Origin of the sequence: Flavobacterium commune (assembly GCF_001857965.1) — a bacterium.
GTDB classification, from domain to species: Bacteria; Bacteroidota; Bacteroidia; order Flavobacteriales; family Flavobacteriaceae; genus Flavobacterium; species Flavobacterium commune.
The window spans coordinates 3,114,261-3,171,931 of the sequence record NZ_CP017774.1 but is presented as its reverse complement, the minus strand read 5'-3'; the positions used below and the strand labels follow the sequence as shown (position 1 = coordinate 3,171,931).

General features: G+C 34.0%; 44 protein-coding genes and 1 other RNA gene (1 of these 45 only partly in view). 21 read left to right on the top strand and 24 right to left on the bottom strand.

Annotated features, from left to right (window positions below; translation table 11 throughout):
• The 7 genes from BIW12_RS13215 to lpdA all read right to left on the bottom strand — a co-directional run.
• Positions 1 to 1,904 carry the 5' portion of a SusC/RagA family TonB-linked outer membrane protein gene (locus tag BIW12_RS13215; protein ID WP_071185544.1) on the bottom strand. The gene continues 1,288 nt to the left of window position 1, outside the view, so the window shows 1,904 of its 3,192 coding nt (coding positions 1-1,904); the start codon lies at positions 1,902 to 1,904; the stop codon falls past the left edge of the window.
• A 504-nt stretch (positions 1,905 to 2,408) separates the two neighbouring features.
• On the bottom strand, positions 2,409 to 6,593 hold the full coding sequence (locus BIW12_RS13210; RefSeq protein WP_071185543.1) for a two-component regulator propeller domain-containing protein: 4,185 nt from the start codon (positions 6,591 to 6,593) through the stop codon (positions 2,409 to 2,411).
• A gap of 379 nt (positions 6,594 to 6,972) precedes the next feature.
• On the bottom strand, positions 6,973 to 8,427 hold the full coding sequence (locus BIW12_RS13205) for a TolC family protein (protein WP_071185542.1): 1,455 nt from the start codon (positions 8,425 to 8,427) through the stop codon (positions 6,973 to 6,975).
• A 7-nt stretch (positions 8,428 to 8,434) separates the two neighbouring features.
• Positions 8,435 to 11,548 carry an efflux RND transporter permease subunit gene (locus tag BIW12_RS13200; RefSeq protein WP_071185541.1) on the bottom strand — a complete coding sequence of 1,038 codons (3,114 nt, stop codon included), beginning with the start codon at positions 11,546 to 11,548 and terminating at the stop codon, positions 8,435 to 8,437.
• A 30-nt stretch (positions 11,549 to 11,578) separates the two neighbouring features.
• On the bottom strand, positions 11,579 to 12,685 hold the full coding sequence (locus tag BIW12_RS13195) for an efflux RND transporter periplasmic adaptor subunit (RefSeq protein WP_071185540.1): 1,107 nt from the start codon (positions 12,683 to 12,685) through the stop codon (positions 11,579 to 11,581).
• Positions 12,686 to 12,911: 226 nt separating this feature from the next.
• Complete coding sequence (locus BIW12_RS13190) at positions 12,912 to 13,274, bottom strand: hypothetical protein (protein WP_071185539.1); 363 nt, start codon at positions 13,272 to 13,274, stop codon at positions 12,912 to 12,914.
• 346 nt (positions 13,275 to 13,620) lie between these two features.
• Positions 13,621 to 15,024: a dihydrolipoyl dehydrogenase gene (lpdA, locus tag BIW12_RS13185; protein ID WP_071185538.1), complete on the bottom strand. Its 1,404-nt coding sequence runs from the start codon at positions 15,022 to 15,024 to the stop codon at positions 13,621 to 13,623.
• Between the two features lie 290 nt (positions 15,025 to 15,314).
• Between lpdA and BIW12_RS13180 the strand changes: the two genes are divergently transcribed.
• From BIW12_RS13180 to ypfJ, 11 genes are all read left to right on the top strand, one after another.
• The gene (locus BIW12_RS13180) at positions 15,315 to 16,616 is read left to right on the top strand and encodes an APC family permease (RefSeq protein WP_071185537.1); all 1,302 of its coding nucleotides are present in this window, start codon (positions 15,315 to 15,317) and stop codon (positions 16,614 to 16,616) included.
• 269 nt (positions 16,617 to 16,885) lie between these two features.
• Positions 16,886 to 18,214, top strand: coding sequence for a rhamnogalacturonidase (locus BIW12_RS13175; RefSeq protein ID WP_071185536.1), 1,329 nt, complete (start codon positions 16,886 to 16,888; stop codon positions 18,212 to 18,214).
• Between the two features lie 84 nt (positions 18,215 to 18,298).
• A complete protein-coding gene (locus tag BIW12_RS13170) occupies positions 18,299 to 19,594 on the top strand; it encodes an acetylxylan esterase (protein ID WP_071185535.1) in 1,296 nt (431 codons plus the stop codon).
• Between the two features lie 25 nt (positions 19,595 to 19,619).
• Positions 19,620 to 20,984 carry an MGH1-like glycoside hydrolase domain-containing protein gene (locus BIW12_RS13165; RefSeq protein WP_071186424.1) on the top strand — a complete coding sequence of 455 codons (1,365 nt, stop codon included), beginning with the start codon at positions 19,620 to 19,622 and terminating at the stop codon, positions 20,982 to 20,984.
• A gap of 110 nt (positions 20,985 to 21,094) precedes the next feature.
• Positions 21,095 to 21,913, top strand: a complete 819-nt coding sequence (gene panB / locus BIW12_RS13160) for a 3-methyl-2-oxobutanoate hydroxymethyltransferase (protein WP_071185534.1) — start codon at positions 21,095 to 21,097, stop codon at positions 21,911 to 21,913.
• Between the two features lie 51 nt (positions 21,914 to 21,964).
• Positions 21,965 to 22,702, top strand: a complete 738-nt coding sequence (locus BIW12_RS13155) for a glycosyltransferase (RefSeq protein WP_071185533.1) — start codon at positions 21,965 to 21,967, stop codon at positions 22,700 to 22,702.
• A gap of 11 nt (positions 22,703 to 22,713) precedes the next feature.
• Positions 22,714 to 24,138 carry an ArnT family glycosyltransferase gene (locus tag BIW12_RS13150; protein ID WP_071185532.1) on the top strand — a complete coding sequence of 475 codons (1,425 nt, stop codon included), beginning with the start codon at positions 22,714 to 22,716 and terminating at the stop codon, positions 24,136 to 24,138.
• Between the two features lie 9 nt (positions 24,139 to 24,147).
• Positions 24,148 to 24,837, top strand: coding sequence for an RluA family pseudouridine synthase (locus BIW12_RS13145; protein WP_071185531.1), 690 nt, complete (start codon positions 24,148 to 24,150; stop codon positions 24,835 to 24,837).
• 74 nt (positions 24,838 to 24,911) lie between these two features.
• Positions 24,912 to 25,667: a hypothetical protein gene (locus BIW12_RS13140; RefSeq protein WP_071185530.1), complete on the top strand. Its 756-nt coding sequence runs from the start codon at positions 24,912 to 24,914 to the stop codon at positions 25,665 to 25,667.
• Positions 25,668 to 25,783: 116 nt separating this feature from the next.
• Positions 25,784 to 29,842 carry a PAS domain S-box protein gene (locus tag BIW12_RS13135; protein WP_071185529.1) on the top strand — a complete coding sequence of 1,353 codons (4,059 nt, stop codon included), beginning with the start codon at positions 25,784 to 25,786 and terminating at the stop codon, positions 29,840 to 29,842.
• 20 nt (positions 29,843 to 29,862) lie between these two features.
• Entirely contained in the window at positions 29,863 to 30,717 is an 855-nt protein-coding gene (gene ypfJ, locus BIW12_RS13130; protein WP_071185528.1) for a KPN_02809 family neutral zinc metallopeptidase, read from the top strand.
• 7 nt (positions 30,718 to 30,724) lie between these two features.
• Here the strand turns inward: ypfJ and moaA are convergent, their stop codons facing one another.
• From moaA to rocD, 10 genes are all read right to left on the bottom strand, one after another.
• Positions 30,725 to 31,732, bottom strand: a complete 1,008-nt coding sequence (gene moaA / locus BIW12_RS13125; RefSeq protein ID WP_071185527.1) for a GTP 3',8-cyclase MoaA — start codon at positions 31,730 to 31,732, stop codon at positions 30,725 to 30,727.
• Positions 31,719 to 32,633, bottom strand: a complete 915-nt coding sequence (moaCB, locus tag BIW12_RS13120; protein WP_071185526.1) for a bifunctional molybdenum cofactor biosynthesis protein MoaC/MoaB — start codon at positions 32,631 to 32,633, stop codon at positions 31,719 to 31,721. The genes moaA and moaCB overlap by 14 nt, the downstream gene beginning before the upstream one ends.
• A gap of 2 nt (positions 32,634 to 32,635) precedes the next feature.
• Positions 32,636 to 33,067 (bottom strand): molybdenum cofactor biosynthesis protein MoaE, encoded by a 432-nt coding sequence (locus BIW12_RS13115; RefSeq protein WP_071185525.1) that lies wholly within the window; start codon positions 33,065 to 33,067, stop codon positions 32,636 to 32,638.
• A 277-nt stretch (positions 33,068 to 33,344) separates the two neighbouring features.
• Positions 33,345 to 34,412: a HesA/MoeB/ThiF family protein gene (locus BIW12_RS13110; RefSeq protein ID WP_071186421.1), complete on the bottom strand. Its 1,068-nt coding sequence runs from the start codon at positions 34,410 to 34,412 to the stop codon at positions 33,345 to 33,347.
• A 29-nt stretch (positions 34,413 to 34,441) separates the two neighbouring features.
• Positions 34,442 to 34,678 carry a MoaD/ThiS family protein gene (locus BIW12_RS13105; RefSeq protein WP_071185524.1) on the bottom strand — a complete coding sequence of 79 codons (237 nt, stop codon included), beginning with the start codon at positions 34,676 to 34,678 and terminating at the stop codon, positions 34,442 to 34,444.
• Complete coding sequence (gene cobA / locus BIW12_RS13100; RefSeq protein WP_071185523.1) at positions 34,678 to 35,478, bottom strand: uroporphyrinogen-III C-methyltransferase; 801 nt, start codon at positions 35,476 to 35,478, stop codon at positions 34,678 to 34,680. The genes BIW12_RS13105 and cobA overlap by 1 nt, the downstream gene beginning before the upstream one ends.
• A gap of 5 nt (positions 35,479 to 35,483) precedes the next feature.
• Complete coding sequence (locus BIW12_RS13095; protein ID WP_071185522.1) at positions 35,484 to 36,056, bottom strand: molybdenum cofactor guanylyltransferase; 573 nt, start codon at positions 36,054 to 36,056, stop codon at positions 35,484 to 35,486.
• 7 nt (positions 36,057 to 36,063) lie between these two features.
• Positions 36,064 to 37,236, bottom strand: coding sequence for a molybdopterin molybdotransferase MoeA (locus BIW12_RS13090; RefSeq protein ID WP_071185521.1), 1,173 nt, complete (start codon positions 37,234 to 37,236; stop codon positions 36,064 to 36,066).
• 230 nt (positions 37,237 to 37,466) lie between these two features.
• Entirely contained in the window at positions 37,467 to 38,429 is a 963-nt protein-coding gene (locus tag BIW12_RS13085; protein WP_071185520.1) for an arginase, read from the bottom strand.
• Between the two features lie 6 nt (positions 38,430 to 38,435).
• Positions 38,436 to 39,686 (bottom strand): ornithine--oxo-acid transaminase, encoded by a 1,251-nt coding sequence (gene rocD, locus BIW12_RS13080; protein ID WP_071186419.1) that lies wholly within the window; start codon positions 39,684 to 39,686, stop codon positions 38,436 to 38,438.
• A 402-nt stretch (positions 39,687 to 40,088) separates the two neighbouring features.
• On the opposite strand from rocD, the gene BIW12_RS13075 reads away from it, so the two are divergent.
• The 5 genes from BIW12_RS13075 to BIW12_RS13055 all read left to right on the top strand — a co-directional run bounded on the left by BIW12_RS13075 (position 40,089) and on the right by BIW12_RS13055 (position 44,556).
• A complete protein-coding gene (locus tag BIW12_RS13075) occupies positions 40,089 to 41,105 on the top strand; it encodes a M28 family peptidase (RefSeq protein WP_071185519.1) in 1,017 nt (338 codons plus the stop codon).
• Between the two features lie 205 nt (positions 41,106 to 41,310).
• A complete protein-coding gene (locus tag BIW12_RS13070) occupies positions 41,311 to 41,958 on the top strand; it encodes an HAD family hydrolase (protein ID WP_071185518.1) in 648 nt (215 codons plus the stop codon).
• Positions 41,959 to 42,254: 296 nt separating this feature from the next.
• Complete coding sequence (locus tag BIW12_RS13065) at positions 42,255 to 42,890, top strand: HAD family hydrolase (RefSeq protein ID WP_071185517.1); 636 nt, start codon at positions 42,255 to 42,257, stop codon at positions 42,888 to 42,890.
• 7 nt (positions 42,891 to 42,897) lie between these two features.
• Positions 42,898 to 43,452, top strand: coding sequence for a DUF1697 domain-containing protein (locus BIW12_RS13060; RefSeq protein ID WP_071185516.1), 555 nt, complete (start codon positions 42,898 to 42,900; stop codon positions 43,450 to 43,452).
• A 405-nt stretch (positions 43,453 to 43,857) separates the two neighbouring features.
• Positions 43,858 to 44,556, top strand: coding sequence for a Crp/Fnr family transcriptional regulator (locus BIW12_RS13055; protein WP_071185515.1), 699 nt, complete (start codon positions 43,858 to 43,860; stop codon positions 44,554 to 44,556).
• Positions 44,557 to 44,677: 121 nt separating this feature from the next.
• On the opposite strand, the gene BIW12_RS13050 is transcribed toward BIW12_RS13055, so the two are convergent.
• Entirely contained in the window at positions 44,678 to 45,727 is a 1,050-nt protein-coding gene (locus tag BIW12_RS13050; protein WP_071185514.1) for an AMP-binding protein, read from the bottom strand.
• A gap of 3 nt (positions 45,728 to 45,730) precedes the next feature.
• A complete protein-coding gene (locus tag BIW12_RS13045) occupies positions 45,731 to 46,654 on the bottom strand; it encodes a CPBP family intramembrane glutamic endopeptidase (protein ID WP_071185513.1) in 924 nt (307 codons plus the stop codon).
• A gap of 97 nt (positions 46,655 to 46,751) precedes the next feature.
• On the opposite strand from BIW12_RS13045, the gene BIW12_RS13040 reads away from it, so the two are divergent.
• The 3 genes from BIW12_RS13040 to fumC all read left to right on the top strand — a co-directional run bounded on the left by BIW12_RS13040 (position 46,752) and on the right by fumC (position 51,688).
• Complete coding sequence (locus tag BIW12_RS13040; RefSeq protein ID WP_071185512.1) at positions 46,752 to 47,102, top strand: ArsC/Spx/MgsR family protein; 351 nt, start codon at positions 46,752 to 46,754, stop codon at positions 47,100 to 47,102.
• Between the two features lie 82 nt (positions 47,103 to 47,184).
• The gene (locus BIW12_RS13035) at positions 47,185 to 49,719 is read left to right on the top strand and encodes an outer membrane beta-barrel family protein (protein ID WP_071186417.1); all 2,535 of its coding nucleotides are present in this window, start codon (positions 47,185 to 47,187) and stop codon (positions 49,717 to 49,719) included.
• 583 nt (positions 49,720 to 50,302) lie between these two features.
• A complete protein-coding gene (gene fumC, locus BIW12_RS13025; protein ID WP_071186415.1) occupies positions 50,303 to 51,688 on the top strand; it encodes a class II fumarate hydratase in 1,386 nt (461 codons plus the stop codon).
• A 109-nt stretch (positions 51,689 to 51,797) separates the two neighbouring features.
• Here fumC and BIW12_RS13020 read toward each other — a convergent pair whose 3' ends face one another.
• Complete coding sequence (locus tag BIW12_RS13020) at positions 51,798 to 52,997, bottom strand: NAD(P)-dependent oxidoreductase (RefSeq protein WP_071186414.1); 1,200 nt, start codon at positions 52,995 to 52,997, stop codon at positions 51,798 to 51,800.
• Positions 52,998 to 53,221: 224 nt separating this feature from the next.
• Between BIW12_RS13020 and BIW12_RS13015 the strand changes: the two genes are divergently transcribed.
• Complete coding sequence (locus BIW12_RS13015) at positions 53,222 to 54,439, top strand: serine hydrolase domain-containing protein (protein WP_071185510.1); 1,218 nt, start codon at positions 53,222 to 53,224, stop codon at positions 54,437 to 54,439.
• Positions 54,440 to 54,528: 89 nt separating this feature from the next.
• Positions 54,529 to 54,926, top strand: a transfer-messenger RNA (tmRNA) gene (gene ssrA / locus BIW12_RS13010).
• Between the two features lie 62 nt (positions 54,927 to 54,988).
• Here ssrA and BIW12_RS13005 read toward each other — a convergent pair.
• The 4 genes from BIW12_RS13005 to BIW12_RS12990 all read right to left on the bottom strand — a co-directional run bounded on the left by BIW12_RS13005 (position 54,989) and on the right by BIW12_RS12990 (position 57,639).
• Positions 54,989 to 55,567 (bottom strand): DUF4833 domain-containing protein, encoded by a 579-nt coding sequence (locus BIW12_RS13005; protein ID WP_071185509.1) that lies wholly within the window; start codon positions 55,565 to 55,567, stop codon positions 54,989 to 54,991.
• A gap of 18 nt (positions 55,568 to 55,585) precedes the next feature.
• The gene (locus tag BIW12_RS13000) at positions 55,586 to 56,017 is read right to left on the bottom strand and encodes a GtrA family protein (RefSeq protein ID WP_071185508.1); all 432 of its coding nucleotides are present in this window, start codon (positions 56,015 to 56,017) and stop codon (positions 55,586 to 55,588) included.
• Position 56,018: 1 nt separating this feature from the next.
• On the bottom strand, positions 56,019 to 56,705 hold the full coding sequence (locus BIW12_RS12995) for a CDP-alcohol phosphatidyltransferase family protein (protein WP_071185507.1): 687 nt from the start codon (positions 56,703 to 56,705) through the stop codon (positions 56,019 to 56,021).
• Positions 56,706 to 56,832: 127 nt separating this feature from the next.
• Positions 56,833 to 57,639 (bottom strand): phytanoyl-CoA dioxygenase family protein, encoded by an 807-nt coding sequence (locus BIW12_RS12990; protein ID WP_071185506.1) that lies wholly within the window; start codon positions 57,637 to 57,639, stop codon positions 56,833 to 56,835.
• Positions 57,640 to 57,671: the final 32 nt, after the last annotated feature.

The window sequence follows — 57,671 nt, the reverse complement described above, 5'->3', positions numbered from 1 at the left end:
CCATCTCGTCTTCCGCTTATCTCCAATAAATACTTATTTTTATACGAATAGTTAAATCTCGCTAAATAAGAATACAATCCTTTATGACCTCTACCTCCTGTTGCTTCAACCTTATTTTCAATAGATCCCATGTTAATATCATACACTCCATTATCAATGAAACCTAATCTATAACCATACAATCTGGTGTCTTCTGTTTTTTCAGCAGTCATTCCTAAAAGAGCTGAGAAATTATGATCATTGAATTCTTTTTCATAATTTAAAAATCCACCATAATTTTGATAAGTAATTTGTTTATTTTCCTGTCTTATTGAAGAAACTGAATTAACCGATTCAGGAGCTAAATCACCGTACCAGCTATATTGCGGAACTGTTATAACGTAATTAAGATTATTGAAAAAATCTTTATTATAAGCAACCTTAGTTTGAAAAGTTAAACCATCATATAGTTTAAAAGTAGCGGCTAAATTCATCATGATTTGATCTCTGGTCGTATTATCTCTACCACCATCAACTGTAGCAGCAACGTGATTTCTATTTCCTGCTATATTAAAGTTAGCATACCATTGTCCATAAGGATTTCTCGATGGGAAAAATGGTGGATCTTGTGATACCGAACCATCTAAGCCAGAAGAAGGTGAAGAAAGATCATATTTTAAATAAGACATATTGGTTTCTAATTTAAGCCAGCTGTTCACCGTATAATCATAATTCAATCGCACATTATACTGTTGCTTTCCATCATAAGCGGTTTGAAGTGCACCCAAATCTTCCGAGTATCCATAAGAAACTCTATAATTTGTTTTATCAGTACCACCTGAAATACTTCCGGTATGAAATGTTGAAACTGATTTACCAAACATCTCATCATATCTTGGAGAGTTAGAGATGTAAACATTACCCCAGAATTGTGTTGGATATATTCCTGCATAGCCCGTCTTCATTAACTCTAAATTTTCTTTAGACTGCCACCCCCAGTAATTAGCATTTACACCATCTTGTTCTGCAGCTTCAAGCCATACTGTTGCATATTGTTGCATAGTAGGAGTTTGTGGTCTAATCCCTAATGTATTTATTCTAGTAGTTGTTGAAACGTCTATTTTCATTTTTCCAGATTTCCCTTTCTTAGTAGTCACCATAATAACTCCATTGGATGCTCGTGATCCGTAAAGCGCAGCTGATGCATCTTTTAATACAGTAACCGATTGTATATCATCAGGATTCATATTATAAAAAGCTTCATTATTGATTGCTGGATTTCCATCAATCACAATAAGTGGAGAACCACCATTAATAGAAGTAGCTCCTCTTATTTGCAAATTAAGACCTTCCCTTCCTGGTCTGGATGAATTTCTTGTCACTACAAGTCCCGGAGTTTGTCCTTGTAAAGCCAAAGCCGGATTTGTAACAGCTCTATCCTGAAATGATTTAGCAGTAACAGTTTCAATAGAACCCGTGGAGGTCAGTTTCTTTTGAGTTCCATAAGCCACAACCACCACTTCTTCTAAAGATTTAGAATCTGAAATCATTACTACATTAAATACCGTTTTTCCAGCTACCGAAATTTCTTGATTTTGAAACCCCAGATAACTGAATACCAAAATGGATTTATCAGACGGAACACTAATAGAGAAATTTCCATCAATATCAGTCATAACTCCTTGTGTACTTCCTTTAACAACTACATTTACACCCGGAAGCCCCATATTATCTTCGGCAGAAGTTACTTTTCCTTTTATTGTTATTTGTTGTTCAGCTTCTTTTAGTACAGCTTTTTTTGAAGCGTTGAATACCCCATCATTTGCAGCAAACGATTGGGAAGAAACGCAAACAAGAAAAGACATCACCAAAGAAGGTCTAAGTCTGTTCCATAATTCGGTTTTATTCAAAACATTTATTCTCATAATGAATTTGTTTTTGTTGTTAATTAATTTAGTTAGTTAGTTTTTTTGTTTTCGTTATATTCTATGTTAAGTATAGATTGATAATAAAATTTGTGTTTTTTTAATTTCACATTTAATAGTTTTTTAGGTTAATAATTTAGATGGTCATAATTTTAAATTGGTTTTATTATTACATCACGAAATAATACTGATACAATATTAAATATTAAAGAACAACACGACTATAACACATCGTTCAAAGAGTATAACTTATAGACCATTTTAATATAATCCCCCGAAAACCTTAACAAACACAAAAATTAACACACTGAAAATCAAACAAAAAACACAACAACACTTCCTATCGTTTATACTTTTATTAAGTTTTTTTTATAGTTTACAATCTAGCTTATTTTCAGAACATAGAAGCTCCATAATTAGACAAAATCATGATAATTGAAATAAAAAAAGCCCAATTTTAATTAAAAAATTGAGCTCTCTTTTTATCATTTTATGTAAACACCCCTACTCTTCTGTCTTCTCTTTTTGATCCTGAATATACTGAGTAGGGGTAACTTTAAAAACTTCCTTAAAGGTTTTTGTAAAATAGGCTGTGGAATTAAAACCACAATTATATGCTATTTCTTTAATTGACAAATTATTGGTCAATAATAATTCGGAGGCATATTTTAATCGAATAGTCCGAATAAAATTACTTGGATTTTGTCCGGTCAGGGAACTGATTTTTCTGTAAAACTGAGATCTTCCCATTCCCATATTACCTATTAAATCATCTAACGTAAAATCGATATTGCTTACATTATCAATCACAATTTTTGTTGCCTTGTCTAAAAACTGTTCGTCCAATGAATTAATTGTAACATCTGATGAAGGAACAATTCCTCCAATGGCTGCAAAACGCTCTCTGGAACGTTTTCGGGCTTCTAATAAATTATTTACTCTGGCTCTCAAAACCGACATATTAAACGGTTTTGAAATATAACCATCAGCCCCCGTTTGATAGCCTTGTACTACATCTTCATCTAAATTTCTGGCTGTTAATAACAAAATTGGAATATGACTGATTTCGAAATCCGTTTTTACCTGATGACACAATTCAAAACCATCCATCTTTGGCATCATTACATCGCTTATAATAATATCGGGAAAATATTTTCTGATTTTTTCCAATCCTTCTACTCCATTAGCCGCTTCTTTTACCTGATACAAATCGCTTAATTCCGTTTTAAGATGATTGCGAAGTACCTTATTATCTTCAACTAAAAGAACTACCGGCTTACTGGCTTTTTCATTCTCTACGGTAGCCTTAACCGGATTCGTATTTTCATCGGCAATAGCAATTTCATATTCAGTCGATTGTAACGCATTCATTTCCTTGCCCTGTACATTCAATACTGCATTTTTTTGCTGTTTAATATCTGTTTTTAAATCTGCCGGAATCACTATATTGAAAGTAGTTCCTTGTTTGTACTTGCTTTCAACCGTAATAGCTCCTTTATGCAATTCGACCAAACTTTTGGTATAATTTAACCCAATACCTGTTCCTGTTTTAGAAGAATCAGCATGAAAAAAACGTTGAAACACCTCTTTTAACTGTTTCTTTTTAAAACCAATACCCGTATCGGTAATTTTTATCTGAATCATTTTCTCGGTAATAATTGGACTAAAAAACAACCATTTATAACGCTTTCTATCAACAGTAACCTCCGACAACGAAAGCGTGACCACCCCCTCATTATCGGTAAATTTTATAGCATTAGACAATAGATTTGCCAGCATTTTTTCTATTTTATCCGGATCAAACTTTCCATAATATTCCTTTAGTTTAGAATCAAATACAAAGCTAATATTCTTACTTTTAGCCAAATCTTCAAACAAAAAGAACGTATCCTTACATAATTTAACAATATCTAAATTGGTAATTTCTAAATGAGATTTACCCAAATCCATTTTTCTTAAATCCAAAAGCTGATCTACCAAATATAATAATCGCTTACTGCTTTTTTGAATAATTACAGCCGATTTTTTTACTTCCTCAGCATCGTTAAAATGAGACAAAATTTTCTCGACAGGATTTAAAATTAAAGTAAGTGGAGTTCTGAATTCGTGAGAAACATTAATAAAGAAACGAAGTTTCATTTGGTCTAATTCATGTTCCTTCTCTTCGTTTATCTTATTGGTATAATAATCGAGTCCAAACCATATTAAAACGCCCAAAATAATAACATACAAAACATAAGCCCACCATGTTTTCCAAAAAGGAGGTAGCACCCGAACCAAAATACTTGTTTTCTCGGCATTTTTCCATTGTCCGTCTATTGAAGCCATGACTTCAAAAGTATAGTTACCCGGAGCCAGATTAGCATAATTAGCTACTCTATTATTATCTACACTAATATATTCCTTATCCAAACCATCCATCTTATAAGCATACTTAACACGCTCCGGATTTTGATAATTTAAAGCCACAAAACCAAATGAAATATAACCTTCATTATGCTTTAACTCAATTTCTTTAAGATTTGACACTGACTCATCAAAAAGTATGCGGTCATTTAAAGCATCGCCTGCATTGATTCGCTTATTAAAAATTTTAAGTTCGGTGATAATTGGCTTCACTCTATCTGAATTCAACGAAATGTCATTTGGATAAAAAATATTGAATCCGTTAATTCCACCTACAATGATTCTCCCGTCATAGGTTTTTGCTATCGATTTACTCTGAAATTCTAATCCCTGTAATCCGTCATGAACATTAAAATTCTTGATATTCTGTGTTTTCGGATTCAATAATGACAAACCACTTTTGGTACTAATCCAAATATTCTTGTTGTTGTCTTCCTGTAGTCCAACCACTAAGTTATTAGGAAGTCCGTTTTTAGAAGAATAAGCCTGTTTGAGTTGTAGATTAATATCTAACTGATACAATCCCATATCACTCCCTATCCAGATATTTCCTTTGTAATCTTCGGTAATATGATTGATACGATTTCCTTGAATATTTTTAATCTTTATTTCCTCGAAATTGATGCTTTTTGGAATCTTCGAACTTAACGAATTTAATTTCACATAACAAAGTCCGAGCGATGTCCCCACCCACAATCGGTTTTTAGAATCTACAAAAAGAGAGAAAACAAAATTACTGATCAGGCTCTTTGGATTATTGACATTATTTTTAAACTGGTAAAACTTTTCGGTTTCAACATCAAATAAATTCAAGCCTGCTGTTGATGTTCCTAACCATAAGCGTTTTTGACTGTCTTTAGCAGCACACCAAACCGTATTTTGCCCAATAGAAAAAGGATTTCTCGGGTCGTTTTCATATCTTTTCGTTTGAGATGAATTAGTATTAAATCGATTCAATCCTCTATCCCAGGTACATACCCACAAATCACTATTATCTCCTTCTAACAGATACAAAATCTTATTAGAACTTAAAGAATTAGAATTTCCCGGAATTGCCTTGAAATGTTTAAAACTCACATTTTTATCATCAAAAAGATTCAAACCTCCTCCATCAGTTCCTATCCAGATTCTTCTCTTACTGTCTTCAATTACTGACTGAGCTATTTTTGTACTTAAACTTTTTCCGCCATTAGCTCTGTAAAAGTGATGCCCGAATGAAGATTTAGATAACGCCAATTTATTAATTCCTTTATTATAACTGGCAATCCAATAAATTCCATCCTTATCTTCCAATACTTTTGAAGGTTGGTTATTAGGTAAAGAAAAAGGATCGTCCTGGTTTTGTACAAGATGCTGTATCAATCCCTTATTTTTATCTAATAAATAGATTCCGCTTCCATCGGTCGCTGCCCATACCGTTCCTTTTTTATCCTGATACAAATGAAAAACAGGAATACTTTGATTAACAGGAGCGATTTTTTTAACTGTTTTTTTGTAAACATTAAACAGATAGAGATGTGCCAAATCATTTCCTATCCAAAAATTTCCTTCTTTATCCAACAAAATCTGTTTTGGCAAATGATTTAAATATTGATTAGCTTCAAAAACTATTTTAATTCGATTAAAACTATCGGTCTTGGAATTGTATTGATGCAAATTATTTCCTCCTGTTCCTATCCAAATCGTTCCTTTTTTATCCTGAATAAGATTAGTTACATTATTATTATCTATAGATTTTATATTCTTAGAATTAGTTATATAACGAGTATATTTTAAGGTACTGAAATCCGGAGCATTAACAGAAGCCAAATCCAGTTTCAATAATCCATTCTTTGTTCCCACCCATAGAATATTATTCTTTTTATCAAATAAAAGACTGTTTATTTCTTCCCTTAGATTTAATCCTTCGGTCTTTTTCTTGTATAGATTGATTCGGTAAAACTTTTGTGATTTTTTATCAAAAACATTCAATCCATTACTTGTCCCTACCCATAAATATCCCTTACTATCTTCGGTAATCGCATTAATACGATTATTACTAATGGAATGAACATCGTTTATAACAGGACGGTAAATCTCAAATTCGTAACCATTGTATTTATCCAGTCCATCAATAGTTCCAAACCACAAAAACCCCTCACTATCCTGAAATATTTCGACACTGGTGCTACTGGAAAGCCCTTTATTGGTGTCAAAATTTTCGAATTTTAAATTAGAATATTGTGCAAAACTTAAATGACTGGCCAAAAAAAACACCACCCAAATAATGATTGATTTTTTCATTAATCTGGTTTTAGATTTTATTTAAAGATAATTTATAGAAGAGCTCAAATTTATAAATTAAAAAGGAAATATTTTTCTACACTATAATTAATTTATATCTATAAGAATATTAAATCATATTACCAATCTTGATCCCCGACATTGAAGAGTATTAACATAATAAAAATATCTGCATTACAATGATTCCCTATGCAAGCCTGAATTTGGAATTCTTTTTTGGAAGTTTTAAAAAAACTCATAACCACCTGTTTTATTTCGTGCCTACAGTAATTTATTTTTTGGAAATTCAAGTTCAAAAAAATAAATTCGCTAAGAATAAAAAAAGGAAATCTCTAAACAATGAGATTTCCTTTAAGAACTAAATTCAAAAATATAACTTCTAATTTATTCCGCCACCTAAAGCTTTGTATAATAACACTTGTGATTCGGCATTTTTTAATTGAATATCAACAAAATCCAATTCGGCCTGTAATTTATTTTTTTGCGCATTGATGATTTCCAGATAATTAGCATAACCACTTAAATACAAATCGTTTGAGACATTTACAGCTATTTCAAGATGCTTAATTTCATTCGATTTGAATTTTAAAACATCTACAAAAGATTCCGTTCTATGCAGTAACGCACTCAATTCATTGTATGCTGTTGTAATCGTATTTTGATATTGCAACAACGAAATTTGCTGCTTTTTATTCGAAACAAAAAACTCTTGTTTGATTTGTCCTTTGTTAAAAACAGGCGCTGTTAATCCGCCGAGTAATTGCCAGGCAAAAGAACCGCTATCAAAAAAGGTAGAAAATGAAAACGAATTCAATCCGGCATACCCCCCCAGATTTAAAGTTGGTAAAAACGCAGCTCTTGCGGCTTTGGCATCGGCATTTGTAGCGAGCAATTCGTGATAAGCTTCTGAAACATCTGGTCTTTTATGAATAATAGAATCCACACTTATTTTTTGATTTAAAACTGCCAGATGTCCCGATAAAAAGTCAGTACTTCTATCAATTTTTCCGCCGTATTCGCCTAAAAGATTCAATAAGGCTTTTTCGGTTTGGTCAATGCTTAAATCGAGTTGTTCTGATTCTGCTAAGATATTATTGTTTTGTGCATTAAACTGCTGAACTGCTAATTCAGTAGCTTTACCAACCGATCTTTGCGAAGAAATAATATCCAATGCTTTTTTCTGCGTCTTTAAGTTTTTTTGGTAAATCACTGCTTGTTTGTCAAAAGCAATCAGCTTATAATACAAATCAGCAATATCGCTTAACAATCTCGTTTGCAACAATCGCATTCCTTCCTGTGAAGCAAAGAATCGCTGCAAAGCTGCCTTTTTGCGATTACTCAGTTTTCCCCAAATATCAGCTTCCCAGGAAACTTTTCCTCCTAAAAACACATTGGGCGTTACATCAGTATTAATTCTCTGTCTTTCTGAGATATTCTGAGAAAAATTGGTATCAAAATTCCCCACCCCATCCATGGTGTATTTTCCATAGCGGGTTCCGGAAACATCAGCCTGAATATCTAAAGATGGTAAAAGCGCCAGCTTAGCTACTTTTAAATGTGAATTAGCAATTAAAATACGTTCCTGCATAATTAAATAATCCGGATTTTGAGCAATGGCTTTATCTAACAGTGCTTCTAATTTTGGATCTTTAAAATAGGTTTCCGTTTTTAATGGAATAAAATTTTGCAAACTATCGCTTGCTTTTTTTCTTTTCAAATCAAAATTTTCAGGCAGTTGTTTTGCTGTTAAATTTTGGTTGACTTTAGGAGCAGAACAGGCTGTAAACAGCACTATTCCTCCTAATATAATATATTTATTAATTGTGTTTTTCATTTTAAATTTATTTTTTCGTTGCTTTTTCTAATTTGGCAAACAGAATATAAAGACCCGGAATAATCACAAGTCCAAAAATGGTTCCTATAAGCATTCCTCCAGCCGCTGCAGTTCCAATGGAGCGGTTACCAACAGCTCCCGCACCAGAAGCAATACAAAGCGGTATTAATCCGGATATAAAAGCAAACGAAGTCATCAAAATAGGTCTAAAACGAAGTCGGGCACCTTCAATTGCCGCTTCGGTAATGTCTCTTCCTAATTTATTTTGAGCCATAGCAAATTCGACAATCAAAATGGCATTTTTGGCGAGCAGACCAATAAGCATGACTAGTGCCACCTGAGCGTAAATATTATTATCTAAACCAACTGCTAAAAGTGCCAAATAAGATCCAAAAACTCCAACAGGAAGACTTAATAATACCGGGAACGGAAGCAACAAACTTTCGTACTGCGCCGCCAATAATAAATACACAAACAAAATACACAACGCAAAAATGTATATGGTTTGGTTTCCAGACAGGATTTCTTCACGCGTCATTCCTGACCATTCGAGTTCAAAACGGCTTGGAAGTTTTTCAGCAGCGATTTTTTCGACCGCTGCAATCGCTTCACCTGAGCTAAAACCTGCGGCAGCTTCACCATTGATCATTGCCGACATGTACATATTATAACGTGTTAAAACCTCTGGACCATACACTCTTTCGAGTCTCATAAAAGTCGAAAACGGAACCATTTCGCCAGCATCATTCTTCAAATACATATCCAAAATACTTTCCGGATTTTGACGAAACTGTGGACTAGCCTGAACCATAACTTTATACATTTGAGAAAAACGAATAAAATTGGTTGCATAAAAAGATCCCAACATAGTCTGTAAAGTGGACATTGCATTATCTACTGAAATTCCTTTTTTAGCAGCTAAATCATAATCGATATGAATTAAATACTGAGGGAAAGTAGCATCAAAACTGGTGAATGAGTTCTGGATTTCAGGCGAGGTATTTAGCTCCTTAATGAAGTTTTTGGTTACCTCATCAGTATTGTTTATACTTCCTCCGGATTTATCTAATAATCGAAGTTCAAAACCACTGGTGTTACCAAAACCAGGAACCGTTGGCGGAGCAAAAATTTCTATCTGAGCATCGGAAATTCCTTTTGTCTTCTCGGTCAATTGCGCAATGAAATCATTTACTGAAATATTGCGTTCTTTCCAGTCTTTTAGGTTAATCATTCCCATTCCATACGAAGCACCTGCAATTTCAGTTACAATACTATATCCGGCAAGGGTTGTTACGTTATCAACACCTTTTATTTCTTTGGCAATTCGGGTAACTTCGTCTAATGCTTTTTCGGTACGTTCTACCGTTGCACCTTGTGGCGTTGTTACACTCACATAAACCATTCCCTGATCTTCTGAAGGAATAAATCCTGACGGTAAAAATTTACTTGTTCCCCAAGTTAACAAGCAAAAAAGAACTAACAAACCAAGAGTAATCGAAGTTCGATCAGCAAACTTCATCAATACTTTGATGTATTTGGAAGTAATCTTATCAAACCAATTATTAAAGCGGTGAAAGAAACGATCCAACATTGATTTTTTCTCTTTATTTGGATCATGTGCTTTTAGCATAATAGCACACAAAGCTGGTGTAAGCGTCAACGCATTAACACCTGAAATCACAATACTTATTGCCATGGTCAATGAAAATTGCCTGTAGAAAACCCCAACAGGACCACTCAGGAAAGCCACAGGAATAAACACCGCAGCCATCACAATCGTAATCGCAATAACAGCTCCGGTAATTTCTTTCATTGCACTAATGGTCGCAGGCAGTGGTTCCATGTGTTCTTCGGAGATTTTTACATGGACGGCTTCGACAACAACAATTGCGTTATCTACCACAATTCCTATCGAAAGTACCAATGCAAAAAGCGTCAATAAGTTGATTGAGAATCCCATCATCGACATAAAAGTAAACGAACCTATAAGCGCCACAGGAACTGCTAATACCGGAATTAAGGTAGAACGCCAGTCTTGCAAGAAAAGAAAAACTACAAAAGCTACCAGAATAAAAGCTTCAATTAAAGTTCTTAAAACCTCATCTATCGAAGCATCTAGAAAACGAGAAACATCATAAGCAATATTATAGTCCATTCCCGGTGGGAAAGAAGTTCCTTTTAGTTCCGCCATTTTTTCTTTAACGCTGGCAATTACTTCAGATGCATTCGAGCCCGGACGTTGTTTCAGCATGATGGATGCCGAAGGTTTTCCATCAGTTTTAGAAACCATTCCGTAACTCATGGCACCAAATTCAATTTTCGAAATATCTTTCAATCTTAAAATAGTTCCATCAGTATTAGCTCTTAACGGAATTTCTTCATATTGACTTGGTTCAAAAAATTTTCCGCCATATTTAATAACATATTGCAATTGACTATCTAATTGTCCTGAACCTTCACCTACTTTTCCCGGCGCAGCAGAAATATTTTGTTTTTGAAGTGAACTAATGACTTCATTTGCCGAAATATTATACGAAAGCATCTTTTGCGGATCCAGCCAGACACGCATCGAATATTCTTTTTGCCCCATAATTTCGGCACGTCCAACACCATCAATACGTTTTAATTCCTGAAGAATATTAATATCGGTAAAATTGAAAATAAACTGTTCGTCCTGAGTTTTGTCTGTACTTGTTATATTCAAATACATCAACATACTGTTGACCTCTTTTTCGGTCGTAACTCCGGCACGAATTACCTCTTCGGGAAGTTCGTCAAGTATCGTAGTAACTCTGTTTTGAACGTTTACCGCAGCTAAATCAGGATCAGTTCCTACTTCGAAGAAAACCTGAATTAACGTCAAACCATCATTTGAAGTAACCGTTGACATATATGTCATTCCAGGAACTCCATTGATGGCTCTTTCTAACGGGAGAGCAACAGCATTAGCAGAAACCTCTGCGTTGGCTCCTGTATATTTTGCTGTAACAGTTACAGACGGTGGTACAATATCGGGGAATTGTGTTATGGGAAGCTGGAACAACGCCAACAATCCTAAAAGTACTATCATAACCGAGATGATTAATGATAATATCTTTCTTTTGATAAACATTTCTATCATTTTCTTTTCTTTTAAGAATGTATAATTGAATTACAGGTTTGCAACTTTCGTTTCTTTAATATTGATTTTGTCGCCGTCGCGTAAGGACTGAATACCTTCCTGAACAATTAAATCATTATTTTTCAAACCTTTATTCAATATATATACATCATCAAGAGTACTTCCGATAGTGATGTTAGTCATTTTTACAATGCCTTCTTTATCCACCAGAAATACAAATTGTTTGTCCTGAATAGAAAAAACAGCTTTTTGGGGAATGACAATTGCATTATTTTTTGGCTCTGAAATTATTAGTTTTCCAGAAGTTCCGTGTTTGATAAAACCTTGTGGGTTGTGAAATTTAGCTTTGTATTGAATAGAACCTGTTTGTCTGTCTATATCTCCATCGGCAGTTCTAAGTTCTCCTTTTTGATTGTAAACAACACCATTTGGTAAAACTAATTCGATATCACCTTTCGCATTCAGGCTCTTGTTTGTTATCATTTGGAAATAGGTGTTCTCAGGAATTGAGAAATAGGCATATACATCATCCAGTTGAGAAACCGTTGTTAAAAGCGAACCATTTTCGACTAAACTTCCTTCTTTAAACGGAATACGATCTACTGTGCCGTCAAATGGCGCACGAATTGTCGTAAAACCTATTTGTTGATCAATCGCTTTTTTCTCGGCAGCAGCGTGAGCAACTTTGGCAGCTGCCGCTTCATATTTTGCTTTAGCCAATTCTAATTCGTTATTGGCAATTACTTTTTTATTGAAAAGAGTTTGAGCTTGTTCTCGCTCAACAGTGGCTATTCTTAAATCGGCCATAGCACTTTTGTAAACAGCTTGTGCTTTTAGCAATTGTATTTGAAGTTCTACATCACTTATTTTAAATAACAGTTGGCCTTTTTTTACTTTTTGTCCTTCACTTACATATACTTTTTCCAACAATCCCGGAATTCGAACATGAATTTCGACATTATTTTTGGCATGTACATCGGCAACAAATCGGTTGGAGACAATGGTATCTTTTAATGTAACTTTATATACTGGTACCGTTTTTATACTATTGATTTTTGTTTTGTTTTTATCTCCACACGAGACTAAAACGAATAATGATAAAATAGACAGAAAAAATGATTTTTTAAAATTGCTCATAATTAATTTATTATAATTTATATAGACAGATAGCTCCCGAATGTATAGAATACAGGGAGTTTACAAATAAGTTAAAAGGATAAAATGAAAAATTGCGTTTACTCCATTTTCAGGAAGCAACGAATAAATTGAATATTTTTATAAAAGAAATTATCTTAGTGATATACAAAGATATTGCAGCCGAAAAACATCGGTGCATTATAAAAACAAAGAAGTTATTTTAAAACTAGAACAATTGATATAAATGAAGATGGATGTGTTGCTGAATTTGATAGAGACTGGCAGCACTAAAAATGATGTTTTCCTTTAAAAACTTAAGTCCAACAAAATTTGTGTAATAAATATTTTTTAAGACACGTGTTTTTGAATCTTCAACACGTGTTTTTGCCTTCTTTTTAAGAATAAAATGCATCTTTATGTCACAAGACATCGATACTGAAGATGATTCAACCTGAGAAACATCCGAATCTAAAAAAATATCTTTTGTTAGGCAATTATTGGATTCAGAAGAATATTTATACAATTCTACACCACCACAAAAAGTGAGCAGTGACAAAATAATGATATAGATAAACTTAATAGATTTCATAAATTTAAAGAATCAAACTTTTCTTTTTAGTCTCTCAAAAAAATATAGATTTATAAATATTTTGACGCCAAATATAGCCATTTGAGAAGTTAATGTTTCTTAATTTTTCTTTAAAAAAAGACATTTATAAGAAGCTTAATGATAAAATAACCAGTCTGTAAAATTTAGTATTTCTATCTAATCAGATAATCATTTTATTTAGTTTAATGAAGACTAACAAATCCTCGAAACAGGATTTGCCTTAAATGATATAAAAAGAAGTTTAAATCAATTTATTTAAGAACCAGACAAAAAAAATAGGCTGCCTTTTCGGACAGCCTATTTGTTAATATTAAAAGAGTTTACACTAAACGTGTATCGCTCTGTTTTCAGTTGCTGCTAATGCTGCTTCTTTTACCGCTTCCGCAAATGTAGGGTGAGCGTGTGACATTCTTGAAATATCTTCAGCAGAAGCTTTGTATTCCATTGCAACTACAGCTTCTGCGATTAAATCAGCAGTTCTGGCACCAATCATGTGAACTCCAAGAACTTCATCTGTTTTAGCATCAGCAAGGATTTTTACAAAACCATCTAAATCAGCACTTGCTCTTGCACGTCCTAATGCTTTAAATGGGAAACTTCCTGATTTATAAGCTACTCCAGCCGCTTTTAATTGCTCTTCTGTTTGTCCAACAGCTGCAACTTCCGGCCAAGTATAAACCACTCCCGGAATTAAGTTATAATCGATATGTGGTTTTTGACCCGCTAATATTTCAGCAACCATCGTTCCTTCTTCTTCTGCTTTATGAGCTAACATTGCACCACGTACTACATCACCAATAGCATAAATATTAGAAGCAGAAGTTTGTAAATGATCGTTTACTTCAACCTGACCTCTTTCAGAGATTTTAACTCCAGCAGCTTCAGCGTTCAATCCATCTGTGTAAGGACGACGACCCACAGACACTAATGAATAATCTCCTTCTAAAGTAATTACTTCACCTTTTGCATTTTCTGCTTTCACAGTAACTACATCACCAACTCTTTCAACTGATTGTACTTTGTGAGAAGTATAGAATTTCATTCCTTGTTTTTTCAATACTTTTGTCAACTCTTTAGACAAAGCACCGTCCATTCCCGGAATAATTCTGTCCATGAATTCCACTACAGAAACCTGAGCTCCTAAACGTAAATACACCTGACCTAATTCGATACCAATAACCCCACCACCAATAATTACAAGGTGTTTAGGCACTTCAGTTAAACTTAAAGCCTCAGTAGAAGTGATGATTCTTTCTTTATCAATTTTAATAAATGGTAAAGAAGATGGTTTAGAACCAGTAGCAATAATTGTATGTTTAGCTTCAATAGTTTCAGAAGTTCCGTCAGCTTTTGCAACAGCCACATGAGTTGCATCAACAAAAGAACCTAAACCATTAAAAACAGTAATATTATTTTTATCCATCAGGTAGTTGATTCCACCGGAAGTTTGATCTACAACTGCTTTTTTACGGGCAATCATTTTCTCTAAATTAACTTTTACTTCTCCGGAAACCTCGATTCCGTGATCAGCAAAATGAGCAATTTCAGCATAATGGTGAGAAGAAGACAACAAGGCTTTTGAAGGAATACATCCTACATTAAGACAAGTTCCTCCCAATGTGGAATATTTTTCGATAATAGCTGTTTTGAAGCCTAGTTGCGCACAACGAATCGCTGATACATATCCTCCAGGTCCAGAACCTATAACGACTACGTCAAATGAATTCATAGTATATTGTTTTTTATTATTTTTTAAATTCTCGAAGAGCAAAAATAGGGAATTCTGTTTTGTTTAAAGTTTAAAAAATGAGATATTTTGTTAGGTTTTTGTAATGCTTTTTATGGTTTTAAACCAAAATACAAATTATTTTAAAACTATAAAGTCAGCTAAAACAGTTATAAAAGATAAAATCCTATTGTAAAATGTTGAATTTATAATCCAAACGCATTTCTTTAGTGAATCAAAATCTTTTTTGCATAACTTCGTTTTTTTAACCAATTATTTGTAATTCCAAAAAAATGACCCATAAAGAAGAAGAGTTCAAACGAACCATAGGCGTAATCGGTTTATCAGCTAATATTATGAATGTAATCATTGGTGCCGGAATTTTTGCTCTTCCTGCCATTGTTGCAGCATCCATGGGAGCTTCAAGCATTATTGCTTATGTTTTTTGCGGAATTTTAATGGCACTTATCATGCTCTGTTTTGCCGAAGCAGCCAGTAAGGTAACCCAAACAGGCGGAGTTTACTCCTATATCGAAACTGCTTTTGGTCCTTATGCCGGTTTCCTGGCGGGAATTTTTACCGTTGGCGGTACGCTTCTTGCTGATGCTGCCGTTTCTAATGCTTTGGTAAATGTATTGAGTTCGACGCATCCTGTTTTTCAGGAAGAATGGATGCGAATACTATGCTTAACTACTGTTTTTTGGGGTCTGGCATCTATTAATGTTATTGGTGTAAAACAAGGTATTGGTTTGGTAAAAATTAATACCGTTGCTAAGTTAATTCCGTTATTATTACTCGTTATTTTTGGATGGGAAGCGGTTGCTGTCAACAATCTCACTATCGAAAGTTTTCCCGATATTCAACAACTAGGCAAAACTTCTCTGGTTTTATTTTTTGCATTTCAGGGTTGCGAATCCGGAATTGTGGTTTCGGGAGAAGTTATTAATCCTAAACGCACTATTCCCAAAGCAATTTTTATTAGTATTTCGGCAATCGTAGTACTCTATATGCTAATCCAAACCGTGGCTCAGGGAGTTCTAGGAAACCAATTACCACAATTTACCGCTACTCCACTTGCCGCAACCGCCAACGTGATTTTTGGACCAATCGGTTTTGTGATTCTAACTGTTGGAGCTGGGATATCGATGTTCGGATTTTTAAGCGGTGATATATTAAACAATCCCAGAACATTGTACGCACTGGCTCGTGACAAAGTAATTCCAATAAATGCCTTAGCCAAAATCCATCCATCATTTTCAACTCCCTATCTATCCATTATTGTTTATGCTTTACTTGGATTTTTAATTGCAGTAACCGGAAGTTTTGAAAGTTTAGTAGTAATTGCAAGCAGTTCAGTATTAATAGTTTATTTAGGAGTGGTGTTTTCGGTAATAAAATTGCGCTATTCCCGAGAAACAAAAGCAGACGAATTTACAATTCCGGGTGGATTAACAGTTCCAATTCTTTCCATCGTTATTATTCTTTATTTTTTATCCAATTTGGCTCAAAATGAAATCATTGGAACACTGATTGCAATTGGAATTTTATCGATCATTTATGCTTTAATCCGTTTTTCGAAGAAAAAAATAAGCTAGATTAATTTATTCCCTAACACGAATTACACCAATTTACACAAAACACAATTCTTTTTAATTTCACCAATCTGTCATAGGCTGATAAAATTGGTGCAATTTGTATTCAATCATTTTCTAGCTATAGTATCCTGCCTGCCATGCAGGATGAAGATTAGCTTATAATTTTCATATCTTCGTTTCTTCCAAAAATTTAAAGTCTTTAATAAACTAAATAGTAAAAAGGCATTCTTTTTGTGAACAGCAAGCTTTATTAACCTTTATCAAAAAAAATGAAAAAAATCTGTTTATTGATTATTGCCTTATTGGCAATTGTACCACAAACATTTTCGCAAAAAAACAACAAAAATGTTTTCCCTGACGGAACTAAAATGTCCGACTGGTTTTTAGATGCTACAAAAATAAACCCAAGTGATTTAGGTAAATTTTATACCGTAACCGATTATGGCACCCTAAACGACAGTACAATTGTACAAACTAAAGCCATCCAAAAAACAATTGATGAAGCGTATCGTAACGGTGGTGGAGTTGTAGTAATCCCAAAAGGAACTTTCATGAGCGGGGCTTTGTTTTTTCATCCTAACACCCATTTACATGTTTCAGAAGGAGCTATTTTAAAAGGTTCTGATAATATTATTGATTACCCTATAATGCCTTCCAGAATAGAAGGACAAAGTATTGAATATTTTCCTGCCTTAGTTAATGCTTATGGTAACAATGGTTTTACTATTACTGGTAAAGGGGCTATTGATGGAAATGGTTTGAAATACTGGGAAGCTTTTTGGCAAAGAAGAAAAGAAAATCCGAACTGCACCAATCTTGAGGTTTCCAGACCCCGTTTAGTATTTATCTGGAAGTGCGACAATGTTCAGGTACAGGACGTAAAATTGCGCAACTCCGGATTCTGGACCAGCCACTACTATCAGTGCAATAATGTAAAAGTGCTTGATGTACGCATCACTTCTCCTCATGCACCTGTAAAAGCGCCAAGTACAGATGCTATCGATATTGACATTTGCAAAAACATGTTAATTAAAGGTTGCTATATGGCTGTAAATGATGATGCTATTGCATTAAAAGGCGGAAAAGGTCCATGGGCTGACAAAGATGCCAGCAATGGAGGAAACGAAAATATTATTATTGAAAACTGTGACTTCGGATTCTGTCACGGGGCACTAACAAGCGGTAGTGAAGCTATTCATAACAAAAACATCTTAGTGCGCAACTGTACTGTTAACAATGCAATACGTCTTTTGTGGCTTAAAATGCGTCCAGACACACCTCAAAGATACGAGTACATTACTGTTGAAAACATTACTGGTTATGCTAAAAGTATGATTTATGTAAAACCCTGGACTCAGTTTTTTGATTTAAAAGGAAGAAAAGATGTTCCGCTATCGTATTGTGATAATATTACCATGAGAAATATAGACATCAAATGTGATGTTTTTTACGATATGAAAATTACAGAATATGATAAGTTAACCAACTTTACTTTTGAAAATTTAAAAGTAGAAGCTAAAAATGATGACATGGATAAAAGTATCATTAAAGGTTTAAAACTTAAAAACGTAGTTGTTAATAATAAAGTAATTAAATAATTACTGCAACATAGCTATTCAAATCACCAAAGGGTATAATTTAAATCATTATACCCTTTGCTTTTTTAAAACCATTTATAAATTATGAAACTACTCTCCTATTTTTCATTATTCCTTGTCCTTTTGACCGCTAAAACTAACGCTCAAAACACTCCAGCTCCGATAAAACTGGTTCAAATTATGCTAACCGCCGATTATCCCGATTGGAATTACAAACTCAATGAAGAAGCTACAATAAAAGTTAGCGTACTTAAGTATGGTTCGCCAGTTGAGAATGTAGAAATCGAATACCAATACGGTCCGGAACAATTAAATCCGGAAAAAAAAGGAACACTTGCATTAGCAAATGGTGTTGGCGAAATCAACATTGGAACAATGAATATTCCCGGTTTTCGTCAATTAAGAGTACAGACAAAAATTGATGGTTATGTGTATAAAAATGAAATTAATGTGGGTTTTGCTCCTTTTGAAATCAAACCCACAGTCAATTTACCAAAGGATTTTGATGCTTTTTGGGAAAAGGCAAAAGCCGAAAACAGCAAAATCCCGATGGATGCTGTAGTTAATCACAAATCGGAATTATCTACTGCAAATGTCGATGTTTATTTGGTTCGCTTACAAAACTATAAATTAGGTCAATACTTTTATGGGTATTTGAGTAAACCTAAAGACGATAAAAAACATCCCGTTTTATTCAATCCACCGGGTGCGGGAGTAAAAAAAATAGTTCCTGTAACTACTTATGCCGAAAAAGGTTTTATCAGTTTCACAACCGAAATTCATGGTGTTTCCCCTGAAATTAACGATGCTGATTTTGAATCCACAAGAGCAAAACTAAAAGATTATTGGGCTATTCATTTAGATGACAAAAACAATTATTATTATAAAAAAGTGTATTTAGATGGTGTTCGCGCTATAGATTTTTTAACCAGTCTTCCAGAATTTGATCAAAAAAATATAGTAGTTACCGGTGGAAGTCAGGGTGGTGCATTAACTATTGTGGCTGCCGGAATTGACAAAAGAGTGAATTATATTGCTTCATTTTATCCTGCTTTAAGCGATAATACAGGTTATTTAAACAACAGATCGGCCGGATGGCCTTTTATGTTTAGTGATAAATACCAAAACAATACCCCTGAAAAAATAAAAACAATGGAATATTATGATGTGGTAAATTTTGCCCGAAAAATTAGTATTCCCGGTTTTTATTCTACCGGATATAATGACAATACCTGCTCTCCTACTTCTACTCTTTCGGCGTTTAATTCCGTAAAAGCATCTAAAGAAATTGTAATTACTCCTATTTCGGCGCATTGGAGATTTGCTGAAACAGATGACAAATCAATCCAATGGTTACAAGAAAAATGCGGAATTGAATAACAAAACCCTTCTTAAAAATAGTATCATGAAAAAGAAAACAAATTGTATAGTATTGCTAGTATTAATGAGCTTTTTTTATACAAATGCCCAACAAAAAGATTCTATTACATCTTATATTTCGACAATTAAATCGAATATCTATAAAGATTACAAAGGCATGTACCGAAAAGGTGGCGGTTCATTAGTTTATCCATTTCTAACACCCGGGAGCAATCAATATGATAATGTATTGTGGGATTGGGATTCCTGGTTAAGTAACATTGCACTTCGACAAATCCTAATGGATATTGGAAGTGAAAAAGACAAACAAGAAGCTTTAAAATACGAACAAGGCTGTGTCCTTAATTTTTTACATTATGGAGATTGGGACGGTTATTTGCCAATAGTTATTTGGGAAGATTCAAAACCACGTGATATCAAACCGGAAAACATCTATGATGTCAATATGCACAAACCTGTTTTGGCGCAACATGCTGCATTTATAACCCAAAACAACAACGGCAATGCTGCATGGATTAAGGAAAAATTCTATCACCTTCAGGCATTTGTCAATAATTATAAATCACACCATCAAAATAAAGCAACAGGTCTTTATTATTGGCAAAACGATGTAGCCATTGGAGTCGATAATGATCCAAGCACTTTTTTTCGACCAAATAAAAGCTCGGCTTCTATATACCTTAACTGTTTAATGTACAAAGAACTTCAATCGATGGTTTATCTGGCCAATCAATTAAACCTTTCAAATGTGGCTAAAGAATTCGCTTTGGATGCTGAAAATTTAAAAACTGCTCTTCAAAATAATTGTTGGGACGAAAGAGATGGATTTTTTTACAGCGTAGATTTAAACTTGCGTCCGGTTGCAAATGTTGAAGATAAAACTTTAGGACGTTCTTTTATCATTCACAGTGGTTATCCAAGGGATTATGATGGTTTAATTCAGCGCATTGGTGTTTGGAGTGGCTTTTTAGCACTTTGGTCAGGTATTGCCACTCCGGAACAAGCCGATCGTATTGTTAAAGAACACTATTTGAATACAAAAACTTTCAACGCTCCTGCCGGTGTAAGAACTCTTTCTAAAATGGAAAAAATGTACAGTTTAAGATCCAGCGCTAATCCTTCTAATTGGAGAGGTCCTATTTGGGGAATTTCAAACTATATGGTTTTTAAAGGATTAGTTAAATATGGCTATACCAAAGAAGCAACAGAATTGGCTAAAAAAACAATTCGTCTGTTTGGAAATGATTTTCAAAAAAATGGAGCCTTACATGAATATTACGAACCGGAATCAGGAGAACCAATGTTGAATAAAGGCTTTCAAAACTGGAACTACCTTGTTATAAACATGATAGCGTGGTTAGAAAACAAAAAAGTTGTTGAGGAATTTTAAAAAAAAGAACTTAAAACTGTCAAAAAAAGAATAAGATAGTAAGCTAATTCTTTTTTCTATATTTCATCCAAAATTGTTTTACTACTTTTGCAGTTCCAAAAACTACGACTATGTCCACAGCAAAAAAAGACTATAAAAAAATTACAACAAAGTCTCTAATTGATATGAAAGCACAAGGAGAAAAAATCTCCATGTTAACTGCATACGATTTTACAATGGCTAAAATTGTAGATTCTGCCGGAATTGATGTAATATTGGTGGGAGATTCAGCTTCTAATGTGATGGCGGGACACGAAACTACTTTACCTATTACCTTAGACCAAATGATTTATCACGCTTCTTCGGTAGTAAGAGGAGCCGACAGAGCATTAGTTGTAGTCGATTTGCCTTTTGGAAGCTACCAATCGGATCCAAAAGAAGCCTTGCGCTCAGCCATTCGAATCATGAAAGAAAGCGGTGGTCATGCTGTGAAATTAGAAGGAGGAAAAGAAATTAAAGAATCCATCAAAAAAATATTAAATGCAGGAATTCCTGTAATGGGACATTTAGGTTTAACACCGCAATCTATTTATAAATTTGGAACTTATACCGTAAGAGCTAAAGAAGAACAAGAAGCACTCAAACTAATTGAAGATGCTAAATTATTAGAAAAACTAGGTTGTTTCTCTTTAGTTCTAGAAAAAATCCCGGCAAAATTAGCCCAACAAATAGCCGAAAGTATTTCTATTCCTGTAATAGGTATTGGTGCCGGATCAGGCGTTGATGGCCAGGTATTGGTTATACACGATATGCTGGGAATGAACAACGAATTCAGTCCTAGATTCTTACGCCGATATATGAATCTTTACGAAGGAATGACCTCTGCCATTAGTCAATATGTTGATGATGTAAAATCGAAAGATTTTCCAAACGAAAAAGAACAATATTAGTGATTTCATAGGTCTTAAAAATATCCTTTTTAATAAATCAACAAAAGATAAATGCTCCAAACTCCACATACTTTTATAGTTATTCCTTGTTATAACGAAGAAAATGCAATTTCTAATGAGTATTCTCATTTCTTAGAAAATTATCCCGAAGCTACAATTTGCTTTGTAAATGATGGTTCGACTGATAATACGCTTGCAATCTTAGAGCAATTAAAACAAAAACACCCTACGCAAATTGAGTTGCTGCCATTACAGAAAAATGTGGGAAAAGCCGAAGCCGTTAGACAAGGTGTTCAATATTGCATAAAAAATTTCAATTTTAAATATGTTGGTTATCTGGATGCCGATTTAGCTACAACGCTAGAGGAATTCATGCTTGTTGAAAACAATTTAGAAAATGATATTGTTTTTTGTTTTGGTTCTAGAATCCGAAAAATAGGTTCGACTATCGAAAGAGAAAACAGTCGATTTCTTATAGGTCGAATTATTGCCACCTTTATTTCAAACATTTTAGATATTAAAGTATATGATACTCAATGTGGCTGTAAAGTTTTTACAAAGGAAATTGCGTCACTTTTATTCGAAAAAGAATTCATTTCGAAATGGCTTTTTGATGTGGAATTGTTTTTTAGAATGCTCAATCATTTTGGAAAAGAAAATGCCCTGCAAAAAATGAAAGAAATCCCGCTTAAATCCTGGATTGAAAAAGGAAATTCAAAAGTCAAGCCTACTTATTTTTTCAAACTGTGGCTTGATCTATACAACATCAAAAAAAGATACACTAAATAATAATCAAAGATATGTTGAAAACGTTCTTAGAGAAATTCAAATCGAATAATTACATTCTTTTCTTTTCGGTAATTGTACTAATCCTTTTTAGATTATTACTCACAGCAAGTATTCCGTTGTTAGACAAAACAGAGGCTCGTTATGCCGAAATTGCCCGAATTATGTGGGAAACGAATCAATGGATTGTTCCCGAAACCGATTATGGTGTTCCTTTTTGGGCTAAACCACCTTTATCAACCTGGACATCTGCAATTGGTTTTCTCATCTTTGGTGTTAGTGCATTTGCTGCTCGTTTTCCTTCTTTACTCATCAATGTGCTGATTATTATTTTATGTGGAAAATTAGTAGAGAAAAAAGGAGCTTCTTTTTATCTTCCCGGCTTTATCTTATTGACTATGCCCGAATTTTTAATTCATACCGGAGTAGTTTCTACTGATACCACTTTATTATTTTGCGTTACCTTAATGATGGTTTCGTTTTGGAAAGCTATTAATAGCGAAAAAAGAAACTATTGGAATTACCTCTTTTTTATAGGATTAGGTTTGGGATTTCTAGCCAAAGGACCGCTAATTATGGTATTGACATTCCCTCCGCTTTTTGTATGGTGTTGCTTGGACTGGAATCGATTCAAATTGCTTTTTTCAAAATTTGCAATTTTTATTGGAATACTTATCACGGCAATCATTGCAATTCCCTGGTACTATTTTGCAGAACAGCAATCGCCTGGATTTTTAAATTATTTTATTGTAGGCGAACATTACAAACGCTTTGTAGAATCAGGCTGGAAAGGTGATTTGTACGGAAAACCTAAAACACAGCCTATTGGGATGATTTGGGCATTTATGCTCGCATTTGGATTTCCATGGGTACAAATTGTGTTTTACAAACTTTGGAAAAACAGAAAAAATATTCTTCACAATAGCTGGATCAGCTTTTTAGTACTTTGGTTGCTATGGACACCTGTTTTCTTTACTATGTCCAAAAATATTTTACATACTTATATGTTGCCTGTAACGGTACCAATTATGTTATTAATGGTTCATTATTGGGAAGATTTCAAAAGTAAAAAAGTGCTTTTCCGTCTAGGATTATTTTTCCCGGTAGTAATTTTTGTGTTTTACTTTGGTTTTGTAGCAACTGGAAATTTAGATTACAAAATGAACTCCGATAAGTACATGCTGGAGCGTTTAGACATTCAAAATCAAAATATTCCTTTGTATTATTGGCATGAAAAAAATTATTCCGGACAATTTTATTCGAATGGAAAAGCGCAATTGGTTAAAAACGAACAAGAATTAGACTCGGTTTCTAAAATTCATCCTAAGTTTTTCTTAGTAACATTAAAAAAAGCGCAACATAGTATTCCGGAAAAACAGCTAAGTAAAATGATTTTAAAAGATGAAAATTACAAAACTGCTATTTTTATATCTAAATAAACCGGATTAATGAAAGAGCTTTCTACTAAAAACAACCTTCAGGTTTTGCATGAAGACAATCATATTATTGTTGTCAATAAACGTGTGGGTGATATTGTTCAGGGCGATAAAACAGGCGATAAACCACTAAGCGAAGTTGTAAAAGAATACATTAAAGACAAATACAACAAACCCGGCGAGGTTTTCCTTGGTGTGGTGCATCGTTTGGATCGTCCCACAACCGGAATTGTGGTTTTTGCCAGAACCAGCAAGGCTTTAACCCGATTGAATGATTTATTTAAAAACAGAGAAACTCAAAAAACTTATTGGGCGGTTGTAAAAAATAAGCCTTCGCAAAACGAAGCGAAACTACTTCATTACATCAAAAGAAACGAAAAAAACAATACTTCTAAGGCACATATTAAAGAAGTTCCCGATAGCAAAATGGCGAGTTTAGATTACCGAGTAATCAAAGAACTCAACAATTATTTTGCATTGGAAATCAATTTACACACAGGAAGACATCACCAAATCAGAGCCCAATTAGCCGCAATAGGAAGTCCTATAAAAGGCGATTTAAAATACGGTTTTGATCGCAGTAATCCCGATGGAGGTATTCATCTACATGCGCGAAAATTAGTTTTTGTACATCCAGTTTCCAAAGAAACACTTACTATTGTTGCAGCTGTTCCAAATGACGTTATTTGGAACGCAGTATAAATTGTACTGTAATTCCGTTTCAAAAAAATAAAAAACCGTAGCTTTATAGCTTAATTATTGGCATTAGAACAACTATGAAATCAAATAAAGACCGCATTCAAAACTTAAAAAACAATGGTTATTCCTTAGAATTTGAAACTGTTTTTAATCTTGCTTTTGAAAATTATAAAAAAATTGCACTGTATGCCGGTTTATTAATTTTGGTTTTCTCAGTCTTTTTTATAATTGCTGCCCTGATTATTATTGCATTTACCTACGGATTGGATAATTTTCAGCAATTAATAACCCCTGAAAACTTAGATTCAAAAAAACTATCCGATGATTTTTTACTAACTTACATAGGTGGTGCTACTTTGTTGAGTTGTTTTATTAGTCCCTTTTTTGCAGGACTGATTAAGATGGCGCATTTTGCTCAAATAGATGAGGAATTTCATGTAGCTGATGTTTTTGAATTCTATCGTTTTTCTTATTTCAAAGAGCTTTTTTTAGCCACTTTAATCATCTCAATTCTAAGCATGGGTTTTTCTTCGATTCTTGATGCAACCGGGATTCCTATGTTAGGATTCATCGCTTCTTTAACTGTTTCAGTGCTAAACCTACTTACAATTCCGTTAATTATTTTCAGTAAATTCAACGCTATAGAAGCCATAACAACAAGTGTTAATTTGGTTTTAAAACAACCACTACTGTTATTTGCTTTAATGGTTATTGTTTATTTGGCTATCCTGACCGGAATTTTCTTTTTCTTCATTGGATTTTTCTTCACCCTGCCTTTTATGTACTCCATGTATTATGCTATTTACAGCTGCATTATCGGATTTGAAGAATAAAAAACTTTCTCTCAATCTTTTTCAATAAAAGCGGTACTTTATCTTTTTATTATTGTTATTTTTAGCAAAATTTCCATAACTATTTGTTAAAACATTACGATTTTAATTGTTCAAATATGATACAATACTATACTTTTTTATTCAATCAGCTTACAGAAAGTATTGCTTTAAGTCTTAGTAAAAATTTATCAACAATTAGAATGTTTGACATAATGAATCAATTGCCCATTGATAAAAATCTATACCGAACAGTGGTTCCGTTTATATTTTTTATCATTTTTTTATTGATTTATAAGTTTCATAAAATTAAATATGCCTTAGGAAATAAATTCATAAAAGATTTTACGCCTCAAAATGCTGAAAACAAAGAATGCCAACTTCACTTCCTGTTTTTAGGACTAATCGTTTTAATATTAGAACTAACCTTTGAGTTTTTTAAATTAAGACCTAAAAGTATGCTGATTACTAATGTAAGCATCTCATTATTATTAATGACTATTGCTTATTTAAGTACCCAATTTGAGTTCATATTCCGCAACATAAAAAAGATATTCCGTATCGTTTTCTTTCTTGGATTTCTTAAAGTTGCTTCTAATTTAATCTACTCAAGTAACGATAATATTCCGTTTATAAGTTTTTTACTATTTGTTTTTTTCTCATACAACATCTTAAAACCCTTAAAACTATACGTCCTTTTTGTATTATTTACCTTTAGCTATCTCATTGGTATTTCAATACTAAATCTGGCACCTCTGGACAACATTACAGTTGTTTTCAATTATACCTTAGTTGTAGTTTGTATCAATTTTATTCGCCACATGTCAATTCAGGATGTGAACGAAAAATTTCAATTCAACAACCAAATTATAAATAAAGGAAATTCGCTAACGATGGCAAAAAACAGAAAAAACGAAATTGTTTTTTGCAGCGAAAATGTAGCATCTGTATTGGGGTACAGCGTTAAGGAAATTATGGGTTATGGTTATTATAACTTAACCGATAATCCCGAAATAACTTCCAAAGAATCTTTTGAGAGTCAAATAAACGATAAAGTTTTTGTTAGGAAATTAAAATGCAAAAACGGACAATACAAATTCATCCAATGGAAAAACAAGCAATTCTCTGACGATTTAATTATAGGAATTGGTCAGGATATTACCAATGAAATTCATATTCAAAATCAATATAAAAATTTAGTCGAAAATGCACCCGATTTTATTTATGAAATTGATCTTGAAGGCAAAATTGTTTTTGCCAACAATTATACTTTAAAAACCTTAGGATACGAAGAAAACGAAGTAATAAACGAGCCTTATTCTCGCTTTATTCGCAAAGATTATCTTAGTCTCATTGACACTTTTTACAAGAACCAGCCAGAGAGTAACACTGAATTTCCTGTACTGGAAATCCCTGTTTTAAGAAAAAACGAAGAAACGGTATGGATTGCTCAAAAACTCATGATTAGTCAGGATGATTTAGGAAAAATTAAAGGTTATTCAAGTATTGCCCGGGATATTACTTTTATCAAAAACATCGATATTGAAAAACAAAAAAGAGAAGAAAAAAATAAAAAATACAACGAGAATTTAAAACAATTTACTGCTAAGAGTTATTCAACCGAAGAAACCTTAGAAAGCAAATTAAGACTAATACTCGAAAATACCGCAAAAACTATCGAAGCCAACCGAATTAGCTATTGGGAATATTTAGACGACAAAATCAAATGCCTTCAATTTTATGATTTAAAATCAAATGAATTTGCTAATGGTGGCGAATTATTAAAAAAGGATTTTCCTAAATATTTTAATTCCATCGAAAACAAAACTCCATTAGTGGCAACAGATGTTAGCACCAATCCGTTAACAAAAGAATTGTATGCTAATTATCTGAAAAAAAACGATATTTATTCGATGATAGACACTCCGGTTTTTATCAACGGAGAACTAATCGGTATTTTATGTATCGAAGTGACCGATGCTATCAAACAATGGGATAATGAAGATATTAATTTTGCCAGAGCCATTGCCGATAGTATCACCATAGCATTTGAATCAAAAAGAAGACTCGAAGTAGAACAAAAACTGACTTACAAAAGTGATTTGCTTTCGGCAATGAATTTATGTACCGAACGATTCCTGAAGGTTAAAAACATCGATGCTATTTTTACCGATTTACTTATTATCATTGGAAAATCAACCAAATCCTATCGCAGTTTTTACTACCAGCACAACTACGAAAATCAAACCATTAGCCAAAAATACCGTTGGACAAGCGGTAACGATTTTTTGAACGAAACAAATCCCGCTTATCAAAATTTACCCTATGCTTTTTTTGGTGGTTTCAATCCTAATATCATCGAAAACAGAGCCTATCATGTTGTTACTTCAGCAATAGAAAACCCCGGATTAAAACAAAAACTACAAGCATTAGACGCAGTTTCCTTAATGTTGTTTCCGGTTTTTGTTAAAAACAAATTACATGGTGTACTGGGATTGAATGATTTGAATGAAGATCGCGTTTGGGCTGAAGACGAAGTTCAAATTTTGCAAACTTTAACAATGAATATTGGATCTTCGATAGAAAGAATTGAAAATGAAATTACTATTAATGAAAGCGAAGAAAAATTTAGATTATTAGCCAATAATATTCCGGGAACGGTCTATTTATCTGAAAATGATGAGGATTATACTAAGATCTATCTAAACGACGAAATTGAAAAACTAACAGGTTATCCTAAAGAAGATTTTCTTGAAAAAAGAATCATTTATAAAAATTTAATCCATCCCGACGATTTAGAAAAAACACTTTTAAAATCAAGCACCAAACTAGCAAAACTGGAAGCTTTTCATTTAACCTATCGCATCATCAACAGTAAAGGCGAGATTGTCTGGGTAGATGAATTTGTAGATACTGTTGTTAAAAACGGTGAAATTAAATATATCGAAGGCATCATGCTCGATATCAGCAAACGAAAAGAAGCCGAAAAAGCAATTAAAGCTAAAGAATATGCCGAAACAGCTAATAAAGCCAAATCGGAATTTTTAGCTAATATGAGTCATGAAATCAGAACGCCTCTCAATGGAATCATCGGTTTTACCGATCTACTGATGAAAACAAAACTGGATCATATTCAGGAAAAACACATGATTACAGTCAATCAATCGGCACTTACCTTGCTGGAAATTGTCAATGATATATTGGATTTTTCAAAAATAGAAGCCGGTAAACTGGAATTACACATTGAAAAACAGAAAATAAAAGAATTACTAACTCAGGTTATCGACCTGATTCAATTTGAAGCAAATCAGAAAAAACTAAAATTAGAATTAAATATTGCACAGGATGTTCCTGATTATTTCTGGATAGACATCGTTAGAGTCAAACAAGTATTAATGAATTTACTGTCTAATGCTGTAAAGTTTACCGAAAAAGGCTCTGTAAAATTAGACATCAGTGTAGAAGAAAAAATAAACGATAACCAAACTAAAATTCGCTTTGCAGTTATTGATACAGGAATAGGAATTTTAGAACAAAATCAGAAAAAAATATTCAAAGCCTTCTCACAGGAAGATAGCTCAACAACCAAAAAATTTGGAGGTACAGGTTTAGGATTGACTATTTCAAACAAACTATTGAACTTAATGGATAGTCGCCTAAAATTAAAAAGTGAAATAGGAAAAGGAAGTTGTTTTTATTTTGATTTGGATTTAAAAACAAACAATCAAAAATTAGAAATAAAAACAGCCGAACAATTAACTGTTAATGTCGAAAATTTCAATTTTTTCAAAGAAAATCCTATCTTTAAAGATGCTAAAATTCTGCTTGTTGAAGACAATAAAATCAACATGCTTTTATTAAAAACCATTATCAAAAATACCATTCCCGAAGCTAAAATTTTTGAAGCAGCAAATGGTCTTGAGGCAATCACACAATTTGAAACCATTTTACCCGACATTATTTTTATGGATATTCAAATGCCAATAATGAATGGTTATGAAGCCACCGAAGAAATTAGAAAACTTACATCAGGAAAAAATGTTCCTATTATTGCCATAACCGCCGGAGCCGAAAAAGAAGAAAAAAGTAAATGCCTCGAAATAGATATGAATGACTATATTTCGAAACCAATTGTAAAAGGAGTCGTCGAAAAAACACTCGCTAAATGGATTAAATAATCTTAAAAAAACACTCAGCTATGAAATGGAAAGGCAGAAGACAAAGCGATAATGTAGAAGACCGAAGAGGAATGTCTTCTGGAGGAAAAACCATTGTGGGTGGAGGAATTCTTGGAATCATCATTTTACTACTCAATGTTTTTGGTGGAGAAAATGCCCAAATGATTACTCCTGTTTTAGAACAACTCAATCAAGGACAAAGTCAACAACCTACAGAACAACGGGACTTAACCGCCAAAGAACTCGAAGAACAAGCCTTTGTAAAAACCCTGCTGGCTGACAATGAAGATGTTTGGACTAAAATATTCGAAGAAAACAATTTAACTTACAAGAAACCTAATGTAGTCTTATTCAGTGGTGGAGTGCAAACTGCCTGTGGAAGTGCCACTTCCGATTCCGGTCCTTTTTATTGCCCTGCCGACCAAAAAATCTATATGGATTTAAGCTTTTTTGAAGAACTTAAAACCCGATTTGGAGCTCAGGGAGGCGATTTTGCGACCGCTTACGTCATTGCTCACGAAATTGGACATCATGTTCAAACATTATTAGGCACTTCGGCTAAAATGAGACAAATGCAACAGGGAAAAAGCAAGGCTGAAGCCAATAAATTATCCGTTGCCTTAGAACTTCAAGCCGATTTTTATGCCGGAGTTTGGACACATTACAACCAACAAATGAACAATATGCTCGAAGAGGGCGATATTGACGAAGCACTAAGCGCAGCCCATGCCGTAGGAGACGATGCTATTCAAACCAAAATACAAGGTCATATTGTACCTGAATCTTTCACTCATGGCACTTCGGAGCAACGCAAATATTGGTTCTTGAAAGGGTATCAATCAGGAGATATTAACCAGGGAAATACTTTTAAGTAAAATGATACTAACCCCCAATCGCAATCATAGAACGATTGTCCTGATTCAAAACAGGATTGTCAACGTCTTCAAGAGTTGTCATCCCAGCTCTTACTTTCTTTTTATTTTTAATCGCTGAGGCAATAATACTTTCAATAGCTTCTCCATTTCTGTAAGGAGTCAACAAATCGGTTTCTGAATTTGAAAAGAGGCAATTCTTGATTTTTCCATTTGCCGTAAGGCGAATTCTATTGCAACCATCACAAAACGGATTCGTAATAGAACTAATGATTCCGAAGCTTCCTAAATAGTTTTTTATCTTGAATTCTCGGGCTGTAAAGTTTTTTTCATCTTCTAGTTTCTCCAAATTGGATTCCGAAAAATGAGCTGAAAGTTGGTTTAAAATCTCCGTTTGAGAAACCATTTTACTCCTGTCCCACTGGTTTCCGGCAAAAGGCATGAATTCAATAAAACGAATCGAAATAGGTAAAAACTCCGTTAGATTAATAAAATCAATGATTTCGTTATCATTAAAACCTTTAATCAAAACCACATTTACTTTTACCTTAAAATCATTATTAAGCAGCAAATGTAAATTATCAATTACTTTCTCAAACTGATTACGAAGCGTAATGGTGTTGAATTTGGACGCCACTAAAGTATCCAGACTCAAATTGATTTTTTTGACTTTAAATTGCTTTAAAACTTCAATATGTCTGTCAATTAAAATTCCGTTTGTAGTTATCGAAATTTCGGTTTCTAATTGAGATAATTTTTCTATAATTTCAGGAAAATCTTTTCGCAACAGCGGTTCTCCTCCTGTTAATCTTATTTTGTCAACTCCATTATTTACAAATGTTTGGGCAATAGCAAAAACCTCGTCAGCGGTCATCAACTCTTTTTTAGGAGTCAATGCTATTCCCTCTGCCGGCATGCAATAGGTACAACGTAAATTGCATTTCTCTATTAAAGAAATGCGTAAATAGTTGTGTTTACGACCAAAATCATCCGTCAATATGGTGTTATTTGGTATCATGATTACTCCCTTTTAGGATGTGAAAAACATGCAAAACATGTGGAAAAACAGCATCCATAGATTCTTTCGCCCCATTAACCGAACCCGGCAAAGCCAAAACTAAGCTATCACCGATAGTTCCCGCCACTGAACGCGAAAGCATCGCATAAGGCATTCTGTCCTGTCCATAATTGCGAATAGCTTCTTCGATTCCCGGAATTCTATTTTCTAACAATGGCTCTAATGCTTCTGGCGTAACATCTCTTGGCGAAAGCCCTGTTCCTCCGGTAAAAATGACCAATTGATTTTCCTGAACGTATTTTTTAGTTCTGTCCTGAATGAAATCAACTTCATCAGGAATAATTTCGTAATGCGTCGTTTCAACACCGTAAGATTCCAGTTTTTCAACTATAACTTTTCCGGAACGATCTTCTTTTTCTCCCGCAAAAATAGAGTCCGAACAAACAAAAACAGCTGCTGTTAAAACATCACGGAATCTGTTTTTATAAGATGATTTTCCGCCTTTTTTCTCTACTAATTTAATAGTCGAAATTTCGATGTTTTTGTCAATAGGTTTTAGCATATCATACATCGTCAATGCCACAATAGACGCGCCGTGCATGGCTTCCACCTCTACTCCAGTTTTATAAACGGTTTTCACCGTAAAAAGAATATCAATCGTTAAATCCTTGATTTCATAAGCCACCGCCGTATATTCAATCGGCAATGGATGACAATCAGGAATAGATAAATGCGTATTTTTTACAGCAAATAAACCCGCCGTTTTAGCCATTTCAAGCACATTGCCTTTGGGAACCAAATTTTTCTCAATAGCTTCAATCGTTTCCGGCAAACTTACTTTAACAGTTGCCATGGCTGTTGCCGAACGTAACGTACTTATTTTATGGGTAATATCAACCATTATTATTTATTTTGCTTCCAAATGAAATCTTCATTCTCAAATATTTCTTTACCAAAGATAGGCACATCGGTCTTAATCCAATTCACAATAGCCTCTGTAGCTTCATAAACCTGCGTTCTATGTCCCGCCGAAACAAAGACAAACAAACAAATTTCGCCTGCTTTAACCACACCTAAACTGTGGTAAATGTGCATGCAAACCAAATCAAATTGAGCGAAAGCCTTTTCTCTGACTGCAGTCAAAGCTTCATTTGCCATTTCTTCATAAGCGGTATACTCTATCGCTTTTACTACATTTTCTTCATGAATATCGGCGCGAACCTGACCTAAAAAAATATTGTGTGCCCCAATCGTATGCTTCCCTTGGTGTTTAGCTATCGATTCGGCTATGAATTCAGGAGAAATTGCTCCTTCTATAAAAACTTTTTTACTCATTTTTTTATTTTATAAACTGTCCGCTAAACAATAGCACACAGATGAAACTGATTTAACAGATTTTTTTTAAAACATATAAGTCATATAAGTTTTATTTTATGTCTTATTTTTAGTTCAACTATTTTCATAAATAAGGCCATATAAGGCAAAACGATTTTTTATGTGACAATAAATTATTCTTACTACTTATATGTTCTTATTTTAAAGCTATAACTAAAAACTTAATTTTAGAACAAAAACTTATATGACTTATATGGTAAAAAAATATTATATCTTTCTAAATAGAAACAGCATTGCTGGCAATCACTTCTACTAATTTTAAAGCACCACCTGCAATACTTTGTACTTTTAAAAAGGGATGTTTTTTAAGTATTTCAACTGCTTTTTTACTTCTCATTCCCGATTGGCAATACACCAATATCGTTTTATTGGAATCCAATTGATCTAAATTCTCTTCTAACTCAGAAAGTGGAATTTGGATTGTATTAAGCAAACTCACTTTTGGTAATTCCTCTTCATTTCTAACATCCAGAAATAGAACATCAGGATTATCGATTTGTTCTAAAGCTTCGTTAGCTGTTATTTCTAAAACTGTATTTTCAATTCCATTGTATTTTTTTTCGAAATCCAATCGGCTTAATGCAATCGAATTGATTTTAACCAAATCAAATTTTTGCTGGTCGTTATTGAGCATATTGTAAATCAACAATTCTCCCGAAAGAACATTGCCAATTCCAAGAACCATTTTCAAAACTTCATTGGCTTGAAACATTCCAATAATTCCCACAGAAATCCCCATTACTCCCGAATCAACACAGTTTTTACTGTTTGAGGATTCATCCGGAAAAAGACAACGATATGTAGGTCCGTTTTGATAATTAAATACTGAAACCTGACCCTGGAATTTATAAATAGAGCCGTAAACAAAAGGTTTATTGGTTACAACACAGGAATCGTTAATCAAATATTTGGTATGCAAATTATCGGTTGCATCGACCATAATGTCATAATATTCGAATAATGGAATGGCATTTTTAGCATTCAAAGTATCCGTAATGGCATTAACTTGTATCGAAGGATTCAAAGACAAAGCCATTTCTTTAGCTTCCAGTGCTTTTGATTTTCCTATTGCATCATTTCTGTAAATTACCTGACGCTGTAGATTACTGATTTCAATGGAATCATCGTCAATAATTCCTATTTCCCCGATTCCGGCTGCTGCCAAATACGGCAAAATTGCCGCACCCAAACCACCGGCACCAATAATCAATACCTTAGCTTGACCTAGTTTTTCCTGGCCTTTTTCGCCAACTTCAGGAAGTATAATTTGTCGATTGTATCGCATAATTGCTACCAATTAAGAAATTGTTTTTTTTAACCTCCGGCAAATGGAGGCAACAAAGCAACAACATCATTAGTCATTAACATGTAACTGTTTTTGTCTTGTACCAGTTTTTGATTGACCGCAATACTATAAGAAAGCGAGCCTAAATCATATTTTTGTTCTAATTCATCTACTAATTCCTGTAAAGATAGATTAGAAATAGGAAGATTTTCTCCTTGTACCTTTGTTTTCTCGGCTACAGCACCAAAATATTTTACACTTAGCATTATTCGATTACATTTAGATTTTGAAAAATAAATTCATCTTCAGTATAAGCCGCTTTAGTAAAAACAGCAAGTTCAGAAATATGATTTACCACCTCGCCTATCACGATAATTGCTGGTGAAGCCAATTTATGTTCTGCTACTAATTTACTGATAGAACTTACTGTTCCTATTACTTTTTTCTGGGTGTCTTTGGTTCCGTTTTGAATGATTGCAACCGGTAAATCATCGGTTCTATTGTTTTGATAAATAGATACAATTTCGTCCAGTTTATTCATCCCCATCAAAATCACCACAGTAGCCGACGATTGTGCTGCCAAACTAACGTCTGTAGATAATTTGTGTGCCGAAGTGGTTCCTGTAATCACCCAAAAACTCTCCGAAATTCCGCGTTGTGTTAAACTGATTCCATTTGAAGCCGGAACTCCTAAAGCCGAAGATATTCCCGGAACGATAGCCGTTTGTAAACCATGTTTTTGAGCAAATTCAATTTCTTCACTTCCTCTACCAAAAACAAACGGATCTCCTCCTTTTAATCGCACCACATGACCGTGTTTTTGAGCCATAACCACAATCAATTCGTTTATTTGATCCTGAGTATAGGCGTGACAACCAAAACGCTTCCCTACAAAAACAATCTCTGTTCCTGCAGCAGCATATTGCAATAAGTCTTCATTCACAAGTGCATCATAAAGCACTACATCAGCATCTCCTAAAGCTTTTATGGCTTTTATGGTAATTAATTCCACATCGCCAGGTCCAGCCCCTACAATTGTCAACTTTGGTGTGTTAGCATTTCTCATATTCTTCAGTATAAATTGGTATTCAGTTCATTTAATTCAGCAAGCGAATTGATATTTCTAAATTGTTCGCTTCGCTCTCCCGCAACTTCAATTATTTGATGATTCACTTTTTCTAACAAGCGCATCATTTTTAAATCATTTTCTTCTATCGCCTTTTTCAAAATCGGAATTATTTTTTTCGAATAAATTCCTATCAAAGGATGGATTTTATTGGCATCTGAAAAAACAGAAACGTCAAAATCCGTTGTATGTTTTGTTATTAATTCCGATAATAATTCGGTCGAAATTAAAGGAATATCACAACTTAATATCAAATTGATTTCAGACTCTGAATGAACCAAAGCCGAATAAATTCCGCCAATAGGCCCTTTGTCTAATTCAATATCTTTAATTTTTTTATAGGGCAAATAATCGTAATCGGATGTATTTGTCACTAATTGTATTTCATTACTAATGGGCAAAAACGCTTCGATAATATGCTCTATAAACGGCGTTCCCTGAAAAAGCACCAATCCTTTCTCCGACTGCATTCGGCTACTTTTGCCTCCACAAAGAATTGATACAGTTACTTTTTTCATTTTTCTTTCAATTAAAAGGCAAAACTACAACTTCCTGATTCGCCTTAACATGAGTAATATCATGTGGTACAACAATAAAACTATTTGCAATCGAAAAAGTATTCAACATCGCCGAGCTTTGACTATCTAAAACAGTCACCTTTTCATCTTCATACAAGGCTTTTAAAAACAAGGTCTTTCCAGATGTATTATTAAAAGCAGCACTTATTTTTCTCTTCATTTCCGGTAAATGTATCGCTTCAAATCCCATCATTTTTTTCAAAGCAGGAAAAGCATATACATAAAAGCAAGTCAGTGACGAAGCCGGATTTCCCGGTAAAGCAAAGACAATTTTATTTTCTTTTCTTCCAAAAAACAAAGGCTTACCCGGTTTTTGATTGATCTTATAAAACAACTCAGTCACTCCGTTTTTCAACAAGGCTTCTTTGACATAATCATAATCCCCAACAGAAATTCCACCTGAAATCAACACCACATCAAAATTAGCAAGACAGCTTTCTACCGCTTTTGTTGTCTTTTTTAAACTATCTTTTACCTTAAAAACTGTCGGTTTATATATCCCAATAGTTTTCAAAGCTGCTTCCAGCATCAGCGAATTACTCTCGTAAATCTTTCCTTTCGGCAATTTATTTCCGGCAGCAACCAATTCGTTTCCAGTAACTAAAATAGCTACTTTTGGTTTTTCATACACCTTGATTTTTGTAATTCCCAAACAGGCTAAAAAACCAATAGCTGCCGGAGTAATTACTGTATTTACATCAAAAACCAATTCTCCTTTTTTAATTTGCTCTCCTTTTGCTCTTACATTGGCACAAGCCTCTGGCATTTTTTCAATTTGAAGCAAATTATCGGTTCTTGTTGTATGCTCTTGCATCACAACAGTATCAGTATCATCAGGAACAAAAGCACCGGTAAAAATGCGAACCGCCTGATTTCCTGCAACTTTTTCATCTAAAAAATCCCCCGCCTGAGTCGTTTTTACCACTTCAAACTGCGTCAAATCGCTGTAAGTAAAAGCGTATCCATCCATCGCCGACTGACGGAAAGGAGGCATATTTATTGGAGAATAAATAGCTTCTGCCAAAACATATCCCAGTGATTTACTCACTTTGATTTTTGAAATTGGCATTTTCGAACAATTCTCTGCAATTATATGTAAAGCCTCGGCTACTTGAATCATAAAAACTGATTTTTAAAACTAAGTATAAATACTTATACAAATATACGTAATTTTGATTTGTATTGTTATAAATTAACGGTTTTAAAGAGCGAAATACAATAAATAAAATTTACTCTCTATAAATTGCGAAAAAACAAATTTTTAATTGCTTTTTGTTACAAATCTTTAAAGTGTGTTTTCACAAAAGCACTTTGAATTTGGAATTTTGTTTGCTAAAATCACCTAAAAAGCTATTCATTAGGCAAAACCAAACTGGATGTAATTTGCTCTAAAACCTCAAAAGCGGTTTCGGCCATTTTGTTTCCTTTAGTATCCAAAAGCGGGTTGATTTCGCAAAATTCAATACAAATCACTTTTCTGGAAGCAATAATTTGATTAATAATTGCAATCACTTCATATTGATCGAATCCTTTTGAAACGGGTGTCCCAGTTCCATTGGATATCAAATCACAATCCAATGAATCCACATCAAACGAAATATAGATCATATCGCAATTAGCCAATTGTGTCAATGCCCTTTCAACACAAGCTTCTAATCCTTTGTAACGAACTTCTTCAACCCTGAAATTTTTAATACCTAATTCAGCGATTTGTTTGTCCTCTGCCTCTTCAGTATCACGAACGCCAAAATAAATTAAATGTTCCGGGTCAATCTTAGCCGCTTCAATCCCAATGTGTTTCATCTCCTCCCAATGTTGTTGGGTTTCAGGAATGACTTCATTAATTTGGCATTTCAAATTATCCAAAGCTAAGGCTGCCGCCAATGGCATTCCGTGAATATTTCCAGATGGAGAAGTATAAGGCGAATGCAAATCGGCGTGAGCGTCAATCCAAATCACTCCAAGAGTTTTATGCGGATAAACGGCTTTAATTCCGCTTATTGTCCCCAATGCCGAAGAATGATCTCCTGATAAAACGATAGGCAAAAAATCTGCCTCTAAATTTCGTTTTATGGTATAGGAAACACGGGTACACTGCTCTAAAACAAACTCGATTCTCTTGGCAAATGTGTTCCTGTTCTTATCATAAATACTTTCGTTATGTGTTTTTACATCTTCAAAAGTAAATTCGTTAAAATACTCACTCCCGCGATTAATGGCAGCCACTTCTAATGCATCAACCCCTAAATCAGAACCACGAGTTCCACCACCAATATCCGAGCGATTTTTTATTAATTTAACTACCCGATCCATAGTGTTTTATTTAAAATCGTTTAACGCTTTTTCGATAATAGAAAGACAATCCTGAATTTGATCTTCGGTGATAACCAATGGCGGAGCCAAACGAATTTTGTTTCCATGAGTAGGCTTGGCTAGCAAACCATAATCCCTGAATTTTAAACAAATTTCCCAGGCCAAATCAGATTCTTCATTACAATCAATTACAATCGCATTCAACAATCCTTTTCCTCTTACTAGAGAAATCAGAGGATTTCTTGAAGCAATAGCATTCAATCCGTCTCTTAAAACTACTCCTAAACGCTCTGCATTTTCGGCTAATTTTTCTTCTCTTACCACTTCAAGCGCAGCGATAGCAACAGCTGCTGCCACAGGATTTCCGCCAAAAGTAGAACCGTGTTGTCCCGGTTTAATCACATTCATAATGGCATTATTAGCCAAAACTGCCGAAACAGGATAAACACCTCCCGAGATTGCTTTTCCTAAAATCAAAATATCGGGTTGCACATTTTCATGGTTTACAGCCAATAATTTTCCGGTACGCGCAATTCCGGTTTGCACTTCATCAGCAATAAATAATACATTGTGCTTTTCGCATAATGCTTTGGCTTTCGCCAAATAACCTTCGCTGGGAACATAAACTCCCGCTTCGCCTTGAATAGGTTCAACCAGGAATCCTGCGATATTTTTAGATGATTCCAGTACTTTTTCTAAAGCATCCAGATTATCATACTCAATTTTTATAAAACCATCGGTAAAAGGACCAAAACTTTTGCGGGCCGTTTCGTCATTAGAAAACGAAATAATGGTAGTAGTTCGTCCGTGGAAATTATTTTTGCAAACAATAATTTGCGCCTGATTTTCATGAATTTTCTTTACTTCATAGGCCCATTTTCTACACAGTTTCAAAGCGGTTTCCACTGCTTCGGCACCTGTATTCATTGGCAATACTTTGTCAAAACCAAAATATTTGGTCACATATTCTTCATAAACACCCAATTGGTCATTATAAAAAGCGCGGGAAGTCAGCGTTAATTTTTGCGCTTGATTCACCATTGCTCCCACAATTTTAGGATGACAATGTCCTTGATTTACCGCTGAATATGCCGATAAAAAATCATAATATTTCTTTCCGTCAACATCCCAAACAAATACTCCTTCTCCTCTTTCCAGAACTACTGGCAATGGATGGTAATTATGAGCTCCATAATGATCTTCTTTACTAATTAAGACTTCTGATTTAGAAGAGAGTATTTGTTGTATTTGTTCCATGATTTTTATATTATAAACTAATTCTACAAAAATACGCATATTTTGCCGCCTATCAAAACCTTAGTCAAAGAGTTCAAACACCAATAAAAGAAGACAATTGCCCTGTTTTTAAGCCAATAGAAAAGAAGTTTTGCTAAGTACTATTTTAATACACTTTTTATTATATGACTGTCCGCTTAGCGGACTAAATAAAAAAATAGGCCACGGATGACACTGATTGAACAGATAAAAACAGATTTTTCATAGCTCTTTGTAAATTACAATCTGCGATAATCCGTTAAAATCAGTTACATCTGTGTGCCATTCTAAATAATTGGTAAAAGAAACGGATAGTAATATTTTATTAAATTAATTTTCAGATATTTGTAAATATGCCCTTATTTAATTGTTATCATTTATAAAATGAAAAAAATAATTTACTTCCTTGCCTTTAGCTGTATCGCATCTTGTCAAAGTACTAAAGAAACGGCCACTAAAAGCCTCTTTTCTCCAATAAAATATAGTAATTCCATCACTGCTGATGAACTAAAAACACATCTTTATATTGTAGCCAGCGATTCGATGCAAGGTCGTGAAACGGGTTCTATTGGTCAAAAAAAAGCTGGCAAATACCTCATTAGTCAATATCAAAAAGACAAAATCCCTTTTCCTAAAGGAGCTCAAAATTATTACCAGCACGTCCCGGAAGCTTTTTTGAATGCTAAACGCAGTCAAAAATTACCGGATTCTGAAAATATTTGGGCATACATTGAAGGAACTGAAAAACCAGATGAAGTCATTGTAATCTCTGCACATTATGATCATGTAGGTACAAAAAATGATGCTATTTTTAACGGTGCCGATGATGATGCTTCCGGAACTGTAGCCTTACTCGAAATGGCTCAGGCTTTTAAATTGGCTAAAAAAGAAGGCCACGGCCCAAAACGTTCTATTTTATTACTCCATGTTACCGCCGAAGAGCACGGTTTACATGGTTCCCGCTATTATACCGAAAATCCTTTGTTTCCTTTAAAAAACACGGTTGCCAATATTAATATTGACATGATTGGACGTCGTGACGACATCCATCCCAACACCAACAATTACGTTTATTTAATTGGAGCTGACCGACTTTCAACTGAATTGCATCAGATTTGTACTTCAGTAAACGAAAAATACGTTAATCTGGATTTAGATTTCAGATTCAATGCACGTAATGATCCTAACAATTTCTATGGACGCTCCGATCATTATAATTTTGCTAAAAACGGCATTCCATCCGTTTTTATTTTTAATGGTGTACACGCTGATTATCACAGAAAAACAGATACTCCTGACAAAATAGAATACGATGCTCTGGCAAAAAGAGCCCAACTTGCCTTTAACATCGCCTGGGAATTAGCCAACAGAGAAAACCGAATTGTGGTGGATAAAAAATAAAACGTTAGGTTTCCACACGAATTACACTAATTTACACGAAATACTTTTCACAGTCTTTATTCCACGAATCTACCAAAGGCAAAAAAAAATTTGTGATAATTAGTGAAATCTGTGTGAAACTTTTTTTAGCTGAAACTTTGTGAACTTAGCGAAAAACTTAGCGAACTTTGCAGTTAAAATTATTACACAATATCAACATACAAAAATGAAATTTAAAGCAGTACTGTTCGACTTAGACGGAACCCTCGTAAACTCACTTATAGACATCGCCGATTCGATTAACAAGGTGCTTCAGGAACGCAACTTCCCTACTCATAGTTACGAAGTCATCAATGATTTTATAGGCAGCGGACTTCGAAATTTGGTTACCAAAGCACTTCCCGAAACCCATAAAGACGAAGCAACTATCGAAAGTACTTTTCAAGCCATGATGACAAATTACCGCGAGAATTGTACCAACAAAACCATAGCCTACGACGGAATTATGGAGCTTTTAGATGAATTAAAATCTAAAAACATCAAATTAGCCGTATTATCCAATAAAGCCGATGAACTGACCAAGAAAATTGGACTTACATTATTTCCTGATTATTTCGAAATTGTCATGGGTTTAAAGAGCGAGGCAACAAAAAAACCAAATCCGGCAGCTGCCATTGAAATCAGCAAAGATTTAGGTTTTTCTACTGAAGAATTCCTTTATGTTGGTGATTCGGGGATTGATATGCAAACGGCAAAAAATGCCAATATGCATGCAGTAGGTGTGCTTTGGGGTTACAGACCAGAAGAAGAATTAGTTACCGAAGGTGCCCAATCAATCATCAATCATCCGCTAGAATTATTGGAACTTTTATAATTTGAATTTAAAAAATAGCCCACGGATAAGACTGATTTTACAAGTCAAATGTAGCAGCTTCAGAAATAAAAAAACAGCCACGAATTACACGAAATAACACAAATTTAAATGTTATAATATTCCACGAATCTGCCAAAGGCAGATAAAATTTGTGTAATTTATTTTTAAAATCACTGATATTTGTGCAAAATAGTGTGATTCGTGGCAAAAAAAATTCGTATGGTTGTTGTAACTGATATAAACAGATTGTTGCTATTAGTGTTCACATTTCTAAATTAGTTTAAAACAACAAAAACATGAAATACAAATGCATCATTTTTGATTGCGATGGCGTACTGGTAGATAGCGAAGCTATTTCTATTGGTACCTTAGTCAGCATGGCGAAATTACATGGAGCAATCATTGATGAAACCGAAGCACACCAATTGTTTTTAGGGAAATCACTTGAATTTTGTTTTGACTATATTGCTGATTTGGCCAACAAAAAATTACCAGCTGATTTTGAAGAGGAATTCAGAGCACGCACTTTCGAAGCATTTCAAAAGCATTTGAAACCCATAAAAGGAATTCATGAATTATTGGCCAAAATCAACGTTCCAATAGGCGTGGCTTCAAATGGCCCGGCCGATAAAATAAGACTCAATTTAACCACCACCCAATTGATTGATAAATTTGAGGGGAATATTTTTAGTGCTTATGACATTAATAGTTGGAAACCCAATCCCGAATTATATCTTCATGCAGCCAAAACCATGGGATTTGAAGTTAAAGATTGCGTTATTATCGAAGACAGTCCTGCCGGTGTTCAGGCAGCTTTAGCAGGAGGTTTTGACGTTTTTGGTTTTACCAATCACGCTAATTTTGATGCTTTACAGCAAATGAATATTCCGCTATTTGATGATATGACACAACTTAATTTACTTTTACAATAATTCAATTATGACTACACATTTGGCTTTACTTCGCGGTATTAATGTTTCCGGGCACAACATGATGAAAATGGATGCCTTGCAAAAAATGCTCGAAAACATTGGATTTACCAACGTAACCACTTACATCCAAACCGGAAATGTATTCGTAACAACCGAAGAAGAAAATCCGGCCGCTGTAGGTTTCAAAATCAAGCAGGAAATTTTCAAAGCCTTTGGCCATGATGTTCCTGTAGTGGTAACCAATAAAGCCGATTTAGAATCCTGCTTAAACAACAATCTCTTTATAAAAGAAAAAGAGGTTGATACTAAAAAACTCTATGTGGCTTTTGTATCGATGGAATTACACAAAGACCGAATTCACGACCTTAAAATGAGCGCTGTAAAACCTGATGAAGTACATATTGACAAAAACAGAATTTACATTAAATATGCTGTTTCAGCCGGAAAAACCAGATTAGATCAAAAATATATCGAGAAAAGATTGAATCTTATTGCTACAATCCGAAACTGGAATACGGTAAATCAGTTGCTAAAAATGTATGAGGAATTCGAATCAGAATAAACTATAATCAGGGGCATTCATCTTTAAAAATTTTCACCACAAACCTGTCTGCCGACAGGCAGGTTACACCAATAGTCACAAATTATCTCCCTTTTTAATTACACGAATCTGCCAAAGGCAGATAGAAATTTGTGTCATTCGATTTTAGTTTGATTAAAATTTGTGACAATTGGTGTAATTCGTGTCCAACTTTTTTTTAAAACTAACACATTAAACTACAATAAGAATCTGCTTATTTTTTCAGCTAAAAATTAACATTCTGCCAAAAAGCAGTACTTCAATTTCTAAATCCATAAAAAACGCTTTAATCTAAGTAATTTTGATTTAAAAATACGTATTTGTACTTATTTTTATCTTACATTTGTTTTATTCAAACTTGAGTTCAACTCATCAATTAAAGAACAAATGAGAGGAATTACTACCGACTGTACTAGCTGTATCAATGCCAATTGCTTTATTAAAAAACATTTGCATCTGGAAAAGATGCAGGATTTTGTTTTAGAAAAAACCAATTATACCTGCAAAAAAGGACAACAATTCATGATTGAAGGTGCTCCTATGCAAGGACTTTATTTTATATACAAAGGAAAAGTAAAGGTTCTAAAAACAGGTATTTACGGAAAAGAACAAATTGTGCGTCTTACAACCGATGGAGATACGTTGGGATTCAGGGGTTTTGGAACCAGTAACCGTTATTTAGTGGCTGCTTCGGCTATTGAAGACACTGTTTTATGCAATTTCAGTAATGATGTGATGCACTCCATTCTTAAATCGATTCCGGAATTTACCTATGACATGATGCTTTTTTATGCGGAAGAATTGAATAAAAGTGAAAACAGGGTCAAAAAAATCGCCCAAATGAATGTGCGCGAAAGAGTTATCGACATCTTATTGTACTTACTTAAAAAATTCGGCCACACTAATAACCTGCTAAATATCAATCTTTCAAGAAAAGAAATCGCCGATTTTGCCGGAACTACCGATGAACAGGTTACACGTATTCTTTCCAGTTTAAAGAAAGAAGGTGTTATCAAAATAGTCAATAAAAAAATTGGTTTATTGCAGGTGGACAAGCTGAATAACGAAATTATAGAGCATAAATAATTGCTGTATTCAGCCGTCAGCAAAATTATCTTTTTAAGGTTCTTGATACTCCCGAAATTTCGGGATCCGAAAAAGCTGTTCGCATTTTCTGAAAACCCACTCGAACTGACGTTTGGATAATTTATTCTAAAGCCTTCAAAATGGCTTTTCGCTTGATTTTTCCGCTTTCGGTTATTTCAAATTCCGGGACAAAAAATACTGCCTTGGGTTTTTCGTATTTATCCAAAACTGTAAAAATAAAGTCATCAAGCACTTGTTTTTCACCTTCGATAACTAAAACTAATTTTTCTCCTAAATCAGCATCAGGAATACCCCCTACAAAGAAACGAGCCGCAATTGCATCGGCTAATTTTTCTTCTATTTTTTCAGGAATCAGTTTGACACCACCACTATTCACCACATTATCAATACGCCCTAAAAGTACAAACTGATTATCATTGATAATTTGTACCAAATCGTTCGTAAACAGACGTTCCTCGCTCAGTTGTGGCGCATCAATAACCAAACAATCATTTTCATTTTGAGAAATGCTTACATTGGGCAAAATAGAAAAAGCCCGCTCCCCTATTTTCTTAGCGGCTATATGCGTAATGGTTTCGGTCATTCCGTAGGTTTCATAAACTTTAGTGCTAACATTTAAGAGTTTATTTTCTAAAGAATTAGCCATCTTAGCACCGCCAATAATGAGTTTTTTAACCTTATGCAATTCGTTCAACGAGTTTTGAACCTGCAAAGGAACCATCGCAACAAAATCATATTTTTTGTTTACATTTTCTAAGGGATTGGTATTTGGAGCGACAAAATCAATTTCCAAACCTAAAATAAAACTCCTAACCAGCATCATTTTGCCGGCAATAAACTGAACCGGTAAACAACACAAAGCAGTATCACCTGGCTTTAATTTAAAAAAATCTCCTGTGGCTAAAGCCGAATTAACTAAAGCCTGTTTGTTTTTTCGAATAATTTTAGGTGTTCCCGTAGTTCCGGAAGTCTGCAAATCGATATAGGGATTATCATCAAACCAATCGAGTAAAAAATCGCCTATGGATTTTTCATACTCATTGCCTTCTTTTATCAGATAATAAGCTGCAACCCGCAATCCATTACTGTCAAAATGAACTCCGTTGAATTTAAAAAAATTATGAATATTTCTATAAGTAACTTTTCTCATAAATTATTTGTTTACATCAATTCGACCCGTGAGTTTTTCTTTCCAATTGTTCCATTGGTACTTTTTACTAAAAACAAACAAAAGTAAAGGGTAAACCAGCACTACCGGCAAAATAACATCTACTCCCGCCTGAGGTTCTGACAAATCTTTAAAAATAGAATGGGTTTGAAAAGCCGACCAATCCGAAGTGATTAACAAAGCTCCGATTAGGTTATTGGCAGCATGAAAACCTAAGGCCAATTCCATCCCTTCATCCATCAAAGTAATGATTCCCAGAAACAATCCCGTCCCGATATAATAGACAAAAATGATGTTTCCTACTTTGGTAACTTCGGGATTAAAAAAGTGCATTCCTCCAAAAATAACCGAAGTCATCAATAAAGGAAACCATTTATTTCGAGCCAAATTAGCAAAGCCCTGCATCAAATAACCTCTAAAAACATACTCTTCGGTACTGGTTTGAACAGGAATTAATACCACCGCAATAATAAACAAAACAGCAAAAGGAATGGGTTTAAAATCTAAAACATACAAACTGGGATTCGAAAAATAAAACACTAATGTTGTTACAATTGAAAATACCGACCACAATCCGAAAGAAAACCAAATTCTGCTCCAATCGACTTTTTTTCTGGAAGTGGTTACCGATAGTAATGTTTGTCGATGCAAATATTTGACAACAAAATAGATTCCTCCAAAAGCAAACACAAACGAAATTAATAATAAAAAAAGAGTAAGATTAGGCTCAAAAAAACGCATCACCCCCTCATTTGTTTCCGGATAACTCGCTCCGCTAAGAATTGTTTTTCCAATAACCGCCAATAATAAAGGAAGCTGTCCTACAAAAGAAGCCGTAATAATAAAAAGCGAACCCAATAAATATTTCCAAAATTTATTTCCCGAATGAATTCCTTGTTCTATAAACATCTATTTTATGATTTTATATAGTCCTATTTAACTTTCAAAAGCTATTTTTGCCTCTTCGAAAATACCCTTTTTATTTTAAATTAAAAAAATAGTACTCATGATTGAAGTATATCATAACCCACGTTGTGGAAAATCAAGAAATTGTCTGGCTTTTTTAGATAATGCCAATCAGAAATATAAAATCATTAAATATCTTGAAGAAGCACCTAATTATGAAGAACTTAGTGCTTTAATAGAAAAATTAAACCTTAAACCTATTGAACTGATTCGTCAAAAAGAGAAAATTTGGATTGATCATTTTAAAAATCAACAAATGACCGATGAAGCCATAATCAAAGTAATGGTTGAAAATCCAATTTTAATCGAAAGACCCATCATTATCAAAGGAAACAAAGCCATCATAGCCCGAGAAGCCGATAAAATCGAAGCTTTTTTTCAGGACTTATAATCAATTTAATATTTATTTAACATATTGCTTTTAAACCTATTTGCGTTTATCTATTCCTAACACAAACATAAATTCTAAAAAAATGCGACAATCATTAAGATTCTTTTTAAGTCTCACATTGCTTTTTACTTGCCTGAGCAGTTTTGCTAAAATAGACGATCCAACAGTAGATCAGGCAAAAGAAAAAGTAAAAATATCAGGGACTGTAATTGAAAAAACAACAAAACAACCCTTAGAATACGCTACAGTAACTATTACTGATACCAAAAGTTCAAAACCTATTGCAGGTGGAATTACAAATGCTAAAGGTGTTTTTTCTATTGAAGTCGCCAAAGGAATTTACAACATAAAAATTGAATTTATTTCTTTCAAATCCATTCAGTTCAATCAACGTAACATCGAAAAAAATACTGATTTAGGAACTATTGCACTGGCTGAAGATGTAGCGCAACTGAACGAAGTAGTGGTTCGTGCCGAAAAATCGACTGTCGAAATTAAATTAGACAAAAAAGTCTATAACGTAGGTCAAGACATGATTGTAAAAGGTGGAACGGTAAGCGATGTACTGGAAAATGTACCATCAGTTACGGTAGATGTTGAAGGAAATGTAAGTTTAAGAGGAAACGAAAACGTACGTATTTTTATCGACGGTCGCCCTTCGAATGCTTTGAATATGGCCGATGCCTTGCGCCAAATTCCTGCTGATGCTATTGACAAAGTAGAAGTTATTACCAATCCATCAGCCCGTTATGATGCCGAAGGTGGTGCTGGTATCTTGAATATTATTTTGAAAAAAGGAAAAAATCTGGGCTTCAACGGAAGTTTTATTACTTCTGTAGGTATTCCTGAAACTTATGGATTAAGTGCTAATTTGAATTACAAAACCGAAAAGTTAAACTTTTTCACTTCTACCGGATACGATTATAGAACCAGCGAAGGATCAGGTAAAACCAATTCTACTTATTTTGATTCTAGTGATGCTATAAGCAAATACATTGACGAAACCAGAAATACCGAACGTCTTAGAAAAGGAATTTCTTCAAAAACAGGTATAGAATGGACGGTTGCTCCTAATACTTTTTGGACTAACTCTGTTAGTTACCGCGATAACAGAGGATCAAACAATGACATAGTTTATTTCAATTCATTTGATGCTAATAGAAATTTTACTTCTACACGTTCTCGTTTAAGCGAAGGAGATGATAACGGTAGAGATTTAGAATTTGCTTCTAATTTTCTGAAAAACTTCAACAACGAAGGGCATAAATTAACCATGGACTTCTCTTATGCTACTAATACCGACAACGAAAACTCCCTTATTACCGACGAAATATTAAATAGCACTACTGCTCCTAAGTATGATATTACGAAAAATAACGAAGAACAAAACCAACTGCAATTGCAGCTTGATTATGTTTTACCGCTTAAAGAAGGAAGCCAGTTTGAAGCCGGTTACAAAGGAAACTTCAACAATCTGGACAGCAAATACAATATTACAAGTAACAGTAGTGAAAACAGTTACCTTTCGAATACCTTAGAATACAAAGAACAAATTAATGCCTTTTATGCACAATATGGTTTTAAGGCTAACAAATTCTCATACTTATTTGGATTACGTTGGGAAGACACTAAAATTGACGTAAACTTATTAGACACTAACGATTTTAACACTAAAAAATACAACAATTTATTTCCTAGTGCCTTTATTAACTACGAAATATCAGACGAAAGTAGTATTTCTTTAAGCTATAGCAAACGTTTATCAAGACCCAGAGGGCGTTTCTTGAATCCGGCAACAAACTATTCGAGCAATATCAACTTATTTAGAGGTAATCCTGATTTGAATCCTTCTTTTACCGACAAATTTGATTTAGGTTATCTGAAAAAGTGGGAAAAGCTAACTTTGAATACATCTATTTATTTTGAAAATACTAAAAGTGTATTCTCTTTTGTACGTTTTCCAACCGGTGATATTGTAGAGGAAATGATTGACAATACTGATGACGATATTGACAATCCTACATTAACTGAAACTCCTGTAATTTTAAGTACTCCTATCAATTTAGGGAGAGAACAAAAAATTGGTTTCGAATTTACTTTGAATTACAGTCCATTTAAAATTTGGAAAATCAACAGTAGTTTCAATCTTTCCAGTGCGAAAACAACTGGTGAAAACACATACAAAGACATTGATGGAAATGATGTTACTCAATCACTGGACAACGAAGCTTTTTCATGGTTTTCAAGATTAAGTTCGCGTTTAACACTTCCTGCCAAAGTAGATTGGCAATTAACAGGAATGTATTTTAGTCCTCGAAATACTGCTCAGGGTAAAAGTTTAGGGAATTATGTGGTAAATATGGCTTTCAGTAAAGATATTTTGAAAGATAAGGCAACAATTGCATTCAACGTAAGCGATCTTTTTAATTCCAGAAAAATGATGTCAGAAACTGATTTAACAAGTGTTACTTCGTACAACGAATTTCAATGGAGAAGAAGACAATTTAATTTGTCATTCACTTACCGTTTGAACATGAAGAAAACAGACAAAGATAAAAACATGCCAAAAAACAATGGAGATGGCGGCGGCGAAGGCGGCGGTGAATTCCCTGGATAATATAACAAAAAGACTCGTGAAAACGGGTCTTTTTTATTTACATTAAATCAACTTTTTTAAACATAGTAAGCCATTGAAGTTATTTTAAAAGCTTTTTGAAATAAAGTTTATTAAAGACCATATACATATAAGAGAATCTAATAAACCTTTATATTAATGTCTTAATGGTAAAATTCAAAAGTGGTCATATAAAAAAAGGATTCGTTTTCACGAATCCTTTTTTATGAACAATCAAAAATTTATAGTGATTGTTGTTTTTTTGCTTTTTTTTCTTTGAATCTCTCCCAAGCTGCTCCTCCTACCCAGTAAGATACGAAGCTAACCAAGAAAAACATTAACCAAAATCCCATAGTAAGGATGGTTAAGAAAAGTAAAAAGCCTAAATACTGTGAAAATTCAAACATGTTTTCCGGAATTTTGAATGTAGCCACAAATGTAACGGTTAATTTTTTTCTTAGCAATAAAAACGACAATCAATTTTAATAAAAATACATTTATGCGTACATTTAAACAGCTTTTTGTTAATTAAAAAAGTTTAACATAAATCTTCTAACAAAAAATCGAACTCAAATCAAAGATGATTATGAACTACCGAATAGAAAAAGATACCATGGGCGAAGTGCAAGTACCTGCCGACAAATACTGGGGCGCACAAACCGAGCGTTCCCGAAACAATTTCAAAATAGGTACATCGGCATCAATGCCTGTGGAAATTATCTATGGTTTTGCTTATCTTAAAAAAGCGGCTGCTTACACCAATTGTGATTTGGGTGTTTTACCCATCGAAAAACGGGATGCGATTGCGGCTGTTTGCGATGAAATCCTTACAGGAAAACTGGACGACCAATTTCCTTTGGTTATCTGGCAAACAGGTTCCGGAACACAAAGCAACATGAACCTAAACGAAGTGATTGCCAATAGAGCACAAGTTTTACAAGGATTTGAAATTGGTCAAGGAGAACAATTTATCAAAGCCAATGACGATGTCAATAAATCCCAATCGTCTAATGACACCTTCCCTACTGCCATGCACATTACAGCTTATAAATCCATTATTGACATCACCATTCCGGGAATTGAAAAGTTAAAAAACACATTAGATGCTAAAGCAAAAGAATTTGCTACTGTTATAAAAATAGGTCGTACCCATTTAATGGATGCCACTCCGCTGACATTAGGACAGGAACTTTCAGGTTATGTGGCGCAATTAAATCATGGATTAAAAGCACTAAAAAACACCTTAGCCCATTTATCCGAAATTGCTTTAGGCGGAACAGCAGTTGGAACAGGATTAAATACGCCCGAAGGTTATGATGTAAAAGTGGCGGAATACATTGCGCAATTCACGGGATTACCCTTTATAAGTGCTCAAAACAAATTTGAAGCTTTAGCGGCTCACGATGCTATTGTGGAATCGCATGGAGCTTTGAAACAACTGGCGGTTTCATTAAATAAAATTGCCAATGATATTCGAATGCTGGCTTCGGGACCACGCTCTGGAATTGGAGAAATCCTGATTCCTGAAAACGAACCCGGTTCATCCATCATGCCCGGAAAAGTCAATCCAACCCAATGTGAAGCTTTGACTATGGTTTGCGCCCAAATCATGGGAAATGATGTTGCCATTAGCGTTGGCGGAATGCAAGGTCACTATGAATTGAACGTTTTTAAACCTTTAATGGCTGCTAATTTTCTTCAATCGGCTCGATTGCTTGGCGATGCCTGTGTTTCGTTTGATGAACATTGTGCTCAAGGCATTGAACCAAATTACAAACGCATCAAAGAATTAGTTGATAATTCGTTGATGTTAGTTACCGCGTTAAACACTAAAATAGGCTATTACAAAGCCGCAGAAATTGCCCAAACTGCCCATAAAAACGGAACTACTCTCAAAGAAGAAGCCATTCGTTTGGGGTATGTAACTGCGGAAGATTTTGACAATTGGGTAAAACCAGAAGATATGGTTTAAAGTGGGAAGTTAGAAGTTAGAAGTTAGAAGTTAGAAGTTAGAAGTTAGAAGTTAGAAGTACGTTTTATGCGTAAAAAAGTTTATCGAGCAAGTCTCATAACTTCTAACTTCAAACTTCAACATAGTCCTGTAAATAACTAAATCTAGGCGTTAATTTACCGTTTTCAGTAATCTTGGCTCTCTGCAAAATCCCATCTTTATCTTCATTAAAAAAAGCAGGAATCACATGCTCCAGAAACATAGCACCAAAACCTTCACTGGAGTCTTTAGGCAATGTACAAGGCAAATTATCAACTGCCATAACCACAATCGCAGCAGGATGAAACACATCTACTTCCTTATTTTCTATTGGTAAATAACCATAATAAGGTTCTTCGATAGTTGACGAACGCAAGGTGCAAGCAATTGGTCCATTAACATCACAAGAAATATCGGCAACTACTTTAATTTTACAATCATTAGATTGCAGCATTGTTCTGCTCAAAATCTGAGGTGCTCCATTCGCATAAAAATGTGCTGTAATTACAATATCTGACACTTTTGTAAAGCGCTCAAAATTACTCTCATAATCCTGTGGATTTTGAAAAAAATCAGCAATTTCTAAAACTGTTCCGTCTTTTCTTTTGTTGTATTCTAAAGCTTCTATTTGAGTATAAACAGGCTGCGTATAATTTTTAGTCAAATAATTCTCCACCGTAACCGATTTCACTTTAATGGCATCTAAAATTTCTTTTACACCGCTGCCTACTTTTCCGGTTCCGGTAACCACAAACTTGATAGGTGGTAAAATGATTCTCTTTAAATGACGAATTAGATCTTCTTTACCGGAAAGTGTTTCGGCTTTAGGCAATTTGAATAATTCAAATTTTAATCCGAATGCACGAATACTGTTATAAGTACCCACCATTCCAGCATAATATCCAAAACCAATTAAACGATGATTATTAGCATCGACAATAGTTTCATGGTCATAAAAATCAACATTTTTGGCTAATAGTCCTTGTAATAAAGCTCTGTTGTGTGGCTGTTTTTTTATCGTGTGCGAAAAAAAGAAATAAGACTTATTCGGGATCAAGTCTTCCACAGGAATTTCTTTAACCCCAAACAAAACATCACAATCACTTACATCCTCAGCTACTTCAAGCCCTAAAATTTGATATTCTGCATCGCTAAAAGTTCTGACAGCTGAACTTTCCACTTTAACGATCACTTCAGGATACAATGTTTTTAATTTTACTAATGCATCGGGTGAAAAAACCACTCTTTTGTCAGCTGGAGTTTTTCGTTCTCTTATTATTCCAAATTTCATATTTCGATATTCCTTATCATTTCTGGTTTTCAAACAGTATTTTACTACATCCAAAAACAAGATTTTTAGTTGTTTAATTATTTCTGTTTTACCAAAAAAACATTAAAAGCTGAAAGCCAAAAACATAGAAAAAAGTTCCTTAAAAACTTTCAAAAAATTCTGTTAACATTAAAAAAAACAGAAAACAAAAGCGTTTGATTCTATATATTTGCCATTATAGCTCTATGAAAATGATTTTGATAAAAAAGACAAATATACTACAATTACTCTCGCTTATTTTGGTTTTGAGTTCTTGTAACCAAAAGAATAAAGAAGGAATACTTTCTGACAACGAATTACCTAAGGACACACTCCCTCACATGGAGCCTCCAACTAAGAAGTTACCTAAATTAACCGCACAATACATTAACTCCAAAAGAAATGCCATCGAGCATTTTTATAATAAAAACTGGCCTAACAACAGTATGAACGGCAGCTTTTTGGTGGCAAAGAACGGTCAAATTATCTTTGAAAAATACGAAGGAATGGCTAATTTTAGGGATGAAAGACCTATTACAGCTACTACTCCACTTCATCTGGCATCAGTAACTAAAATTATAACTGCATCGGCTGTTTTAAAATTAATTGATGCTAAGAAAATTAGTTTAGACCAAAAAGTAAATACCATTTTACCTAATTTTCCTTTTCCGGAAGTAACCGTTAAAATGCTTTTAAATCACCGTAGCGGAATGCGTAATTACGCCTATTTTACAGATAAAAAAGACGGAGTTTGGGATAGACATGATATTTTGTCTAATAAAGACATTGTAAATTTAATGGCTACAAAAGATATTGGTTTAGAATCCAGAACAGGAACCCGTTTTGCCTATTGCAATACTAATTATGCAGTTTTGGCTCTAATTATAGAAAAAACAACAGGACTTAGCTATAAAAAAGCCATGGAGCGTATGATTTTTAAACCATTAGGAATGAATCACACCTATGTTTTTGACTATGAAAAAGACAAAGATACTGCAGTTACTTCGTATAAAGGCAATAAAGTCGAAATTGGTAAAGATTATCTTGATGCGATTTATGGGGATAAAAACATTTATTCTACACCACGAGATTTATTAAAATTTGATATGGCCAGAAGCAATCCCGGTTTTTTAAGTCCCAAATTACTAAAATTAGTATATACTCCTTTTAGTAATGAACATAAAGGTCAAAAAAATTATGGCCTGGGCATACGAATGATTAATTGGGAAACAGGACAAAATTTCTATTTCCACAACGGATGGTGGCATGGTAACACCTCTTCTTATATTACTTTGCCAAAAGAACAGCTTACCATTATTGCTTTATCGAATAAGTTTACAACAAAAACCTATCAGGTTAAAAAATTAGCTCCTCTGTTTGGTGATTATCCATTCAAATTGAGTAAAGACGAAAAAGAGGAATAATTTTTGCTTTAACAATTGTATTCGAATACAAATATTCAAGTAGAAAATTGTACATTTGCACTCTCAATTTTTTTGAGTACAAAAAAACTGGGGTCGACTGGTTTTGACAGCAAGTCGAATTGAACAGTAAGCACGTCGAGCATTGAGACCTTGCTCGTAAATATAAGATCTCGAACTTTTACACGGCGAAAATAACTACGCTTTAGCTGCATAATCCGAATTATAGTACGATTGCGCCACGTCCCTACAAGGTAGGGAAGCTGGATTCTCCTTGAAAGCCTTGGTTTGTGGCGTTCAGTTCAGGGGAACCGTAAAAATAAACCTAGATTTCCATGAGCTTCGGGTGGTTTTCGAAAATTAAGAAGATAAGTGTTAAGTGGCTGTTTCTGGCCTTGCTTAGCATCGAAAATTCAATCAGGAAATAAGCGTGTAGAAAGCTCTTTAGTTGCTTGTTTGGACGGGAGTTCGATTCTCCCCGACTCCACAGAAAAGGCAGAAAATTATATGATTTTCTGCCTTCTTTTTTAATTTATCTAACATATTGGTATCTTAATTTAATACGATTCTTTCAGTAATTGCTTTATTTGAGATAGCATCAATTCCGCTAACTTCGGCATATTTCACATTTGGTAGCCAAAAAGAACCTCCTTCAATACGTACAAATATTTTTTCTACTTGAATTTTTTTCTGATTTACATTTACAAAAACATGATATTTCTGATCTGAATCTATCTTTTTCAAGGTTAAGGGTAACTTTTTATACGATACAAACTGAAGCTTAAACTCCTCATTATTTAAAGTTTTACTTTCTATTCCGTATGCAAATTTGCGTTGTACGTAACTAAAATCTTTTTTCTCTCCTTTCTCAGCATATCGAATCCAATACGATTTTATAGGATTGCTTTTATTTATTTTTCCATTTTCCTGGTAATTTATGGCATAAATAGCAGTGTTTATATTTGGATCCCGCTGAATGTAAAATAGCATATTATCTATATTTTTCGGCGTTGGAAAATGTAATGGCGATGGATTTTTGGATTGTGCCAATAGATTTCCGGAAATTATATTTACTAAGATCGTTAGAACGATTAATAATTTTATATTTTTTTTAAATTGTAATTTATTCATAACTAAATATTTTTCAGACTAATTTGATTCGATTACATTCGGGTTTTTCTTTACTCTAAAAACCCAATATTTAATCAATGGATAGTTAAATCCATAAGAAACAAACAAATCCGTGATTAATCTTCCGATTCTATAATCGATTTGAAATAATTTTTGAAAAATAAGCGTACCAAATGATTTTAAGGAAATACTTCCCAATACAACCAACGCAAATTTAAAAAGCTGACTATTGATGTGGCTGCTGTAACCAGATTGATTTTTAAATACCCAGAATCTATTGATGCTAAAATTGATAATGGCACCTACGGTTCCAGAGATTAGAATAGAAAAACTAAAATGCAATTCAACTACTTCTGTCAATAAAATCATTAAGCCATAATCGGTAATACCGCCTACAAATGCCGCAACTTGTGCTTGTAGAAAAGTTAAAATGGATTTCTTTTTGAACATATCATTCCTGACTTTTATCTCTTAAATCGCCTAACTTTAAAAGTTTTAAGCTATCTATAATATTGATTATAAATAACACAATAGTAATTAAGCCAGCCAAATAGGTTATTGATCCCTTAAATAAAACTTCTGTAATTAAAATTAAAGCAATAATAAATCTAAGTTCTGTTGGGCCAACAAAGCCAGAATCTATACTGTATTCATTTGTAATTTTGTAGCGTAACTGACTGATGATGATAGACCAACCATACAATGCAACAAAAGCAAAGGCTACTATTTGTGTGCCATTTTTAGCATAAATGTAGTAGCCAAAGCCTATAAGTACAATACCTATCCAATCGGCAATAATATCGAGTGCAAAACCATACCAACGGCGTGGAATATTTCTGTAATATGCCAGTCTTCCATCTAAAGAATCACCTAACCAATTTATAGCCAAACCGATAATACCCAAAAGCAAATACCAATTTGTTAAATAAGTCCCCAAAACAAAAGCTAGAAAAACGAACCCCGAACCAAGTGTACCTAATAAAGTGAGCAAGTTTGGTGAAATGAATTTAGGCACCTTTGGAAGCAAAAATACAATCGTTAGCTGTTCTGCTTTTTTTAAAATATTAGTCCGCTTACGATCCGAAAATGTTCTTTGTGCAATTGTACTAAAATCTTCAAGCTGTGTTTCAGTTCCCATTAATAACCCAATTCTAATTTTACAATTTTCAACTTTATTTTTCTTCGAGTATTTTTAAGAAAATCTGTGGTACCTTTTAGTTTACCTGATCTAACCAGATAACTATATGCGAGGATAAACAACATGATTACTTAACAATTCCAGCAAAACGCTGATAGAAAACCGTTGGACTATTCTCGTTTTTAGGAGCATATTTTCCTGCTATAATTGGAATATAAATGACTCTCCTTCTACTTTCTTCGCCACGGATAGATGATTCGGCAACTCTATGCCACAAACGTCCATCGTGAATAGTTAAATCTCCAGCTTCTGGAATGATGGAAACTTCCTCCGGATCGGCATTATGATCTAAAAAGTACTTTTTACGGAAAAGCATTTGATAAACACTTTGTTTGTGAGTACCCGGAATGATTTTAAGCCCGCCGTTTTCGGGTTTTAAAGTGCTTAAGTGAATGCCCACATTTAACATCGGGTTTAATTTTGCACCATAAAAAATATCTCTCAAACCATCTGTATGCCAGCCCATTTTAGCAAATTTACTTTCTGGCCCATTGATATAATGATTAAAAACCATTCCGTCTTTTTCTTCGGTACCTAATCTTGCGCCCTCACCTGCTAATGGTAATAAACCATTAAATCTTAGATCAAGTAAAAGACCGCTTAAGGTTTGATGATGCTGATTGATAAAAGCAAAACGTTGTACAATAGGAGAACCATCTAAGTCTTTTCCATATTTAATTGGAACACCATTTACTTTTTGAAGGTTATTGTCAATCCATTTTTGCTGTACTTGTTTCGAGGCATCAATGATTGATGAAACAGTTTCCGGATTTATAAATTTTTTGAAATGGATGAAGCCATGTTCGTTAAAAAAGGCAATTTGCTCATTAGTTAATTGCTCAGTAAGGGTAAAGGTTTTATAAGAAGATACCATGATAATATAGATTTAATAAATGAAATAATATA

Excerpts from the sequence above, each read along its gene's own strand:
- BIW12_RS13210 (WP_071185543.1), bottom strand. The coding sequence starts at position 6,593 with ATGAAAAAATCAATCATTATTTGGGTGGTGTTTTTTTTGGCCAGTCAT.
- BIW12_RS13205 (WP_071185542.1), bottom strand. The coding sequence starts at position 8,427 with ATGAAAAACACAATTAATAAATATATTATATTAGGAGGAATAGTGCTG.
- BIW12_RS13200 (WP_071185541.1), bottom strand. The coding sequence starts at position 11,548 with ATGATAGAAATGTTTATCAAAAGAAAGATATTATCATTAATCATCTCG.
- BIW12_RS13195 (WP_071185540.1), bottom strand. The coding sequence starts at position 12,685 with ATGAGCAATTTTAAAAAATCATTTTTTCTGTCTATTTTATCATTATTC.
- BIW12_RS13190 (WP_071185539.1), bottom strand. The coding sequence starts at position 13,274 with ATGAAATCTATTAAGTTTATCTATATCATTATTTTGTCACTGCTCACT.
- lpdA (WP_071185538.1), bottom strand. The coding sequence starts at position 15,024 with ATGAATTCATTTGACGTAGTCGTTATAGGTTCTGGACCTGGAGGATAT.
- BIW12_RS13180 (WP_071185537.1), top strand. The coding sequence starts at position 15,315 with ATGACCCATAAAGAAGAAGAGTTCAAACGAACCATAGGCGTAATCGGT.
- BIW12_RS13175 (WP_071185536.1), top strand. The coding sequence starts at position 16,886 with ATGAAAAAAATCTGTTTATTGATTATTGCCTTATTGGCAATTGTACCA.
- BIW12_RS13170 (WP_071185535.1), top strand. The coding sequence starts at position 18,299 with ATGAAACTACTCTCCTATTTTTCATTATTCCTTGTCCTTTTGACCGCT.
- BIW12_RS13165 (WP_071186424.1), top strand. The coding sequence starts at position 19,620 with ATGAAAAAGAAAACAAATTGTATAGTATTGCTAGTATTAATGAGCTTT.
- panB (WP_071185534.1), top strand. The coding sequence starts at position 21,095 with ATGTCCACAGCAAAAAAAGACTATAAAAAAATTACAACAAAGTCTCTA.
- BIW12_RS13155 (WP_071185533.1), top strand. The coding sequence starts at position 21,965 with ATGCTCCAAACTCCACATACTTTTATAGTTATTCCTTGTTATAACGAA.
- BIW12_RS13150 (WP_071185532.1), top strand. The coding sequence starts at position 22,714 with ATGTTGAAAACGTTCTTAGAGAAATTCAAATCGAATAATTACATTCTT.
- BIW12_RS13145 (WP_071185531.1), top strand. The coding sequence starts at position 24,148 with ATGAAAGAGCTTTCTACTAAAAACAACCTTCAGGTTTTGCATGAAGAC.
- BIW12_RS13140 (WP_071185530.1), top strand. The coding sequence starts at position 24,912 with ATGAAATCAAATAAAGACCGCATTCAAAACTTAAAAAACAATGGTTAT.
- BIW12_RS13135 (WP_071185529.1), top strand. The coding sequence starts at position 25,784 with ATGATACAATACTATACTTTTTTATTCAATCAGCTTACAGAAAGTATT.
- ypfJ (WP_071185528.1), top strand. The coding sequence starts at position 29,863 with ATGAAATGGAAAGGCAGAAGACAAAGCGATAATGTAGAAGACCGAAGA.
- moaA (WP_071185527.1), bottom strand. The coding sequence starts at position 31,732 with ATGATACCAAATAACACCATATTGACGGATGATTTTGGTCGTAAACAC.
- moaCB (WP_071185526.1), bottom strand. The coding sequence starts at position 32,633 with ATGGTTGATATTACCCATAAAATAAGTACGTTACGTTCGGCAACAGCC.
- BIW12_RS13115 (WP_071185525.1), bottom strand. The coding sequence starts at position 33,067 with ATGAGTAAAAAAGTTTTTATAGAAGGAGCAATTTCTCCTGAATTCATA.
- BIW12_RS13110 (WP_071186421.1), bottom strand. The coding sequence starts at position 34,412 with ATGCGATACAATCGACAAATTATACTTCCTGAAGTTGGCGAAAAAGGC.
- BIW12_RS13105 (WP_071185524.1), bottom strand. The coding sequence starts at position 34,678 with ATGCTAAGTGTAAAATATTTTGGTGCTGTAGCCGAGAAAACAAAGGTA.
- cobA (WP_071185523.1), bottom strand. The coding sequence starts at position 35,478 with ATGAGAAATGCTAACACACCAAAGTTGACAATTGTAGGGGCTGGACCT.
- BIW12_RS13095 (WP_071185522.1), bottom strand. The coding sequence starts at position 36,056 with ATGAAAAAAGTAACTGTATCAATTCTTTGTGGAGGCAAAAGTAGCCGA.
- BIW12_RS13090 (WP_071185521.1), bottom strand. The coding sequence starts at position 37,236 with ATGATTCAAGTAGCCGAGGCTTTACATATAATTGCAGAGAATTGTTCG.
- BIW12_RS13085 (WP_071185520.1), bottom strand. The coding sequence starts at position 38,429 with ATGGATCGGGTAGTTAAATTAATAAAAAATCGCTCGGATATTGGTGGT.
- rocD (WP_071186419.1), bottom strand. The coding sequence starts at position 39,686 with ATGGAACAAATACAACAAATACTCTCTTCTAAATCAGAAGTCTTAATT.
- BIW12_RS13075 (WP_071185519.1), top strand. The coding sequence starts at position 40,089 with ATGAAAAAAATAATTTACTTCCTTGCCTTTAGCTGTATCGCATCTTGT.
- BIW12_RS13070 (WP_071185518.1), top strand. The coding sequence starts at position 41,311 with ATGAAATTTAAAGCAGTACTGTTCGACTTAGACGGAACCCTCGTAAAC.
- BIW12_RS13065 (WP_071185517.1), top strand. The coding sequence starts at position 42,255 with ATGAAATACAAATGCATCATTTTTGATTGCGATGGCGTACTGGTAGAT.
- BIW12_RS13060 (WP_071185516.1), top strand. The coding sequence starts at position 42,898 with ATGACTACACATTTGGCTTTACTTCGCGGTATTAATGTTTCCGGGCAC.
- BIW12_RS13055 (WP_071185515.1), top strand. The coding sequence starts at position 43,858 with ATGAGAGGAATTACTACCGACTGTACTAGCTGTATCAATGCCAATTGC.
- BIW12_RS13050 (WP_071185514.1), bottom strand. The coding sequence starts at position 45,727 with ATGAGAAAAGTTACTTATAGAAATATTCATAATTTTTTTAAATTCAAC.
- BIW12_RS13045 (WP_071185513.1), bottom strand. The coding sequence starts at position 46,654 with ATGTTTATAGAACAAGGAATTCATTCGGGAAATAAATTTTGGAAATAT.
- BIW12_RS13040 (WP_071185512.1), top strand. The coding sequence starts at position 46,752 with ATGATTGAAGTATATCATAACCCACGTTGTGGAAAATCAAGAAATTGT.
- BIW12_RS13035 (WP_071186417.1), top strand. The coding sequence starts at position 47,185 with ATGCGACAATCATTAAGATTCTTTTTAAGTCTCACATTGCTTTTTACT.
- fumC (WP_071186415.1), top strand. The coding sequence starts at position 50,303 with ATGAACTACCGAATAGAAAAAGATACCATGGGCGAAGTGCAAGTACCT.
- BIW12_RS13020 (WP_071186414.1), bottom strand. The coding sequence starts at position 52,997 with ATGAAATTTGGAATAATAAGAGAACGAAAAACTCCAGCTGACAAAAGA.
- BIW12_RS13015 (WP_071185510.1), top strand. The coding sequence starts at position 53,222 with ATGAAAATGATTTTGATAAAAAAGACAAATATACTACAATTACTCTCG.
- BIW12_RS13005 (WP_071185509.1), bottom strand. The coding sequence starts at position 55,567 with ATGAATAAATTACAATTTAAAAAAAATATAAAATTATTAATCGTTCTA.
- BIW12_RS13000 (WP_071185508.1), bottom strand. The coding sequence starts at position 56,017 with ATGTTCAAAAAGAAATCCATTTTAACTTTTCTACAAGCACAAGTTGCG.
- BIW12_RS12995 (WP_071185507.1), bottom strand. The coding sequence starts at position 56,705 with ATGGGAACTGAAACACAGCTTGAAGATTTTAGTACAATTGCACAAAGA.
- BIW12_RS12990 (WP_071185506.1), bottom strand. The coding sequence starts at position 57,639 with ATGGTATCTTCTTATAAAACCTTTACCCTTACTGAGCAATTAACTAAT.